The following is a 54,336-nucleotide window of genomic DNA, read 5'->3' as shown; positions in this document are numbered from 1 at the left end:
GGCGAGAAGCTGCGCTACATCCGCCAGCCCAACCTGGGCGGCGCGGGCGGCTTCACCCGCGGCCTCTACGAGGTCTCGGCGGTGAACGAGCACGCCGACGTCATCCTGATGGACGACGACATCCTCTGCGAGCCGGAGACGGTGCTGCGGCTCAATGCCTTCGCCAACCTGACCGTGGAGCCGACGCTGGTCGGCGCGCAGATGCTCTTCCTGCTCAACCCGGACTACCTGAACGTCGGGGCCGAGGAGGTGCACCTGGACCGGCTCATGCACGGGCAGAAGGTCGCCAAGGCGCTGCGCAACACCAGCATGCTGAAGAAGAACCAGGAGCGCCGGGTCGACGCCGGGTACAACGCCTGGTGGACCTGTTTGATCCCGGCCGAGGTGGTCGCGAAGATCGGGCTGCCGCTGCCGGTCTTCTTCCAGTGGGACGACGTGGAGTACGGCGTGCGCGCGCGAGAGCACGGTTTCGTCACCGTGACCCTGCCGAACGCCGCCGTCTGGCACGCCGACTTCTACTGGAAGGACTACGACGACTGGGCGCGCTACTTCAGCACCCGCAACTCGCTCATCGTCGGCGCGCTGCACACCGACCTGGACGGGAAGAAGATCACCAAGCAACTCTTCCGCAATATCGCCGAGCAACTGGTGGCCATGCAGTACGGCCTGGTGCACACGACGCTGCAGGGCATCGAGGACTTCCTGCGCGGCCCGGAGATCCTGCGGGACGGCGGAATCGAGGCGCTCGCGCAGGCCCGCGGCCAGCGCGCCGACTACCCCGAGACGATCAAGCACCCGGCCGCGACCCCGCCGGTGCCCGCCGCGCAGATCGCCATCCAGCGCGCCTCCGGCGAGCCGAGCCGGGCGCTGCTGGTGCTGATCAAGCGGGCCATCGGCCAGTGGACCGGGCGCACCCGCCCCGGCCTGGTCGGCATCACCCGCGAGGACGCGTACTGGTGGCACGTCTCGCTCTTCGACCACGTGGTGGTGACCGATGCCTCGCAGTCCGGGGTGCGGATCCGGCAGCGGGACAAGGCCCGTGCCCGCGCGCTGCTGCGCCGCACGCTCACGGTGCTGCGCAGGCTGCGCCGCGAGCTGCCCGCGCTGCAGGAGCGGTACCGGGCCGCGGCGCCGGAGCTGACCAGCCGGGAGAACTGGGAGCGGCTCTACGGCATTCGCCGATGATTTCCGCGGGGGTGCTCCGTCTGCTCCGGTAACCACTACGGATTTCCGAGGAGCACCCCATGCGCAAGATCATCGCGAGTTTCTTCATCTCCCTGGACGGCGTCGTCGAGGACCCGCAGGACTGGCACTTCCCCTACTTCGACGACGCCATGGGCGCCGCCGTCGGCAAGCAGATGGAGACGGCGGACACGCTGCTCATCGGCCGCGTCACCTACGACAGCTTCGCGGGTGCGTGGCCGCAGCGGGAGAGTGACGGCGGCGAGGACGCGGTCTTCGCGAAGATCCTCGGCGATATGCGCAAGGTCGTCGTATCCCACAGCGAGCTCGAGTTCACCTGGCGCAACTCCGAGCAGCTGCGCGGCGACCTGGCCGCCGGCGCCCGCGCGCTCAAGGCCGAGCCGGGCGGCGATATCGCCATCAGCGGCTCGCCCTCGGTGGTGCGGCAGCTGCTCGACGCCGGGCTCATCGACGAGCTGCACCTGCTCGTGCACCCGATCGCCGTGCGCAAGGGGCAGCGGCTCTTCGGCGACGAGGAGAGCACGCAGCCGCTGCGCCTGCTCTCCTCCACCGCCTTCGATACCGGCGTGCTGCACCTGGTCTACGGCCCCGGCGGCGAAGCCCGCGCGGGCGGGTACGACGAGGCCAAGACCCACCTCTGAGCGGTCAGAGGAAGAGGTCGGTGGTGAGCGGGCCGTCGCCGGGCACCACCCGGTACTTCTCCAGATCGGTGATGCCGTGCGCGGCGAGCACCTCGTCGTCCAGGAAGAAATTGCCGGTGGTCTCCGTGGCCGGCGAGGTCAGCACCAGGTACGCGGCGTCGGCGTAGATGTCGGGGGTGCGCGAGGTGGCGACCATCTCCTCGCCGCCGAGCAGGTTGCGCACCGCCGCGGTGGCGATGGTGGTGCGCGGCCACAGCGAGTTCACCGCGATGCCCGCGTCCTTCAGCTCCTCGGCCAGCCCGAGCGTGGTGAGCGACATGCCGTACTTGGCGATGGTGTAGCCGAGCGAGCCGCCCGCCCACTTCGGGTCCAGGTTCAGCGGGGGCGAGAGCGTCAGGATGTGCGGGTTGCGCCCGGCCGCCGCGGATTCGCGCAGCGCGGCGATGCTCAGCTTCGAGAGCAGGAAGCTGCCGCGGCAGTTGATGTCCTGCATGAGGTCGTACTTCTTCATCGAGATCGCCTCGGTGGGCGAGAGGTCGATGGCGGAGGCGTTGTTGACCACGATGTCGATGCCGCCGAAGCGTTCGACGGTCTGCCGCACGGCCTCGGCGACCTGCTCGTCCTCGCGGACATCGCCGACGAACGGGAGCACCGTGCCGCCCGCCTCCGCCAGCTCCGCGGCCGCGGTGTGGATGGTGCCGGGCAGCTTGGGGTGCGGCTTGTCGGTCTTGGCGATGAGGGTGATGTTCGCGCCGTCGGCGGCGGCCCGCTTCGCGATCTCCAGCCCGATGCCGCGGCTGCCGCCGGACATGATGACCGTCCTGTTCGCGAGGGGCTTGGAAGCCTGATCCGTCATCGACTGCTCCTGTCGTGGGCGGGATGTGCCTGCACCAGGGTAGCGCGGTTATGCAATCAGTTGCATAGGGGGTGCGGAGAAAGGGCGCCCGCCCGTGGCGGACGCCCTGGTCACGCCCTCAGGAGCTCGCGACTCCGACCAGAACGATCAGGTTCAGCAGGAAGATGAGCGCGACGAACCCCCACGTGATGTAGAGGAAGAGCAACCCGGGGGCCTTCTGCGGCACCGGGCCGATCGCGCCATTCAGCAGGATCACCACCGGGGCCTTGTAGTACACCCGCGTGCCCTGGCCCGGCTGCACCGGCACGGTCGCCGTCGCCGGGCCCATGTCGAAGAGCCACGGGGTGCTCACCCGCACGTGGTGCTGGCCCGGGCCGACCGGGATGTGGTTCGGGCCCCACCTGGTGACCGGCACCTGCTGCCCGTTGATCTGGATCTTGGGCTTGGTGATGGCGAGGAGGAAGGCGAACGCCGAGTACGAGGCGTCGACCGTGAGGCCGGGGGGATCCGGTTGCGGGAGCGATTGCTGCGGAAGTGCCTGCGTAGCGGGGTATCCCGGCTGTCCGCCCTGATACCCGCCCGGCTGCGGGTACCCCGGCGCGCTGGCCGGGTATCCGCCCGGCTGGGCGTACCCCGCCCCGCCCTGCTGGGGATAACCCGGCGAACTCTGCTGCCCCGCCGCATATCCACCCTGCTGCGGATACCCCGGCGAGCTCTGCTGCGGGTACGCGGGCGCGCTCTGCGGCCCCGCCGGGGCCCACCCGACCTGCGGAACTCCAGGCGAACTCTGCTGCCCGGCGGCGTAACCAACCCCCGGCGAACCGAACGGTGGCGGAACGGAACCGGATGGTGGGTACCCCCCGGGCTGAGCCATATGAGCCTCCTGATAGACCGAATGTGCGAGCCGACCCTACAACGGCGAACCGAGCCTTACTTTCCGGAGCCTCGCTCCCGATACATCCGCCGCTGCTGCCGGTGCACCTCCCGCCACGCCCGCTCCCGCTCGGCCGCCAGCCGCTTGTCCGTCCGCGCCGCCATGTAGGCGTTCTCCCGCAGCAGCTTCCGGTAGCTCGCCAGCCTGCGCTCGGTCAGCTCACCCGATTCCAGCGCCGCCCGCACCGCGCACCCCGGCTCGGTCTCGTGCCCGCAGTCGTTGAACCGGCAGGCACCCGCGAGGTTCTCGACATCGCTGAAGGTCTTCTCCAGCCCGTCGGCGGCATCGAACAACCCGATCCCGCGCAACCCGGGGGTGTCGATCAGCGTCCCCCCGTGCGGCAGCGGCCGCAGCTCCCGCTGCACGGTCGTGTGCCTGCCCTTGCCGTCGCTGGCCCGCACCGCCCCGGTCGCGAACGCCTCCTCGCCGAGCAGCGCGTTGGCCAGCGTGGACTTGCCCGCCCCGGACGGCCCGAGCAGCACCACGGTGCCGTCGAGCACCGCGGTGAGCACCTCCAGCCCGTCCCCGCTGCTCGCGCTCACCCCGAGCACCGTCGCCCCCGGCGCGACCGCGCGCACGGCATCCAGCGGAACGGATTCCGCCGCATCCACTTTGGTGAGCACCACCACCGGTTGCGCACCGCTCTCCCAGGCCAGCGCGAGCAACCGCTCGATCCGCCCGAGATCCACATCGCCGTCCGCGGGCACGCAGATCAGCACGGTATCCACATTGGCCGCGAGCACCTGCCCCGCGGAGCGCCCCGACACCGACGAGCGGCTGATCGCCCCGCGCCGGGGCAGCAACGCGGTCACCGCGAGCGGCAGCAGCCCGGTGGCGGGTTCGAGCAGCACCCAGTCACCGGTGCAGAAACCGGTATCGGCCCGGGGCAGCGAAGCCCTGGCCGGCCCGGAGGGGGTGGCGACATCGCACTCGCCACGATCGGTCCGGATCACCCGGCCGGGTACGGCGCCTTCCGGCACGGTGTACGAGGTGGTGTTCCAGCCATAGGGAATCAACAGGTCGTAATCGACCATGAGGGGGAAGTCCTTCGAGTGGGCGCCGAGCCCGACCCGGACTCAGCGAAGAATGAGTGAGGTGCACGCGCGGCCGAGCCCGGCCACGGCGACAAAGGCCGTAGTCACAGCGCACACCTCCATTCCTCGCTAGTTCTGGTGCCACCCACCCTCGCAGCCCGCCGTCGCGGGCGCAACCGAATTAATCCGGCTTGCCGAACTGCTCGTTGCGCCCGAGCGAGCGCAGCCGGAACCACTCCTTGAGCCCCGCCGGATCTCGCCGCGTCACCAGGAAGAACCAGGAGAACCGGATCCACTCCTGCGGCAGCAGCTTCCGCATGCCGGGCTGGGACATGAGGTAGCCGCGGTTGCGGTAGGTGAAGTACCGCTTCACCGGGTCGTCCGGGTACTGGGTGTGCATCCGCCCGCCCAGGATCGGCTTGAACTCCTCGGCCCCGTTCGGGTGCAGGTACGCGGTCTGCAGGCAGGTGCCGAAGGGCAGCCCGGAGCGGACCAGCCTGCGGTGCACCTCCACCTCGTCGCCGCGCACGAAGAGCCGCAGGTCGGGCACGCCGATCAGGTCGACCGCCTGGGCCGAGACGAGCGCGCCGTTGAAGAGCGAGGCGATGCCGGGCAGGAAGTCGTCGTCGCCGAGCTCCGAGCGCAGCCGCCGCCAGACCACGCCGCGGCGCAGCGGGAAGGCCAGCTGGTCGGGGTCGTCGATATCGCAGACCACCGGCGAGACCTCGGCGAGGCCGTGCTTGCCCGCGCAGGTCAGCAGGGTGGAGAGCACCTCGGGCCCCTCCGGCCTGCCGTCGTCGTCGGCCAGCCACACCCAGTCCGCGCCGAGCGTGAGCGCGTGCAGGATGCCGAGCGCGAAGCCGCCCGCGCCGCCGAGGTTGTGCCGCGACCCCAGGTAGGTCGCCTCCAGCGGCTGCTGCGCCACCAGCTCGGCGACCTCGTCCTCGTTGCCGTTGTCCACCACGATCAGGTGGTCGACCGGCCGGGACTGCGAGCCGACCGCCTTCAGCGACTCCGCCAGCAGCTCCCGCCGCTTGTGCGTGACGACAACGGCGATGATCCGCACGTCCGGCCCCGTGCCCGGCGGCACGAACTCCTCGAACTCCTCGACGCCTTCGGGTAACTCACTCATGCCTGGTTCGGCTCCAGTTCTCTGCCGCCATCGGCCAGCTCGCGCAGTACCTGCGCCACGTGATTCCCCGCCTCCGGCCCCTCGTAGGCGCGCACCACGTCCTCGATTCCCCCGTGCTGCCGGATGCGGCCGTGATCGATCCAGAGCGCGGAATCGCACAGCTGCGCGAGGAATTCGTTGGAATGGCTGGCGAACACCAGAATTCCGGAGCGCGACACCAATTCCTGCAACCGCTTGCGCGCCTTCTTCATGAATTCCGCGTCGACCGCTCCGATGCCCTCGTCGAGCAGCAGGATCTCCGGGTCGATGGAGGTCACCACGCCCATGGCGAGCCGCACCCGCATACCGGTGGAATAGGTGCGCAGCGGCATCGAGAGATATTCGCCGAGCTCGGTGAAATCGGCGATCTCGTCGATCTTGGCCATCATCTGCTTGCGCGTCTGGCCGAGGAAGAGGCCGCGGATGACGATGTTCTCGAAGCCGGAGATCTCCGGGTCCATGCCGACGCCGAGGTCGAAGACCGGGGCCACCCGGCCGCGGATCCGCGCGCTGCCGCGGGACGGCTCGTAGATCCCGGAGAGCAGCCGCAGCAGCGTGGACTTGCCCGCGCCGTTGTGCCCGACCAGCCCGATCCGGTCGCCCTCCCGGAGCGAGAGCGTGATGTCGCGCAGCGCCTCGACCACGACGACGTCGGATTGGTTGCGCCCGATAGCGCCGCCCGCCTTGCCGAGGAACGCCTTCTTCAGCGACCGCGACTTGGCGTCGAAGATCGGGAACTCGACCCACGCCTGGTGGGTCTCGATACTCACACGGTCGGTCATCGGGCTCCTATACCCAGTACGGGACGCGCGAACGGAACTGCTTCATCGCCAGGATCGCCACCACCCAGCCGACCAGCGTGATCACCCCGACGATCACCCAGTGCCGGAGCGCCTGCGGCTCGCCGAGCAGCGGCGCGCGCACGATCTCCAGGTAGTGGAAGGTGGGCACCAGCTCCACCAGCCGGGCCCGCTCGCTGCCCGCCCCCATCTGGTTCTCCAGGGTGGAGGTGGTCCACATGACCGGGGTCAGCACGAAGAGCATGAGCGTGGTGCTGCCCAGGATCGGCGCGATATCCCGGTAGCGGGTGCTGAAGATGCCGAAGAAGATCGACACCCACATGCAGTTCAGGAAGAGCAGCAGAATCGCCGGGATGGCGAGCAGGCTGGCCCAGCTGACGTCCTCCCAGACCCCGAAGGCCACCAGCATCACCAGGTAGATCACCATATTGTGGGCGAAGAAGAGCAGCTGCCGCCAGACCATCCGGTAGATGTGCACGCTCAGCGCCGACGGCAGCTGTTTGATCAGCCCCTCGTTGGCGATGAAGACGTCGGCGCCCTCCAGGATGCTGGCATTGATCACGTTCCAGACGATGAGCCCGACCGTCACGTACGGCAGGAACTCGCGCAGCGGCTGGTCGAGCAGCATCGAGTAGAGGATGCCCATGGCCGTGGCCTGCAGCCCGGTGGCGATGGTGATCCAGAACGGGCCGAGCACCGAGCGGCGGTACCGCTGCTTGATGTCCTGCCAGCCCAGCGAGAGCCAGAGCTCGCGCTGCGAGAAGCCGGTGGCGAAATCGCCGAAGGCGCGCGCGAAGGTCTGGGAGTCGGATTTCATCGGCGGCGCGGAGAGCAGGTCGTTCGCCGCGGGGGCGGCGGTGTCCCTGTCCGCCGGCGCGGCGGCGTCCTCCTCCGCTGGCGCGGAGGTATCCACCGCCGGGGCGGTATTCTCCCGGTCCGAGTCGGGGCGAGCAGCAGCTGCGGGCACGGTGCCAGACCTTACCCCGGCGCGCCCGCCCGCCGGGATGCCGCCGGGTGCATCGGCGGCCGCTCCCGTGCGGCACTGATCGGTCTGTTTCTCAGAGATACTGCCCAGCACCCCCGGTGGCCTGGGTATGCGGCCCGGCGCCGCGCAAGTCGGCGGCCGTGAGGCCGGGCGGCAGCGCGCCCTGGCGCATCTGCTCCAGCTGCGCCCGCGCCGCCATCTGCTGGGCGAAGAGCGCGGTCTGGATGCCGTGGAAGAGCCCCTCCAGCCAGCCGACCAGCTGCGCCTGCGCGATCCGCAGCTCGGCGTCGGTGGGCACGGTGTCGTCGGTGAAGGGCAGCGTCAGCCGCTCCAGCTCGTCCCGCAGCTCGGGGGCGAGCCCCTGCTCCAGCTCGCGCACCGAGGACTTGTGGATCTCCTTGAGCCGATTGCGGCTGGCATCGTCGAGCGGGGCGGCGCGCACCTCCTCTAGCAACTGCTTGATCATGGTGCCGATCCGCATCACCTTCGCGGGCTGCTCGACCATGTCCGCGAGTGACTCGCCCGCTTCTTCCTTCTGCTCCTGGTCGTCGGATTCCGGGGCGTCGGCGGCGCCCGCCTCGACGGGAATGCTCAGCGGCCGGCCGTCCGGACCGATCACGACGACGGAATTCGGGGTCTCGTCCGATGGCGTCATGTTCTCCATCATGTCGTGTGCCCGGCGGCGTGACCACCTGACCTGTACCCACCTCCGGTTACGGCCCGGCGTTCTATCCTGTTCGGGTCGCGAGCAAACGCCATTCCTGCGGAAAGCCGATTGTCATGCCGAGTCGATTGCCATGCTGATTCCCAGGTCGCCCTACTCCGCGGTACGGAAGCGGGGCAACGTGGTTACCCAGCCTCGGTCGCTGCCCTTAGAGTGGCCGACATGACTTACGACGTCGCGAGGGTGCGGGGCCTCATTCCGTCCCTGGGCGACGGCTGGATTCACCTCGATCCGCAGATCGGGATGCTGGTGCCGGACTCGGTCTCGCGCGCGGTCTCGACCGGATTTCGTACGTCGTCCTTCTCCCATACCGGCAGGCATCCGGCGGCCGCGCGCAGCGCCGGAATTCTGGAGGCGGCCAAGGTCGCGGTGGCCGATCTGGTCGGCGGCGACCCGGCGGGCGTGGTACTCGGCCCCGACCGCGCGGCGCTGCTCGCCTGGCTGGCCGAATCGCTCAGCTCCCGGCTCGGGCTCGGCACCGGCATCGTGCTCTCCCGGCTGGACGACGAGGCGAATGTCGCGCCCTGGCTGCGCATCGCCAACCGGTACGGCGCGCACGTGCGCTGGGCCGAGGTGGAGATCGAGACCTGCGAGATGCCCGCCTGGCAGTTCGAGGAGCTGATCGGCCCGACCGCGCGGCTGGTCGCGCTCACCGCCGCCTCGCCGATCGTCGGCTCGGCGCCCTCGGTGCGGGTCGCCGCCGACCGGGTGCACGAGGTGGGCGGGCTGCTTGTCGCCGATGCCTTCGGCGCCGCGCCCTACGCGCTCATCGATATCGAGGAGCTGAACGCCGACGTGGTCGCGCTGAGCGCGCCGTCCTGGGGCGGGCCGCAGGTCGGCGCGCTGGTCTTCCGCGACCCGGCCTTCCTGGACCGGATCCCCTCCATGTCGCTCAACCCCTACGCCAAGGGCTCCGAGCGGCTCGAGGTCGGGGGCCACCAATACGCGCTGCTCTCCGGGCTGACCACCTCGATCGACTTCCTCGCCGGGCTGGACGAGCGCGCCCGCGGCACCCGCCGCGAGCGGCTGGAGCTCTCCATCACCTCGCTGCAGGACTACCACGACCAGCTCTTCGAGCACCTGATGGAGGTGCTGGACCGGATCGCCGGGCTCACCGTGATCGGCCGCGCCTCCACCCGCATCCCCACGGTGAGCTTCACCGTCGCCGGAATGCAGGCGGAGAAGGTCGCGGCCAAGCTGGCCGACGCCAGGATCGGCACCGTCAGCGGAATCCACGGCGGCAGCAGGCTGCTCGACGCGCTCGGGGTGAACGACGAGGGCGGCGCGGTGACCGTCGGGCTCGCCCCGTACACCACCAGGTTCGAGATCGACCAGCTCGGCCGGGCCCTGACCGCGCTGGAGTGAACTAGCCGAGCGTGAGCAGCACCTTGCCGACGGTGTCCGCGCCGTCGAGCAGCCGGTGCGCCTCGGCCGGGTCGCTCACCTCGGCGTGGATCACCGGGACGATCGCGCCCGCCGCCACCAGCGGCCAGACCCGCTCGCGCACCCCCGCGATCACCTCGGCCTTGCTGCCCGGCCCGGTGGCGGGTCTGCCGCGCAGGTTCGTCGCGTGGATCGTGCCCCACTTGCGCAGCAGCGCACCGAGATTCAGCTCTGCATTGACGCCGCCCTGCATGCCGATCACCACCAGGTGGCCGTGCGGGGCCAGCGCCTCCACATTGCGGGGCAGGTAGGCGGCGCCCATATTGTCCAGGATCACGTCGGCGCCGCCGTGCTCCCGCAGCACCTCCACGAAGTCCTGGTTCTTGTAGTCGATCGCGATATCGGCGCCGAGCTCGACGCAGCGCGCGAGCTTCCCGGCCGAGCCCGCGGTGACCGCGACCCGCGCCCCGAGCGCCTTCGCCAGCTGGATGGCGTGCGTGCCGATCCCGCTGCCGCCGCCGTGCACGAGCAGCAGCTGCCCCGCGCGCAGCCCCGCGGTGCTCACCAGGTTCGAGTACACCGTGGCCGCGACCTCGGGCAGCCCGGCCGCGGCGGCCAGGTCCAGCCCCTCCGGCACCGGGAGCAGCTGACCCGCCGGCACCGCGACCCGCTCGGCGTAGCCACCGCCGGAGAGCAGCGCGCAGACCCGGTCGCCCACCGACCAGCCGGTCACGCCGTCCCCCAGCTCGGCGATCACCCCCGAGCACTCCAGCCCGAGCGTCTCGCTCGCCCCCGGCGGCGGCGGATAGTTGCCCTGCCGTTGCAGCAGATCGGCCCGGTTCACCCCGGCCGCGGCCACCTCGATCAGCACCTCGCCGTGGCCGGGGGTGACATCGGGCGCCTCGCCCCACGTCAGTACCTCCGGGCCACCGAATCCGTTCACTCGCACAGCGCGCACGGTTCCATCCTGCCCGGTCTGCGCCGGATCATGCCGCAGACCCGCGTTCGCCGCTCCGCGCGGGGGGCTGCGCGAACCACGCCGACGGACTAGCGTTCCCCGCGTGAGCAGCTTCGTCGACTTCCAGAACGAGATCTACCTGGGCGGACTCGGCGGGTTGCGCCCGGATCTGCCGATGACGGCGGCCGGGCTGGCCGAGCGGGCACGGCGCGAGCTGCCGCCGGAGGCGTACGCCTACGTGGCGGGCAGCGCCTCCGCCGAGCGCACCGCCGCTGCCAACGAGTCCGCCTTCGACCACTACCGGATCCTGCCCCGGATGCTGCGCGGCACCACCGCCCCCGGCGCCCGCGACCTCTCCGTCGAGGTGCTCGGCACCCGGCTGGCCGCGCCGGTGCTCACCGCCCCCGTCGGCGTCCTGGAGTTGCTGCACGAACGCGGCGAGGTGCTGGTCGCCGAGGCCACGAAGGAACTCGGGCTCGGCATGGTGCTCTCCACCGCGTCGTCCTGCACCATCGAGGAGGTCGGCGCCGCCGCGGGCGACTGGTGGTACCAGCTCTACTGGCCCGCCGACGACGAACTCGCCCGCTCCTTCGTCACCCGCGCCGAAGCCGCCGGGGCCAAGGCCATCATCGTCACCGCCGACACCCCCGCGCTCGGCTGGCGCCCGCGCGACCTCGAGCACGCGCACCTGCCCTTCCTGCTCGGCAAGGGCATCGCCAACTACCTCTCCGACCCCGTTTTCCGCGCCAAGCTCGGCACCCCGCCCGAGGAGAGCGAGGACGCGCTGCGGATGGCCATCCTCACCTGGATCGGGCTCTTCGGCAACCACGCCCTGCGCCCCGCCGACCTCGCCGAACTCCGCGAGTGGACCGACCTCCCGATCGCCGTCAAGGGGCTGCTGCACCCCGACGACGCCCGCCAGGCGGTCGACGCGGGCGCCGACGCGGTGATCGTCAGCAACCACGGCGGCCGCCAGGTGGACGGCGCCATCGCCGCGCTCGACGCGCTCCCCGCCGTCGTCGCCACCGTCGGCGACCGCGCCGACGTGCTCTTCGACTCCGGCATCCGCACCGGCTCCGACGCGCTCATCGCGCTGGCGCTCGGCGCCAAGGCCGTCCTCTACGGCCGCCCCTGGGCCTACGGCCTCGGCCTGGCCGGCCGCGACGGCGTCCGCCACGCGCTGCGCGTGCTCCTGGCCGACTTCGACTCCGCCCTCGGCCTTTCCGGCGTCGCCGCCGTCACCGGGCTCGACCGCTCGCTGCTCTCCATCGTCCGCTGAGCGGGCCGTCCGTTACCATCGACAGCACTGGAGACGTGGCAGAGCGGCCTAATGCACTCGCCTTGAAAGCGAGAGTCGCGAGAGCGACCGGGGGTTCAAATCCCTCCGTCTCCGCCAAGGGCGAGCTACTCGAATCCGGGATTCGCGTCCGACCTCGTAGCTTTCTGTACACCGTGTAGCAGTTCGGGTAACGGAGGAGCATGAAGACGATCCAGCAACGCGACCTCCGCAACGACAGCGGCCAGGTCCTCGCTGCGGTCGAAGCCGGCGAGAGCTTCACCATCACTCGTAATGGCAAACCGGTCGCCGAGCTCGAGCCCCTGACACGGCGAACCTTCGTGCCGGTGGCAGAACGCGCCCGCACCAGCGCCCGCTTGCCACGCATCGCCTACGACGAGTGGCGTGCCGACGGTGAGTGAACCCGCCGTCTCTCGGCACGTGCTACTCGACACGTCTGTTCTCATCGACTACTCCGGGGTGCACTCGGCCCTGCCCGATGAGGCATAGGCCGCCATCAGTGCGATAAGTCTTGCCGAGCTCGCTGCCGGACTTCACTCCACCAAAGCTCCGGCGAAGCATGCCCAGCGCCAACTCCGGTTCCAGTGGGTGGCGAGGTCGTTCAACCCGCTCGCGTTCGACGGCGAGACGGCGAACGTGTACGGGTCGTTGGCTTTTCTTCTCGAGCAGGTCGGGCACAAACCGCGAGGACCAGTGGCTGACTTCAATTACCTCCGCAACACGAAATTCGGCCGTAACTCCGGCTCGGGCTCATCGAAGTACCGGTGGAACGTCGGCACCAGCCCCGACGACAGCGGCGGATTGATCCAGGACCAGTCGGTGGGGCACCGCCGCCCGGCAGCCGCCTCCTTCTCGACGTGCTCGCAGAACTGCTTCGCCACCGTGTGGTGATCCACCATCGCCACCCGCGCGACCCGGAAACTGTGCAGCACGGCCCGATTGAGCTCGATGAGCGCCCGATCCCGCCACATCGTGCGCGGGTGCGAGGTATCGAGCCCGAGGTGCGCGGCGACGGCCGGGAGCATGTCGTACCGCTCCGGGTCGGCGAGGTTGCGGGCACCGATCTCGTATCCGACGTACCAGCCGTTGAAGGGGGCGAAGGGGTAGGTGACGCCGCCGATCTCCAGGTCCATATTGGCGACGGCGGGGAGGGCGTGCCACTTCAGGTCGAGGTCGGCGAACCAGGCGTGCTCGGGGTGCTCGATGCGCACCTCGCGGACCAGGTCGGCGGGGATGTCGAAGCGGGCGAGCGGCTCGTCGGGGGTGCTGATGAGCAAGGGGAGGACGTCGAATCGGGTGCCCGCTCCGCGCCAGCCGGTGCGCAGCGCCAGGTCGGTGATCTCGACGCTCGCGGGGTCGCCGGTGACGGTGCCGTCCGGGTTGCGGTACCCGGCGTAGCGGATGAGCTGGGAGTTCAGGATCCGGTACGCGCCGCCGTCGCGGCGGCACGGCGGGCCGACGGTGATGGTGGACTGGATGGCGCCGTTGTTGGTGGCCTCGTGCAGGTGCCGGAAGCAGGCGTCGGCCAGTTCGCGGGCGGTGCGCGCCTGCCTGGCGTCGATGAGTTTGAGTGAGCGCCAATGCTTCCGGCCGACACAGCGGGCGTGGTTGCGCCAGGCGAGGCGGGCGCCGATCAGCACTTCCTCCGGGGTCTGCGTGTAACTGCCGTTGAAGCGCAGCTCGAGGGCGGCGCCGACGCCGCGCTCCGAGGTGAGGTGCGCCAGCTCGGGCAGGCGGAAGAAGTCGAGGCACTCGCGCAGCCGGCGCGGCAGGTCGGAGACGACCGGCGGTTCGGGTGGCGACAGGGGTAACGCTGAACTCACAGTTGTCTCCGGCGGTGGGAACTGACCGAGATCGAGCACAGGGAGCCACCACCATAAGCGGGGTCGCGCGGGTTGGCGGGATGATACCGGTCTGTCCGTACCCCTAACGATGTAGACACGCTATGAGTGACCGGTCGGTCTCCGTGGCTCTGGCAGGATGGCCGTTATGCGTGGTTCTGTTCTGCGGCGATGTTGCGCCGGCGCCGTCGTCACCCTCGCGTTCGCGACCGGCGCGGCCGCGGCACAGGCCGCACCGGACTCCGGCTCCGCCGCGGCACCGGCACCCGCCGAGCAGTCCTCGGCCACAGCCCCGCCGACCACCCCGGCGATCCGCCGGATCGAGCCGGTGGACGACCGCAGGGTCCGCGTCTTCGTCGACTCGCCCGCCATGCAGCGCGAGGTCGAGGTGATCGTGCTGCTCCCGCGCGACCGCTCGCAGCCCCGCCCCACCGTCTACATGCTGGACGGCCGCAGCGCCGAGCCGGACACCAACAACTGGCTGGAGAAGGGCGGCGCCGCGGCGTTCTACGAGGACAAGCCGGTGAACGTGGTGTTCACCGTCGGCGGCCCGGCCAGCTTCTACACCGACTGGCAGCAGCCGGACCCGGTCCTCGGGCTGAACCGCTGGGAGACCTTCCTCACCGCGGAGCTGCCGCCCGCCATCGACGCCGGGTTCGACGGGAACGGCTGGAACGCGGTCGCCGGCGTCTCCATGGGCGCCGAGGCGGCCATGATGCTCGCGATCCGGCACCCCGGGCTGTACCGCTCGGTGGCCGGGTACAGCGGCTGCTTCAGCATGGGCACCGATCTCGGGCAGGCCGAGGCGCGCGCGGTGATCGCGACCTACGGCGGCGACCCGGACAATATGTTCGGCCCGTCCGACCACCCCGACTGGCTCCAGCACGACGTGGTGCTGCACGCGGAGGCGCTGCGCGGCAAGACCATCTACCTCTCCGCGGGCAGCGGCATCCCCGGCGTCTACGACGGCCCGGACAACCCCGACTACCCGGGCAATATCGGCCTCGGCGGCCCGCTGGAGGCGGGCACCGGCAACTGCACCCGCAGGCTCACCGCCCGCCTGCAGGAGCTCGGCATCGGCGTGACCACGCACTTCCGCGCCACCGGGACGCACTCCTGGCCGTACTGGGCCGACGAGCTCGCGGTCTCCTGGCCGACCGTCGCGGCCGGGATCGGGCTCTAACCGGCGAAGCGGGCGCGCACCGCGGCGCCGGTCGCGAAGGTCAGGAACTGATCGTTCTCGTGCGGGTCGCCGGTGGTCACCCGGACCCCGTCGGCGCCGTACGGCCGCACCAGCACCCCGGCCGCGGCCGCCGCCTCGGCGAACGCCGCATTGTGCTCGCCGAGCGCCAGCCAGACGAAGTTCGCCTCGCTCGGCGGCACCGGGTACCCGGCGGCGAGCAGGGCGTCGCGCACCCGGTCGCGCTCGGCGATCAGCGCGCCGGTGCGGTCGAGCAGCTCGGGGCGGGCCTCCAGCGAGGCGATGGCAGCGGCCTGCGCCACCCGGTTCACGCTGAACGGGATGTGCACCTTCATCAGCGCGGTGATCACCGCCGGGTCGCCGACGGCGTAGCCGACGCGCAGCCCGGCCAGGCCGTACGCCTTCGAGAAGGTGCGCAGCACCACCACGTTCGGCCGGTCGCGGGCGATCTCGACGCCGTCCGGGTGGTCCCCCGGGGTCAGCCGCAGGTACTCGAAGTACGCCTCGTCCAGCACCACGAGCACGTGCGCGGGCACCGCGTCCAGGAAGCGCTCCAGCGCGGCCCTGCCGTGCGCGGTGCCGGTGGGGTTGTTCGGGTTGCAGACGAAGATCAAGCGGGTGTGCTCGGTGACCGCCGCCGCCATGGCGTCCAGGTCGTGCGTGAGCTCGGGGGTGAGCGGCACCGGCACCGCGGTCGCATTGCCCACCTGGGTGACGATCGGGTACGCCTCGAACGAGCGCCACGCGAAGATCACCTCGTCGGCCGGGGAGCCGCAGGTGATCTGCACCAGCTCCTGGCAGAGCGCGACGCTGCCGCAGCCCGCCGCCACCCGCTCCGCCGGCACCCCGAGAAACGCGGCCAGCGCGGTGCGCAGCTCGACGGCGTGGTTGTCCGGGTAGCGGTTCGCCAGCTCGGCCGCCTCGGCGATCGCCTTCGCCGCGGCGGGCAGCGGACCGAGCGTGGTCTCGTTGCTGGCCAGCTTGGTCGCGCCCGGGTGATCCCGGCCGGGGACGTAGGCGGGGATGGTGGCGAGGTCGGGGCGGATGTGCGCGGTCACCCTCCCAGCCTAGGCGGCGTCTACCGCCCGCCGACATCCCGCACGCGACCGACGGCCGAAACGCCGAGCAACCGGAAAAATCCGGCGCGTCGACCGCTCCCACGTGCAAATTCTCACGGATACCGACGGGTACGCCTACCCTGGTTTCATGCCGGGCATCTATGACGACATCGCCCCGCTACGCCGTGGCGACGAGGCGGAGGGCGACCAGACGACAGCGGGCGGCAGCCCCTCGCATACCGACCGCGTGCCCATCACCGTGCTCGAACCCGAGGGCAATGCCAGGGGCGGCATCGTGCTGCTGCACGAATCGCGCGAGCGCGGCGGCGGGCTGCGCGACCTCATGACCGCGCTCGCCGCCGAGGGCTGGACCGTCGTCGCCCCCGACCTCTTCCACCGGGTCACCGGCGAGCCGGAGCACGAGGTCTTCGGCGACGAGCTCTTCGACGACTTCGACGCCTGCTTCGACTGGCTCACCGCGCACGGGGTCTTCCCGGACTGCGTCGGCGTGCTCGGCTTCGACACCGCGGGCACCGCCGCCTTCCTGGTCGCCACCAACCGGCGCATCGGCGCCGCGGTGAGCGTCGGCGCCAGCGGGCTCACCGAACCGCTCACCGACGAGGCCGAGGCGCTCGTCCAGGCCGCGCCACGCCTGCAGGCCCCCTGGCTCGGCCTCTTCGGCGCCGGCGACCCGGCCGACGACGTCGAGAAGCTCCGCGACGCGGGCGCCGCGGCCGCCGTCGCCACCCTCGTGGTCACCTACCCCGGCGCCCAGCACCGCGCCGACCACCCCGCCGAGGACGAGGACGACGAGTCCGGCCGCGTCGACGCACAGACCAGAATCTTCGACTGGTTCGACAGTAATCTGCGCTGACCAGCCGTTTTGGTGCCCGCAGGTAGCCTGCTGTAATCTTTCTGCTCGGTGGTCCGAAAGGGCCGGTGCCCTCGAAGAGAAGGCTCCAGGAGGCGTGCCAGAGCGGCCGAATGGGACTCACTGCTAATGAGTTGTCCCTTCACGGGGACCGGAGGTTCAAATCCTCTCGCCTCCGCCAAGCCCGGGTAACCGGGTGTACAACTGAACAGGCTATGCGCCCGTAGCTCAATGGATAGAGCACTTGACTACGGATCAAGAGGTTAGGGGTTCGAGTCCCTTCGGGCGCACATCAAGTCCCCCATTCGGTTTATCCGAATGGGGGACTTTTCGTGTAAGCTCCCAGCCATCTCCAACTATAGTTGTGTTAATCTAACTTTAGTTAGAGAGGAGGGTGGGATCGTGCTGCTGAACAAGCCGTTCGCCACGGTGACACCGACCCTGGATGGCGACGTCCTCGCCGTCTTGGCAAGTGCAGAAGCCACGTTCACGATCAGTGGGATTCAACGCATCCTCACCACGGCGTCGGGGGAGGGCATCCGCAAAGTCCTCAACCGGCTCATTGCGCAGGGCGTGTTGCTGCACGACAAGGTGGGCCGAACCCACACCTACCAACTCAATATCGAGCACCTCGCGGCCGAGCCCATCATTGCGCTGGCGCGGCTGAACTCCACGTTCCTCAGCCGCCTCGAACAGCACCTGGACGAGTGGGGGACGACGCTGCGCTACGCTGCGGTGTTCGGGTCGGCGGCGACGGGACGCATGAGGCTGGGCAGCGACATCGACTTGTTCCTCGTGCGCGGCACCGATTCCGACGACGACGTGTGGGAGCAGCGGGTAACCGAACTCGCACGACTGGTCACCGCGTGGACCGGAAACGACGGCCGCATCGTCGAGTACGCCGAGGACGAGTTCCGCGCCGCGGCCGCTGCGGGTGAGCCCCTGTTCGATGACGTGTCGAAGCAGGGACTGACTGTCGCGGGCACACGGGCCTGGTTCAACGCGCAGCTGCGCACGGGAGGGGGTTCTGATGGCAGGACGACGTGACTGTGACTCCGTGGTCACCGCGGGGCGGTTGTCCAAGGCGAACGAGTTCTTCGACGCCGCGCAATATCTCGGTGCGGAGATGCCCAATGCCGCCGGGGACCTGTACGTAGATGCGGGTATCGCCGCGTCGGACGTCCTCTGCTGCGTGCGGCTCGGCGTGCACTCCAACACCGGCCACCACGGCGAGGCCGTTGCCTTGCTCAAGCAGGCGGACAGCAGATCCGAACGGCATCTGAGCACTTTGCTCAACTTCAAGAACAAGGTTGCCTACACGCATCAGGATTTGACCCCTGCGGAGTTGAAGAAGATGAATCGCGCTGCGGAGCACCTGGTCGAGGCGGCCAAGCACGCAGTGGCCGCTCGCGGCTAGTCCGCGGTTCGCCGGCGCTGCCCGAACTGCTTCCGGGACCGGATGCGCCGCAGCCCCCGGAGGCGAACTCCCGGGGGCTGCGAGAAACGGTGCGCATACGCCGATTACAGATCTTCCAGCTTGATCAGCCCGTCCTGCAGGGCGCGAGCGAGCAGCGCGGCCTTGGTCTGAGCGGGGCGGCCGATGGCCTGGTACTTGTCCCTGATCCGGTTCAGGTGGGTGTTCACCGTTCCCATGGTGATGTAGAGCTCCCTGCAGGTCGCCGTCTTGGAGTCGTTGGCGAACCAGTGCAGCATCACCTCGATCTCGCGCGGGCTCAGCTTGGGCTTGAGCCGCTGCGGCAGGACGGCGGTGCCGGGGTGGCGGCCGAGATGGATACCGGACAGAGCGCCCAGCGGCGCGGTGGCTGCATACATGACGTCGTTCCTTTTGAGAGTGCGCGTGCTCATCTGAGAAGTAGTCGGACCCCGACTTTCCGACGTTACTCAGTGTCGCAGGACGAAAGACTCGGCGCGAGATACCAGAACTGGTACCACCGTTAGAAGTCTGAATGAAACCTGTTCCGCCACTCCGGTGCAATTTGCCCGTAAACCTTGGTACCACTTTCAACTACCAGCAAAACCGCAGGTAGAAATGTTTTTACCGACCTGTCGGTTTTGAATGGGCACTCTCGGAGTGAATGACGGGGAATTGCTGAGCCTCACCTTACCGGTGCGTACCGGGGTTCGCTCGGGGCGTGATCCGCATGCGCTTCCGGATTAACTTCCGCCGGAATTGCGACGGCGATTGCGAGGACAAGGATATGTCCGTTCGGGCGCGCTTTACGCCGTGTCCGCGCCCGACACGCTGAGCGTGTCGCGGAGCGCGCGCGGAAACCGTGCGCGGCCGCCCGCGCTCGGCGACAATGGCCGCTCGGGGAGAGGGGGTTCACCGTGTGGCGGATCGGTGTGGTGGAGGACCACGAGAGCCAGATCTTCGGGCTGAAGGCGATTCTCGCGGAGACCGACGATCTGCGGCTGGCCGCGCAGGGCGCGACGGTCGCCGAATTGCTCGGCTGCGCCGCCGAACTCGACCTGGTCGTGCTCGACCTGCGGCTCGGCGACGGCTCGATGCCGGAGGACAATGTGGCGCGGCTGCGCGCGGCGGGCGTCGAGTGCCTGGTGGTGAGCGCGGCGGAGGAGCCGTACCTGGTGCAGTCGGCGGCGCGGGCCGGGGTGCTCGGCGTGCTGCGCAAGTCGGCGAAGGCCGACGAGCTGGTGGCGGCGATCCGCTCGGCCGCGCGCGGCGAGCAGTGGACGACCATGGACTGGGCCGCCGCCATCGACCTGGACGAGGAGTTCGTCGCGGTCAAGCTCAGCCCGCGCGAGCAGGAGGTGCTGCGGCTCTACGCCATGGGCGAGTCGGCGCAGCGGGTGGCCAGCGCGATGGGGCTCGCGCTGAACACGGTGAACAAGTACGTGCAGAACATCAAGGTGCAGTACGCCCAGGCGGGGCTGAACGCCAATACCAAGGTCGAGCTGTACCAGCGGGCGCTGGAGGAGGGCATCGTGCCCTATCCGCGCCGGTTCTGGGGGCGCCGTCGATGAGCGCGGCGCTGCGCACCGAGACCGACTCCGCCGCCGAGCGGGTACTGCGCATCTTCGCCCGCTTCGTGGCGGCGGGGTACGTGTTCTACCTGGGGCTGCTGCTGCCGGATATCGCGCGCGGCACGCAGGTCACCGCGTGGTGGTGGACGCCGATCGCGCTGATCGCGGTGTACGGCACCGGGTTCGCGCTCGGGATCGCGAGCTTCGGCGGCAGCGCGCGGCGGCTGCGGCTGCTGGCGAGCGCGGCGGCGGCCGGGTACCTGCTCGCGGTGCTGCTCTGGTGGCCCGCCTGGACCGGCGGGCAGCTGGCTGAGCTGCGCGGGATGTGGTTCTCGCAGTTCAACGGCTTGGCCAGCCTCGCGGCGGCGGCGGCATGGCGGCCGCGGTGGGCGGTGGCGCACCTCGTGGCCGGTGCGGTGATCGTGCAGACGATCAACCACCTGGCGCGGGCGGGGCAGAGCGACCTGCTGCCGGAGATCGCCTGGAGCATCGGGTTCTGCCTGCTCCCGGTCTCGGCGGGGATCATGGCGGTGCGCACCGGCCGCATCCTCGACGAGACGAGGGCCGAGACCTACGCGGCCGCCGCGGGCGCCGCCGCCGCGAAGGCGCGGACGGTGGAGCGGGCCCGGTTCGACGCGCTCACCCACGACGGCGTGATGTCGACGCTGCTCTCCGCGGCGCGCCAGCCGATGAACCGGCTGCTCAGCACCCAGGCCGCGGGCACCATGGCCAAGCTGGACACCTTCCGCGCCGGCGGCGACCCGGCCACCGAATTCGAGGTGCCCGCGCTGGTCTCGCACATCCGGGTGGCGGTGAACGAGGTGAACGACCGGGTCGGGGTGGAGTCGGTGGTCGCGGGCGATGCCGGGGCCGCCCGCTTCCCGGCGGCCGCGGCCAGGACGGTGGCCGCGGGCATGGCCGAGGCGCTGCGCAACAGCTACCGGCACGCCGGGCCGGACGCCGAGCGCTGGGTGGTGCTGCACGTCGCGGCGGACGGCTTCCGCACCACGGTCGGCGACACCGGCTGCGGCTTCGAGCTGGCGGCGGTGCCCGCCAACCGGCTCGGGATCGCGGTGAGCATCGTCAGGCAGATGAACGAGCTGCCCGGCGGCACCGCCGCCATCGAGACCGCGCCCGGCGCGGGCACCAGGGTGCACCTCTCCTGGAACCGGACCGCATGAGCGACGCCAAGGACATTCGGGACCTGCTCGGCATGCACACCACCGGCGCGCGGGTGATGGTCGGCGCGTACGTGCTGCTCATCTCGGTGGTCACCGTCGCGACCTGGCCGGGGCTGCGCACGGTCTGGCCGACGGTGCTCAGCCTGGTCGTGCTGGCCGTCGCCACCGTCGCGCTGATCGCGGTGCCCGGCGACCCGCTGCCGCCGCTGGCGACCGCGGCCATGACGCTGGCCGGGCCGGTCGCCTGCGCGGTGACGCTGGCCGTGGTTCCGGTACCGATGGTGACGCCGCTGCAGGCGTGGACGCACGGCGGGGCGGCCACCGTCTACTGCTTCATGTGCGTGCGCGGGCGGGCCTGGTTCGCGTGGCTCGGCATCCTCGCGGTGGCGCTGGTGTACATGGCGTGGACCGGGCTCACCGGGCAGGGCGTGGTGGCCGGGTTCGGGCTGGTGGCGATCGAGATCGGGCCGCTCGGCATGGCGACCGTGCTCTCCTACACGCTGCGGCCGGATGCCCAGCTCACCTTCGAGCTGCGGGACGCGGCGCGCGACCGGTACGCGCAGGAGTCCGCGGCCGCGGCCACCCTGCAGGAGCGCGATCACCAGGTGACCAGGCTGGATCGGCTGACCAGGCCGCTGCTCACCCGGATCGCCGCGGGCACCCCGCTCACCGAGCGGGAGCGGCTGGACTGCGAGCTGCTGGAGGCGCACCTGCGCGACAGCCTGCGCGCGCCGGGGCTCAGCGACGAGCACACCACCGCGCGGGTGCGGGCGGCGCGCAGCCGCGGGGTCGAGGTGGTGCTGATCGATGACAGGGGGATGGTGGATTCGGCGCCGGAGGTCCGGGAGCGGGTGCGGGAGGCGGTGGTCGCGGCGCTGGACGGGACCGCCGACGGGTCGGTGCGAATCCGGATCCTGCCGCCGGGCCGGCCGACGCTCGCATCGATCCTGGTGCGGGCGGGGGCGGAGGTGCGGCGCACGGAGTACGACCACGCCGGGCTTCCGGCCGGGTGAGGCGAAGGACGTCGCCTCGCGCCGGGCCTGCGCGTGGGCGCTCAGCGCCAGGCCGGTAGGTCCGGGAGTTCGCCGGTGAGGCCGTCGGATCCGCGGCCGATGAGCCAGGCGAGCAGGGCGTGGGCGGGGCCGGTGACGACGGTGCCCGGCGCGCCCGCGCCGATGGTCGCGCCGAAACCGGTGTCGTCCGAGCGCACCTCGAAGGCGAGCCGATCGCCCGCGTTCATGCCGTGCGCGGCGACCACCTCGGGCAGCAGCCGGGCGACGAAATCGGCGGGCCAGTCCGCGGAGGTGTACCCGGCGGCCAGGTCGACGTGGTGGATCTCGACCTCCTGCAACCGCATCCAGCCGATGGCGGTGGCGGCGAACTCCCGGCCCTGCCGGTTGCGCACCGGCGTGCTCCACGCCGAGGGCGGGAGCTCGGCGGCCGCCGCGGCCAAGCGCGCGGCGGCGGATTCGTTGTCCGGGTACTGCTCGGCGATCGGGCGTGCCGCGCCCGCGGCGATATCGGCGTCGCGGGCGGTGGGGCTCGGGTACTGCGGGGTCTCGATGCCGGTGCGTGCCCAGGTCAGCAGGTTGACCAGGCTGTCGGCATTGCGGGCCACGTGGGTCAGTAGGTGGCCGCGGGTCCAGCCGGGGAGCAGCGAGAGCCCGGCCAGGTCGGCGTCGGTAGTGCGGCGCGCGCTGGCCAGGAAGCGCTCGGTGGCGGCCGCGACGGCGGCCAGATCGGCGGGTACCGGCGGGGGAGCGGCGGCGTCGGTCACCCTGCCGACCCTACCGCCGCGGCGGCACCGCCCTGGCGACTTCGAGCGCGAGCGCGAGCAGCCACAGCGACATGGCGGTCACCTGGATGCGCTGCGCGACGCCGAGCGCGTAGTCGCCGGAGAGGTTGTCCGCCACCAGCATCCACACCGTCGCCGCCGAGCCGACGGCCAGCGCGGCCGCGCCGAACTCGCGCAGCGCCGGGCCGTAGTGGTAGCGGAAGGCGGCCAGGGTGCAGGCGAAGGCGGCGACGGCGATCCCGGTGGCGGCGAGCGTGCTGGTGAGCGCGTGCGGCTGGTGCAGCTGCGGGAAGAGGCCGCTGTCCCCGCAGTCGGCGCAGTCGCGCAGCGGCACCCTGGCATCGGCCACCGTCGCCGCGCCGAAGCAGAGCAGCGCGATCCAGCCGGTCACCGTGAGCGGGCGGCGCGGGAAGCGGGCCAGCGCCACCGCTGCGGCCAGCGCGGCGAAAACGCCCGCCACGGTGTCGGCGGTGGAGAAGACCCAGCGGTAGGGCTTGCCGTCGGCGTCCAGTTCGCTGAGGAAGGTGTGCACCGGGTCGGCGTGCAGCGGCAGCGCGAACTGCAGCACCCAGGCCGAGTAGCTCAGCCCGGCCACCGCGAGGGCGATCGCGACGAACCAGGTGGCTGGGCCGCGCGCGGAAGTGAGCATGGTTTGCATTGTGGCTGGTGCCCCCGGTCCGAGGTGGTTCCCGCCCCGGGGAGCGGTGCACACCGATTCCGGAGGGTGCGCACAGGCTGGTGTCAGGTTCGGCGCGCAGGGTGGAGGCCGAGACGAGGAGGTGAAGCGATGATCGCAATCGCGACCGCGGTGGCGGGCTGCGCGGTGATGACGGCCATGGCCGTGTCCGGCTATCTGGCGCAGCAGGTGCCGAATACGGTGGTCAGGGCCCGGCGCTAACGCACGGCGGCCTGGACGCGGTCGGCGGCGGCCGCCGGGTCCTCGTGCTCCCAGATCCGCACGACCTGCCAGCCCGCGGCTTCGAGCTGGGCGTCGGTGGCGCGGTCGCGGGCGACATTGCCCGCGAGCTTGGCCGCCCACCACTCGGCATTGTTCTTCGGGGCGGTGGCGTGCTGCGGGCAGCGGTGCCAGAAGCAGCCGTCCACGTAGACGGCGACGCGGCGGCGCGGGAAGACCACGTCGGCGCGGCGGCGCTGGCCGCGCAGCGGGGCCCGGTCGACGAAGTAGCGCAGGCCGCGGCGGTGCAGCTCGCGGCGCAGCGCCAGCTCCGGCTCGGTGTGCGCGCGGCGCTGGCGGGACATCCGCGCGCTGGTCGCGGCATCGGTGCCGGGGCGGGTCACGCGGCCCAGCCGCCCATGCGGTCCAGGTGCGTCTCGACGTCGTCCAGGAAGCCGGGCGGGAAGCGGAGCGAGCCCATGCCGGTGCGGCGCAGGAAGCCGGCGGTGGCGCGGGCGGAGAGCAGCCGCGAGCCGGTCAGGTGGCCGGCGAGGCCCTCGTAGGGCTCGTGCACCGGCCAGGTGGAGACGGGGGCGCGGTAGGCGCGGCCCGCCCGGCCCCACGCGGCGCTGGGCCAGGGCTGGCCGGTGGCCAGTTCGGGGCCGTCGGGGAGCGGCTCGGCGGTGCTGTCGAGGCGGCTGCCGACCCACTCGGCCATGCGGACGCTCACCGCGTTGCCGACGAGTTTCCAGCGGTGGCCCTGGCGGAAGCCGGGCACGGTCAGCGCGGGCTCGGTCCAGCCGGCGGAGAAGCCCTGCAGGCGTTCGCCGTCTTCGATGCCCGGCGTGACGATCTCGCCCGCTGGCAGCCGGACGGCGGGCGGGCTGGCGATGCCGAGCGCCGAGCCGCCCTTGAGCGTCGGGACCGCGTTCACCGCCCAGCCGAGGCCGCGGACGCCCTCGGTCCAGTAGAAGCCGCACGGGTCGTGCGCGGGGTCGCCCTGCTCCAGCGGCCCGGCGTCCTCGGCGAGCAGGACCCGGCGCGGGTCCTCGGTGCGCGAGGCCAGCAGCAGCACCCGCTGCCTGCGCTGCGGCAGGCCGAAGGCTCGGGCGTCGACCACCCGGTAGGCCCAGGAGTAGCCGAGCTCGTCCAGTGCACCGGTGATGTGCCGCATGGCGGCGCCGCGGCCCAGCTGCAGCATGAACGGGACGTTCTCCAGCAGCAGCCAGCGCGGGCCGCGGCGGCGGCGGACCAGGCGGAAGATCTCGTCCACCAGGCCGGAGCGGGAGCCGGAGATACCGGCCGTGCGGCCTGCCTGGGAGAGATCCTGGCAGGGGAAACCGGCCGCCACCAGCTCGGTTCCCGGCGGGAGGGAGCGCAGGCGGGTGACGTCGGGGTGGACGGGGATGCCGGGGAAGCGGGCTTCCAGCACCGCGCGCGCACCCGCATCGATCTCGCAGAGCAGTTCCGTTTGCCAGCCACTCGCGGACAAGCCGAGCTCGAGTCCGCCGATACCGGCGAAGAGCCCCACCATCCGCATGGACATATATATTGCCCGGCTGGCCGCGGGCGCCGAACAGGGGCGTGGTGGGGCAGGGGTGGTGTGGCGGAAATTCGGTTGGCGGGGGAGGCGTCCGGTGCCACTCTGGAAGGCCGGAGCCTGTGCCCGTCCTTTCACCCGCTCACCCCGCCGCGTCGGCGGCTGCCGTGGTGCGGACGGCCCCGAACATCGAGGGGGAACCTTGTCCGTCGTGCTCGATCCCGCCGCCGAGCGAATACCCGCGCCGCCGGTCCCGGCGAAACCGGGGGGCCGGACCGGTGCGCTGCGCCGGTTCCTGCCGTACCTGCGCCCGCACCGCGATCGGATCGCGGCGGCGACGGCGCTCGCCATCCTCGCCATGCTGACCGAGATCGTGATCCCGCTGCTGATCGCCCGGATCATCGACGGGCCGATCGCGGGCGGCGACTACGGCTCGGCGATCCCGCTGATCGGGGTGGTGCTGCTGCTGGGGGTGCTGCAGGCGCTCGGCACCTGGGGCAGGCGCCGGATGGTGGCGCGGCCCGCCGCCGAGTTCGAGGTCGCCATGCGCGCGAAGATCTTCGGCAAGCTGCAGCGGCTCGCCATCGGCAACCACGACGCCTGGGAGTCCGGCCAGCTGCTCTCCCGCGCGGTGGACGACCTCGGCACGCTGCGCCGCTTCGTCGGCTTCGCCGGGCCGTTCCTGGTGCTGCACGCGGTGATCGTGCCGGTGGGGCTGCTGGTGCTGTGGTTCCTGATTCCGCCGCTCGGCGCCGCCTTCACCGTGCTCGCCGTCCCGGTGGTCGCCGTCTGCTACCGCTTCGTGCAGCGCTACGAGGTGGCGTCGCGGCGCTCGCAGGATCAGAGCGGCGACCTGGCCACCATCGCGGAGGAGTCGGCGCAGGGCATCCGGGTGCTCAAGGCGTTCGGGCGCGGGCCGTTCCTGGCTGCCCGGTTCGTGCGGCAGGCGCGGGAGCTGCGCGGCACCGAGCTGGTCAAGGTACGGCTGGACGCCACGCTGTGGTCGACCATGATCGGGCTGCCACAGCTCGCCATCGTCTTCGCGCTCGGCTACGGCGGCTACGCGGTGGTGCACGGCCAGATGTCGCTCGGCACGCTGGTCGCCGGCATCACGCTCGCCACCTTCCTGCAGTGGCCGATCATCTGGACCGGCTTCCTGCTCTCCGAGCTCAACGACGCCAGCACCGCGTCCGACCGGTACTGGGAGATCCAGGACATCCCGCTGGACATCACCGACCCGCCCGACCCCGACCCGCTGCCCACCGCGGTCCGCGGCGAGCTGCGGCTGGAGCACGTGCGCTTCGCCTTCCCCGGCGCGGGCACCGAGGTGCTGCGCGACGTCACGCTGCACGTGCGCCCCGGAGAGACGGTCGCGCTGGTCGGCGCCATCGGCAGCGGCAAGACCGCGCTGCTCAACCTCATCCCGCGGCTCTACGACATCACCGGCGGATCCCTGACCGTCGACGGCGTCGAGGTCTCCCGGCTGCGCCTGGCCGACCTGCGCACCGTGGTCACCGCCGCCTTCGAGGAGCCGGTGCTCTTCTCCGCGAGCGTCAGGGAGAACGTCGCGCTCGGCGAGCCGGAGGCCACCGACGCCGACGTGCGCGCCGCGCTGGAGATCGCCCAGGCCACCGAGTTCGTGGAGCGGCTGCCGTGGGGGCTGGACACCAGGATCGGCGAGCAGGGGCTCAGCCTCTCCGGCGGCCAGCGGCAGCGGCTGGCGCTGGCCAGGGCGGTGCTCGGTGCCCGCGCCGGGGGCAGCGCGGGCCGGGTGCTCGTGCTAGACGACCCGCTCTCCGCGCTCGACGTGGCGACCGAGGAGCGGGTGCAGGCCCGGCTGCGCAGCGTGCTGGCCGGGGCCACCACCCTGCTGGTCGCGCACCGGCCCTCCACCGCGGCGCTGGCCGACCGGGTCGCGCTGCTCGCGGACGGCCGGATCGTCGCCGAGGGCACACACGACCGGTTGCTGCGCACCAGCACCAGCTACCGCGAGCTCATGGGAGGCGCGTGATGGAGACGACCACCGATGACCGGAAGGACACCGACCCCGCCGACTGGCGCGGCATCGCCAACGAGGACGGCGAGGTCACCCAGACCGGCAACCTGGTGCTCGCCGCCCGCTCCCGCCGGCTGCTGCTCGACCTGGTGCGGCCGTACCGGGCCAGGGCCGCGGTCGTGCTCGCGCTCATCGTGGGAGACAACGCGCTGAAGGTCTCCGGGCCGCTCTTCATCGCCTACGGCCTGGACAGCGGGCTGGCCGCGGCCGGGCGCGGGGACTGGCTGCCGCTCACGCTGACCGTGGCCGGGTTCGCCGCGGTGACCCTGCTCAGCATGCTGACCACGCTGGTCTTCCTGCGGATCTCCGGCACGCTCAGCCAGAGCGTGCTCTTCGACCTGCGCGGGCGGCTCTTCGCGCACGTGCAGCGGCTGAGCGTGGAGTTCCACGAGAAGTACACCTCGGGCAAGGTCATCTCCCGGCTCACCGGCGATATCGAGACGCTGCAGGAGCTGCTGGAGGGGGCGCTGAACCAGGCGCTCGGCGCCATGCTCTCGGTGGTCACCATCGCCGCGCTGCTCATCTACCTGGACGCCGGGCTCGCGGTGATCGTGCTGGTGGGCTTCGTGCCGCTGGCGCTGGTCACCCGGTGGGCGCAGCGCAGGCAGCGGGCCGGGTACCGGCGCACCAGGGTGGCGATCGCCCGGGTGGTGGTGCACTTCGTGGAGACCATGGGCGGGATCCGCGCGGTGCAGGCCTTCCGCCGGGAGGGGCGCAACCACGCGGTGCTCGCGGCCGAGGACAGCGAGTTCCGGGAGGCCAATGTCGCGGCCGCCTTCGGCATGAGCGACTACACCGGCCTGACCAGGCTGCTCGGCAACCTGACCACGGTGATCGTGCTCTCGGTCGGCGCCTGGCAGGTGATCGAGGGCAACCTCGCGGTCGGCGTGCTCGCCGCCTACCTGCTCTACCTCAACGAGTTCTACGGCCCGCTGGACGAGCTGGCGCAGGTATTCAACGCCTACCAGTCCGCCGCGGCCGCGCTGGAGAAGATCTCCGGCGTGCTGGAGGAGGAGCCCTCGGTGCCGGAGCCGCGCGACCCGGTGCCGCTGCGGCACCCGGCGGGCGCGCTCCGCATGGAGGCGGTGTGGTTCGACTACGCCGGGAAGCAGGGTGGCGCGCCGGTGCTGCCCGAGTTCGACCTGGAGATCCCGGCCGGGCAGGTGATCGCGCTGGTCGGCGCCACCGGGGCGGGGAAGTCGACGCTGGTGAAGCTGCTCACCCGGTTCTACGACCCGAGCGGCGGCACGGTCCGGCTGGACGGCATCGACCTGCGCCGGATCGCCGATGCCGAGCTGCGCCGGGCCGTGGTCATGGTCACCCAGGAGGCGTACCTCTTCGCCGGGTCGATCGCGGACAATATCCGGCTCGGCCGGCCGGAGGCCACCGATGCCGAGGTCGCGGCGGCCGCCGCGGCGGTGGGGCTCGACCCCTTTCTCGCCACGCTGCCGGACGGGCTCGGCACCGACGTGCGCAAGCGCGGCGGCCGGCTCTCCGCCGGGCAGCGGCAGCTGGTCGCCTTCGCCCGGGTGTTCCTGGCCGATCCCGCCGTCATCGTGCTGGACGAGGCCACCTCCAACCTGGACATCCCGAGCGAGCGGCTGGTGCAGGAGGCGCTCGAGCGGGTGCTGCGCGACCGCACCGCGGTGATCATCGCGCACCGGCTCTCCACGGTCTCGATCGCCGACCGGGTGCTGGTGCTGGAGGCGGGCCGGATCGTCGAGGACGGCGCCCCGGCGGAGCTGGTCGCCGGCGCCGGGCGGTTCGCCGGGCTGCACGCGGCATGGCGGGAGACGCTGGTGTGATGCGGCCGACTGCCCCGCGTCGCTTACCGTAGAAGGGTGACGAACCCAGCCCCAGGACCCGAAAGCCAACCGGAGGAATCCCGGTGGCCGGCGATTCTCACGTGGCGTGCCCACAACGGGATGCGCATGGAGTCCGTGCGCGTGACGCTCAATGGGAACCGCATCCGTGCCACCGGCCGCATGATCGGCGGCGCCTGCGCCGACCACCCGGCCTTCAGCGCCTCGTACGACCTGGTCACCGATGAGAACGGCGCCACCAAGCGGCTCTCGCTGCGCACCACGACCGGCGTCGGGGAGCGGCACGCCTCGATCGCGCGGGACAACGAGAACTACTGGCTCGTCGACGCGGGCGGCAGCCACGTGCGCGCCACCTTCGCCGGCGCGCTCGACGTGGACGTGGTGCTCAGCCCGTTCTTCAATACGCTGCCGATTCGCCGTTTCGGTCTGCAGCACGCGGTGGAGGATGTGCAGGTGCCGGTCGTGTACGTCCGGCTGCCCGATCTGCTGGTGCAGGAGGCGAACCTGGTCTACAGCAGCGCCGCCGACGGGATCAGCGTGCTCTCGCCGGTGTCGAGTGCCACCGTCACGGTGGACGAGGACGGGTTCCTGCTCGACTACCCGGGGCTGGCGCGGCGGGTCTGAGTTCCGCCCGCGCCGTGACGTCGTGTGCTCGGCCTGCCCTCAGCTCGGCGGCCGGTCGGTCCGGTTGCTGCCCGCGCGCGGTTCCACCTCAGTCGAGGGCGATGAGGACCGCGCCGCGGCGGCCCGCCTCGCGGAGCGTTTCCAGCCAGCCCGGTGCGCCGGGCACGACACCCGCGATGGTCTCCGGGCGCTGCTCCTCGTAGCGGCGCCGGGCGGCGTGCCCGGCTTCGGCGAGCGCGGCCAGTGAGCCGTCGTCCAGGGCGCGGCGGGCCGCGGTGAGGACCGCCAGCGTCTCGTCCAGCACCGCGCGCAGCGCCTCGGCATTCGGCTCGCAGATGGCGCGGACCAGGTCCGGTGCGGTCCCGGCCACCCGCGTTCCGTCCCGGAACGACCCCGCCGCCAGCCCCAGCGCGAGCGCCCCGCCCTCGGCCCCGGCCCGCGCCAGCGCCTCGGCCAGCACGTGCGGCAGGTGCGAGATCCGCGCGACGGCGGCATCGTGCTCGGCGGCGGTCACCGGCACCACCCGGGAGCCGCAGTCGAGCGCGAGCCGCGCCACCCGCCGCCACACCGCGGGGTCGGTGCCGTCGTCCACGGTGACCGCCCACGCCGCGCCGCGGAACAGGTCGGCGCCACCCGCCGCCCACCCGGACTCCGCCGTCCCCGCCATGGGGTGCCCGCCGACGAACCGCGCCGCCAGCCCGTGCGCCCGCACCGCCGCCGCCACCGGCGCCTTCACACTCACCACATCGGTCAGCGCGCAGCCGGGGGCATGCGCCGCCACCTGCGCGAGCACCGCGTCCAGCGCGGGCATCGGCACCGCGAGCACCACCAGCGCATCGGCCGCGGCCGCCCGGCGCAGCGCGGCGGGAAGGTCGGTGCCGACTTCGAATCCGTCCGCGTGCGCGGAGATCTCGGAGCGGTTGTAGCCGAAAGCTTCCCACCCGGCCGCGGCCGCCGCCCGGAGCAGGGAACCACCGATCAGCCCGGTGCCGAGCACACACAGGGGCGCGGGGCGGCTGGCTGTCATCGGTTCGGAGTTCTCCTACGACTTCAACAATTGAGCTCGGGCAGACTACCGTGGCGGCCATGGCAGCACAGCGCTCGGGCACGAACGGAGCGGCGTCGGACGATTACGACGACGTCGAAGGGTTCGCCGTGGCAGTTGTACGTGAAGAGGGTAAATGGCGGTGTAGCCCGCTGAGCAACGCCGCGCTCGGCGATCTCGTCGCTGCCGAGACCGAGTTGAAGGCGCTGCGCAGCTCGGGCGCGGTGTTCGGGCTACTGGACGTGGACGACGAATTCTTCGTCGTGGTGCGCCCCGCGCCGAGCGGCACCCGGCTGCTGGTCTCCGACGCCACCGCCGCCATCGACTACGACATCGCCGCCGACGTGCTGGAGGCGCTCAACCTCGAGGTCCCCGACATCGACCCGGACGACCTCGACGACGTGGAGCCGTGGGAGGAGGGCGATCTCGGCGTGCTCGCCGACCTCGGCCTGCCCGAGCCGGTGCTCAGCGTCATCCTGGCCGAGACCGACCTCTACCCGGACGAGCAGCTCGGCATGATCGCGCAGCGGCTCGGCTTCGCCGACGAGTTCGCCGCGGTGCTCGACAAACTGCCGCACTGAGGTGCGGGCCGACGCCGAGCTCATGCGGGCGGCGCTGGCCGCGGCGGGCGCGGCCGGGCCGCGCGACGTCCCGATCGGCGCCGTCGTCTTCGCCGCCGACGGCCGCGAGCTGGCCCGCGCCGCCAATGCCCGGGAGGAGCTCGGCGACCCCACCGCGCACGCCGAGATCCTCGCCCTGCGCCGGGCCGCCGCGGCGCACGGCGACGGCTGGCGGCTCGGCGGCGCCACGCTCGTCGTCACCGTCGAGCCCTGCACCATGTGCGCGGGCGCGCTCGTCCTGGCCCGGGTGGCCCGCGTCGTCTTCGGCGCCTGGGAGCCGAAGACCGGCGCCGTCGGCTCGCTCTGGGACGTCGTCCGCGACCGCCGCCTGAACCACCGCCCCGAGGTGCGCGGCGGCGTCCTGGAAGCCGACTGCGCCGCGCTCCTCGACCGATTCTTCCGCGAACACCGCTGACCAGCCGTTTCGGCGATCCGAGGCCATCCGTGTATGGTTGTCGGCGGTGGCGTGTCCGAGCGGCCTAAGGAGCACGCCTCGAAAGCGTGTGAGGGGTAACCCCCCTCCGAGGGTTCAAATCCCTCCGCCACCGCCACAGCCCTTCACCTGATACATCCAGGTGGAGGGCTTTTTCGTGTTCCGGGCGCGGCGCAGTGGGTTCTTCCGTCCATCCCCCTTACGCTGACAGCACCGGACATTGCCCCCGCCGCTGGATAGAACGCCGGACAGTGGGTATTCGCGCGGATAGATCTTGCGGGAAGGAACGCGAAGCATGATGCGCCGCACGACGATCCGCACTGAACGATGCGCGAGAGAAACATGAGAATCGGAAGTGTCATTGTCCTGGTCTGGCTGATCATCGGCATCATCGCCGCCGCTCAGCGCGATTACTTCGACAGCGGCCCGGTGAACTGCGCCGGGTTCGGCACGATCGCGGTCACCGTGATCGCCGGCCCGCTGAACTACCTGGGTGTGAACCCGAAGATCGATGACTGCAATGTGCCGCAGCCGAGCCCGTAGCGGGCCGGCGCTACCCATCGGGTAGCCGCGAATCGGGGCCCGGGTGTGGCGGCATCCGGGTTCTCGGGGAAGACAGCGCCCGGCAGGTGGAGAGCTCCTTCGGCATCCACCGGCCGGGCGCTGTCATGTGCGCGGGGCGCCGCGATCGAAAGGACAGCGGCCCCGCACCCGGGACCGGGTGCGGGGCCGCTGCGCGCTGTGCGGGTCAGGAGACCGTGGCGGGCTCCTTCTGCTCCGCCTCGGTGTGCTGCTCGCGCAGCGCGGCGAGCTTGGCGCCCTCGACATCGATATCCGGCAGGATCCGATCCAGCCAGGCAGGCATCCACCAGGCCCACTTGCCGAGCAGCGCGAGCAGCGACGGGATCACGATCATCCGCACCACGAAGGCGTCGAACAGCACGCCCGCGGCCAGCGCGAAGCCCATGGACTTCACCACCGCGTTCGACTCCAGCATGAAGGAGCCGAAGACCGAGATCATGATGATCGCCGCGGCGGTGACCACCCGCGCGCCGTGGTGGTAGCCGCTGATCATGGCGTCGACCGGCGACTTGCCGTGCACGTACTCCTCGCGCATCCGGGTGACCAGGAAGACCTGGTAGTCCATGGCCAGGCCGAAGACCAGGCCGATGAGCATGATCGGCAGGAAGCTGACGATCGGCCCCGGATCCTCGATCAGCCCGAGCGCGCCCTCCTGGAAGATCAGCACCGTCGCGCCGAAGGTGGCCGCCATGGAGAGCAGGAAGCCGAGCGCCGCGGTGAGCGGCACCAGGATCGAGCGGAACACCAGGATCAGCAGCACGAACGCGGCGCCGGCCACGATCGCCAGGTACGGCGCGATCTTGCTGAGCAGCACGTGGTCGATATCGGCGTAGATGGCGGTGGAGCCGGTGATGCCGTACTCCATGCCGTACTCGCTCTTCAGCTCGGCCTCGGCGTCCCTGGCCTCGGCGACCAGATCCTTGGTGCCCTGGTCGTTCGGGCCCGCCTTCGGCACACCGTCGATGAGCGCGCCGAGGCCGTCCTGGCTGCGCTGCGGCGCGGTCACGTAGTCCATGCCCGCGTAGGAGCCGAGCCGCTCCTGCAGCGCGGTCAGCGCGGCGTCGCGGCGCTCGGCCGGGACGTTCTCCAGGTCGACGGCGACATTGAGGATGCCGTTGCTGCCCTCGCCGAAGCCCTCGGTGCGCAGCTCGTACGCCTTCCGCACGGTGGTGTCGCGCGGCATGCTGTCCTCGCCGGGCAGCCCGAGCTGGAGCCCGGCCGCGGGGGCGGCGAGCGCGCCGAGCAGCACCACGCTGAGCAGCAGCGTCACCGCGGGCGCCTTCGCGATCACCCGGGCGATCCTGGTGCCGACGGTGACCACCGACTCGTCGTCGGTGTCGTGCTTGGCCACGAACGGCAGCTTCGGCTTGAAGAGGAAGCGGCCGAAGGCGCCGAGCAGCGCTGGCATCAGGGTGATGGCGGTGAGCACGGCGAAGGCCGCGGCGATGGCGCCGCCGAGCCCCATGAAGGTCAGGAAGCGGACGCCGACGATGCTCAGCCCGGCCAGCGCGATGATCACGGTGAGCCCGGCGAAGACCACGGCGGAGCCGGCGGTGCCGAGCGCGGTCCCGGCCGCGTCCTCCGGCGAATCCTGCGCGCCGATCTCGTGTTTGTAGCGGGACACGATGAAGAGCGCGTAGTCGATGGAGAGCGCGATGCCGATCATCGAGGCCAGGAAGACGGTGAAGGTCGGCATGGCGATGAAGTTGGTGCCGACCATGATCAGCGAGGTCGCGGCGCCCAGCCCGACCAGCGCGGTGAGGATCGGCACGAAGGCCGCCACGATCGCGCCGAAGGCCACGATCATCACCACCAGTGCCACCGCCATGCCGATCAGCTCGGACTTGCCGCTCGGCATCTCCGGTTCCTGCGCGATGGAGCCGCTCAGCTCGACCGCCAGCCCGGCATTGCGCGCCTCGTTGGCGACGTCGTAGGCGGCGGTGCGATCGTCGGCGGTGACATCGGCGAACTTGGCGATGCCGAAGGGCACGCTCAGGATGGCGACCGAGTCCGGGTTCGCCGCGTTGAGCACGTTCAGCGGCGCCGAGCTGCACTTCGAGGGATCCCGGTCGGTGAGGCAGCCCAGCTGCTCGGCGGCCTCGATCGGGTCGACCAGCGGCTTGGCGTGGTCGACGATCGGGAGTTCGTTCAGCTTGGCGATGAACGCCTCCACCGCGGCCCGGTTCGCCGGGTCGGTGAGCTTCTGCCCCTCCGGCGCGCCGATCACGTAGGTGCCGGTGACGGCGTCGAAGTCGAAGGCGGCCGAGGCGCCGGGGAAGTGCTTGTCCAGAATCTCGGTGGCCCGCTCCGAGGGCAGGCCGGGCAGGCTGAAGTCGTCGGTCATCGGTTTGCTCAGCGCGTTGCCGACCCCGGCGAGCAGGACGAGCAGGATGAGCCAGACCGGAAGCACTATCCATTTACGGCGGAAAGCGAACTTTCCCCACCGGTAGAGAAGTACGGACACGAGGTATCTCCTGACGATGACTGGGCGCGCTGAGTCGAGCGGTGGGAACAGCACCGGTGTAGACAGCACCCGCGGGGCCGTGCGCGGCCCCGCCTCCACAAAACGCTCTCTGCCTACCGTGCGGTAGGTAGACTAACCGCCGGTCGACGGCTGGGACAACACCGTCGCCGCGGGGTACCTGCACCGTGTACCCAGGCAGGAAAGGACCGAACACATGCCGAGCCGCAGCCCGGCTGCCGCCGTATCCGCTGGTGGCAGCACCAAAGACGCGATTCGCGATGCCGCGCTCGACCTCTTCGCGGCCAAGGGCTTCGAGCAGACGAGCCTCCGCGAGGTCGCCGATGTGGTGGGAATCACCAAGGCGTCCCTCTACTATCACTACGCCTCCAAGCAGGATCTGCTAGGAGCGATCATCGATCCGATCATCGAGCACATGCGCGCGATGGCCACCGAGATCGAGACCGTGGTCTGGTCCGGGGCGAGCGTGCGCACCGTGCTGCGCGACTACCTGCGCGGCATCGTCCGGCACCGGCACGCGGGGGTACTGCTGCTGCGCGACGCGGTGGCCATCATCAACGCCCTCAACGACCGCTACCCGGACTGGATCGCCAGCAGCAATCGGATCCGGGAGTGGCTGGCCGGGCCCGCGCCCACCGACGAGTCGACGCTGCGCGCCGCCGCCGCGCTGGAGGTGATCACGGTGGCGCTGGTGAGCTCGGAGTACGTGCCCGGCGCCTCGGAGGAGCTGGTGGAGCACCTGCTGCTGGACTGCGCCGTGACGGTGCTCGGTGGCCTCGCCGATCGGTGAGACGTTCCGGCGCGGGCGGATTCGGTCCGTGCGGCGCGTAGATTCTCCGGTGTCCACCGTGATACCGGGAGTCTTCCGATCGCCGAGTCCAGGAGCTTAGCCGTGCACATCACCGCGAGGGTCGACTACGCGGTACGAACGCTGCTCGAGATCGCGCGCGGCCAGGCGGCGGGGTCGGTGAAGGCGGATGCCATCGCCACCGCGCAGCAGATTCCGCCGAAGGTGCTGGAGACGGTGCTCGGCGAGCTGCGCCGCGGCGACCTGGTGACCAGCAGGCGCGGCCCGGACGGCGGGTACCGGCTGGCCCGCCCGGCGGCGGAGATCACGGTGGCCGACGTCATCCGCGCGGTGGAGAGCCCGCTCGCCTCGGTGCGCGGGCAGCGGCCGGAGGACGTGCGGTACGGGGGCGCGGCCGAGCCGCTGCAAAAGGTCTGGATCGCCTTGCGCGTCAACATCAGAGCGGTGCTGGAGAACGTCTCCATCTCCGATATCGCCGCCGACGAGCTGCCCGGCTTCGTGGTTTCGCTGACAGCTGATCCCGGCGCCTGGGCGCGGCGCCGAAAAGCCGGCGACGGCGTACCCGGCACCCGGTAGCCTCCACACATCATGTTGATCGGACTGCTTCGCACCCGTCTCCACCCCTACCGCAGGCAGCTCGCCGCGGTGGTGGTGCTCCAGCTGATCTCGGTCATCGCCATGCTCTACCTGCCGAGCCTGAACGCGGAGCTGATCGACAACGGCGTCACCAAGGGCGACATCGGCTACATCTGGACCACCGGGCTGTGGATGCTCGCCGTCTCCGGCGTGCAGATCCTGGCCTCCGCGACCTCGGTGTACTTCGCCGCGCAGGCGGCGATGGGCGCGGGCCGGGATATGCGCGGCGCGCTGCTGCACCGGGTCGGCACCTTCAGCGCGCGCGAGGTCGGGCAGTTCGGCGCGCCCTCGCTGATCACCAGGAACACCAATGACGTGCAGCAGGTTCAGCTGCTGGTGGTGATGTCGGCGACCATCCTGGTGATGGCGCCGATCATGTGCGTCGGCGGCATCATCATGGCGCTGCGCGAGGATCTCGGGCTCTCCTGGCTGCTGCTCGTCGCGGTGCCGGCGCTCGGCATCTCGATGGGCGTGATCGTGGCCTTCATGGTGCCCGGGTTCCGGCAGATGCAGGAGCGCATCGACCAGGTGAACCGGGTGCTGCGCGAGCAGATCACCGGCATCAGGGTGGTGCGCGCCTTCGTCAGGGAGCGGCGGGAGACCGCGCGCTTCGAGGTGGCCAACGACCTGCTCACCGCGGCCTCGCTGCGGGTCGGGCGGCTGATGGCGCTGATGTTCCCGACGGTCATGCTGATCAGCAATCTGACCGCGGTCGGGGTGATCTGGTTCGGCGGGCACGCGGTGGATTCCGGCGCCATGCAGATCGGCTCGCTGACCGCGCTGCTCTCCTACATCATGCAGATCCTGATGGCGGTCATGATGGCCTCGTTCCTGGCCATGATGGCGCCGCGCGCCGCGGTCTCGGCGGATCGCATCGGGGCGGTGCTCGGCACCGAGTCGTCGGTGCGGGAGCCGGAGGCGGCGGTGTCGTTCCGGGAGAGCCCGGCCACGATCGAGTTCCGCGATGCCGAGTTCGCCTTCCCCGGCGCGGAGAAGCCGGTGCTGTGCGGGGTCCGGTTCCGGGTGGCGCCGGGCAGCACCACCGCCGTCGTCGGCTCCACCGGCTCGGGCAAGACCACGCTGGTCAACCTGATTCCGCGGCTCATCGATGTCACCGCGGGGGCGGTGCTGGTGGGCGGCGTCGACGTCAGGGAGCTGGCGCTCACCGAGCTGCGCGAGCGGATCGGGCTGGTGCCGCAGAAGGCGTACCTCTTCTCCGGCACGGTCGCGGAGAACCTGCGCTACGGCAAGCCGGACGCCACCGAGGACGAGCTCTGGCACGCCCTCGAGGTGGCCCAGGCCGCCGACTTCGTGCGCGAGATGCCGCAGGGGCTGGCGACGCCGATCGCGCAGGGCGGCACCACCGTCTCCGGCGGGCAGCGGCAGCGGCTCGCCATCGCGCGGGCGCTGGTGCGCGAGCCGAAGGTGTACCTCTTCGACGACTCGTTCTCCGCGCTCGACGTCGCCACCGACGCCAGGCTGCGCGGTGCGCTGCGCCCGGAGACCGCCGACGCCGCGGTGATCATCGTGGCCCAGCGGGTGACGACGATCCGCGACGCCGATCAGATCGTGGTGCTGGAGGACGGCGCGATGGCCGGGATCGGCACCCACGAGGAGCTGCTCCGGGACTGCGCGGAGTACCGGGAGATCGTGGAGAGCCAGCTCTCCGCCCAGGAGGCGCTGTGACCAGGCCGATGGCGGTGCCGGGGGCGCCGGAGACCAAGGCGAAATCGTTCAAGCCGTCGCTGAAGCGGCTGCTCGGGCGGCTCGGGCCGCACCGCGTGCTGGTCGGCACCATCGTGACGCTGGTGATCGTCTCCGTGGTGCTGAACACCCTCGGCCCGTACATCCTGGGCCGGGCGACCAACCTGATCTTCGACGGCGTGGTCGGCAAGAACCTGCCCTTCCCGCCCGGCACCACGCGGGACGAGGCGATCGCGCAGGTGCGGGCGAGCGGCCAGGGCACCTTCGCCGACCTGCTCGGCGGGATGAACGCGGTGCCCGGCGTCGGCGTGGACTTCGACGCCGTCGGCCGCGTCCTGTTGCTGGTGCTCGCGCTCTACATCGGCGCGGCGATCTTCGGCTGGCTGCAGGCATTCCTGCTGAACCTGGTGATCAACCGGACCGTCAAGCAGCTCCGCGCCGACGTGGAGGACAAGATCCACCGGCTCCCGCTGCGCTACTTCGACTCGGCGCCGCGCGGCGACGTGCTGAGCCGGGTCACCAATGACGTCGACAATGTCTCGCAGAGCCTGCAGCAGACCATGAGCCAGCTGCTCACCTCGGTCTTCTCGGTGCTCGGCATCCTGGTCATGATGTTCTGGATCTCGCCGCTGCTCGCGGTGATCGCGCTGCTCACGGTGCCGGCCGCGGTCGCGGTGACGGCCCAGATTGCCAAGCGCTCCAAGCCGCACTTCGTGGACCAGTGGAAGTACACCGGCATGGTGAACGCCCAGGTCGAGGAGGCGTACACCGGCCACGAGATCGTCACCGCCTTCGGCCGGGTGGCCGAGGTGGGCGCGGAGTTCGACAAGCGCAACGAGCAGCTCTACCAGTCCAGCTTCAAGGCGCAGTTCATCTCCGGGCTGATCATGCCGGCGATCATGTTCCTCGGGAACATCAACTTCGTGCTGGTCGCGCTGGTGGGCGGGTTGCGGGTGGCGACAGGCAACCTGTCGCTCGGCGACGTGCAGGCCTTCATCCAGTACTCGCGGCAGTTCAGCCAGCCGCTCACGCAGATCGGCGCCATGGCGAACCTGCTGCAGTCCGGGGTCGCCTCGGCGGAGCGGATCTTCGAGATCCTGGACGCCGAGGAGCAGGGCAAGGACCCGGTGGATTTCGCCGAGCAGGGCGCGGGCAGGGGCCGCGTGGAGTTCGATCGGGTGTCGTTCGGGTACGACCCGGCGACGCCGGTGCTGGAGGAGCTCTCGCTGGTCGCCGAGCCGGGCCACGTGGTCGCCATCGTCGGCCCGACCGGCGCGGGCAAGACCACGCTGGTCAACCTGCTCATGCGGTTCTACGAGCTGGATTCCGGCGCCATCCGGATCGACGGCACCGACATCACCGCCATGAGCCGCGACGCGCTGCGCGACCGGATGGGCATGGTGCTCCAGGACACCTGGCTGTTCTTCGGCACCATCCGGGAGAACATCGCCTACGGCAACGAGCACGCCACCGAGGAGGAGATCCTCGCGGCCGCCCGCGCCGCCTACGTGGACCGCTTCGTGCACGCGCTGCCGGAGGGGTACGACACCGTCATCGACGAGGAGGGGTCGGGGGTGAGCGCGGGCGAGAAGCAGCTCATCACCATCGCGCGGGCCTTCCTCGCCAAGCCGTCGATCCTGATCCTGGACGAGGCGACCAGCTCGGTCGACACCCGCACCGAGCTGCTGGTGCAGCAGGCCACCGCGGCGCTGCGCCGGGACCGCACCAGCTTCGTGATCGCGCACCGGCTCTCCACCATCAGGGACGCCGACCTGATCGTGGTGATGGAGCAGGGCACCATCGTGGAGCAGGGCGCGCACCACGAGCTGCTGGAGCGCCGCGGCGCCTACTACCGGCTCTACAACGCCCAGTTCGCGGCGGCCACCGCGCAGGCGTGACCGGGGCGCCTGCGAGGATGGGCGGCGTGGCTGCCGACTTCTCGTTCCGCATCGACGCCCGGCTGCCGGGGCGGCACGGGCGCGCCGGGGTGATCTCGACCCCGCACGGTGCGATCGCCACCCCCGCCTTCGTCCCGGTCGGCACCAAGGCGACGGTCAAGGCGGTGCTGCCGGAGACCATGGCCGAGCTGGGGTCGCAGGCGCTGCTGGCCAATGCGTACCACCTCTACCTGCAACCCGGCCCCGACATCGTGGACGAGGCGGGCGGGCTCGGCGCCTTCATGAACTGGCCCGGCCCCACCTTCACCGACAGCGGCGGGTTCCAGGTGATGTCGCTGGGCGCCGGGTTCAAGAAGGTGCTCGCCATGGAGGCGGTCACCGTGCAGAGCGACGACGTGATCGCGCCGGGCAAGGAGCGGCTCGCCACCGTGGACGAGGAGGGCGTCACCTTCCGCTCGCACCTGGACGGCTCGGCGCACCGCTTCACCCCCGAGGTCTCCATCGGGATCCAGCACCAGCTCGGCGCCGACATCATGTTCGCCTTCGACGAGCTGACCACGCTGCTCAACACCCGGCGCTACCAGGAGGAGGCGCTGGCCCGCACGCACCGCTGGGCGCAGCGCTGCCTGGACGAGCACGAGAAGCTCACCGCGCAGCGCGCGCACCGGCCCTACCAGGCGCTCTTCGGCGTGATCCAGGGCGCGCAGTACGAGGACCTGCGGCGCAAGGCGTGCCGCGAGCTGGCCGCGCTGCGCGGCGCGGAGGGGTCGGGGTTCGACGGGTACGGCATCGGCGGCGCGCTGGAGAAGGCGAGGCTCGGCGCCATCGTCGGCTGGTGCTGCGACGAGCTGCCCGAGGAGCGGCCGCGGCACATGCTCGGGATCAGCGAGCCGGAGGATCTCTTCGCGGCGGTGGCGAACGGCGCCGACACCTTCGACTGCGTGAACCCGTCGCGGGTGGCGCGCAATGCCGCCGTCTACCACCCGGACGGCCGCTACAACATCAACACCAGCCGCTTCCGCCGCGACTTCACCCCCATCGACGACGAGTGCGACTGCTACACCTGCGCGCACTACACCAGGGCGTACCTGCACCACCTCTTCAAGGCCAAGGAGATGCTGGCCGCCACGCTCTGCACGGTGCACAACGAGCGTTTCACCGTGCGGCTGCTCGACCGGATCCGGGCGAGCATCGTCGACGGCAGCTTCGACGCCTTCCGCGCGGAGACGCTGGGCCGGTGGGGCACCGGGAGGGCGGCCACGAACTGAGCCGCCCTCGCGCGGCTCACTCCTCGACGGCGGGGCGCGAACGCGGCTCGTAGTCCTCGTGCTTCTTCAGCCAGGCGATCACCCGGTAGGTGATCGGCAGCACCAGCACCTCGCACAGCGTCTTCCAGAGGAAGCCGACCACCAGGTAGTTCACGAACTGCTGCCAGGTGTCGATGCCGATGGCACCGGCCGCGATGGCGCAGAAGAGCAGGGTGTCGGCGAACTCGCCGACCACGGTGGAGCCGATCAGCCGGGCCCACAGGAACCGCTCCTTGGTGCGCTCCTTGATCAGCACCAGCGTGACGGAGTTCAGCAGCTGCCCGACCAGGTACCCGGCCAGTCCGGCGAGCACCAGCCGCGGCGTGGTGCCGATGACGGTGCGGAACGCCTCCTGGTTCTCGTAGAACCCGGCGGCCGGCAGCCGGATGGCGATGGCGAAGCAGGCCACGGTGAGCAGCAGCGCGGTGAAGCCGTAGAGCACCGCGCGCCGGGTGGCGCGGAAGCCGTACACCTCGCTGAGCACGTCGCCGAGGATGTAGGCGAGCGGGAAGAGGAAGAAGGCGCCGTCGGTCGCGATCGGCAGGATCTGCACCGGTCCGAGCGTCAGCGACGAGCCGGCGAAGAACTCGACGCCCTTGGTGGCGCAGACGTTGGAGATGATCAGGGTGGTGGTGAAGAGCGCCACGATCGGGGTGTAGTAGCCCCGTGCCGCCTGGGCGAAAGCCGCGTGGGCGGGCACGGGGCGTCCAGACCCGTCGTGGTCGTCGAGCTTGGTGGAATCGGTCACGCGCCTCATCAAACCAGGTCGTGGAATACGCTGTAGCCATGACGAATCCCGGCGATTCCGACGAGTGGTGGAAGCAGTACGGCGGCCAGGGCGTGTCGCCGGATTCCGGCGCGCCGGGCTCGACGCCGCAGTACCCGACCCCCGACCAGCCCGGATACCCGTCGGCGCCGCAGCAACCCGAGCAGCAGTACGGCCAGCAGCAGCAGTACGGGCAGCCGCAGAGCCAGCCGCAGTACGGCCAGCCGTCGTACCCCAGCTACCCGCAGCAACCGGCCGCGCAGCCGTACGGCCAGCCGCAGCCGAACTACGGCAACCAGGGCTACGCGGGCGGTGCCTACCAGCCCTACGGCTACCAGCAGAACCAGGGCACCAACGGCCTCGCCATCGCCTCGCTGATCGTCTCGCTGGTCGGGCTCTGCACCTGCCTCGGCTCGATCGTCGGCATCGTGCTCGGCATCATGGCGCTGAACCAGATCAAGGAGCGCGGCGGCCAGGAGGGCCGCAATATGGCGCTGGCGGGCATCTGGATCGGCGCCGGCGGCATCGTGCTGACCATCGTGTACTTCGTGATCGTGCTCGTCGGGTCGGCCTGACCCGAGGAAACGCGCGAGGGGCGCCCCCCCCGCGGTGGGGGCGCCCCTCGTTCGTTCGGCTGTGGGCTACTGCCCGGTCTTGACGACCTGGGTGCCGCCGGCGAACTTGTCGTGCCAGCCCTGCCGGTTCGGGTCGTTCGAGATGGTGACCATGATGTAGATGATCAGGCCGAGCGAGATCAGGCCGCCGACGCAGGGGATCACGTTGGCGAGCATGAACAGGTTGCGCTTGACCGAGGTCTGCGGGTCGATCTTGGCGGCGCCGCCGGGGGCGAGCACCTTGAGGCCGAAGATCTTCTTGCCGAGCGTCGCGCCCTGCGAGGTCTCCAGCGCCACGAAGTAGGCGATGCCCGCGAGCGAGATCAGCAGCCCGGCGATGAACTGCCCGACGAAGTTGTCGTAGCCGATGAGCGCGGCGACGATGGCGACCGGGATGCCGACGATCAGGTTGTCGATGATCCGGGCCACGATGCGGATGCCGAGATCACCCGGCTGGCCGGGGCCGGTGTAACCCGGCTGCTGGCCGTACTGCTGGCCGGTCTGCGGGTACGGCTGCTGCTGCTGGCCGTACGGGTCCTGGCCGTACTGCGGCTGCTGCCCGTACTGGGGCTGCTGGCCGTACTGCGGCTGCTGCTGCTGACCGTACGGGTCCTGCCCGTACTGCGGCTGCTGCTGGCCGTACTGCTGGCCGCCGCCCTGCTGGGGGTATTGCTGGCCGCCGCCCTGCGGGTACTGCTGCCCGCCCTGCGGATACTGGTTGGGGTCGTACCCACCGCTCGTCATATGTATGTCCTCGTCCGTGATCAGTCGATCGGGTCGGGTGCTAACTTACGGACATTCCTTCGCTGGCGACAACCTATTCGGGTCCAGTGTCCAGGGATCGTGCGGCAACCGCGCGGGATCGAATCCGGCCAGCACAGCGGCCGGAGTGCGCCCGGTGAGCCCGAGCGAACCGGCCAGCACCGCGAAAACCCGCTCCGCCGAATCGCCGAGCGCACGGCGGTCGGCGAGCGTCACCGCCCCGTCCCGCTTGGCCAGCCGCTGCCCCGCCGGGTTGAGCACCAGCGGAACGTGGGCGTAGCGCGGCACCGGAAGCCCGAGCAGGGTGGCGAGATACGCCTGTCGCGGCGCGGAGGAGAGCAGGTCGTCGCCGCGCACCACCTGGTCGATTCCCTGTGCGCCGTCGTCGAGCACCACCGCGAGGTTGTAGGCGGGCACGCCGTCGCCGCGCAGCAGCACCACGTCGTCCACCACCCCGCGATAGCGGCCGTGCAGCTCGTCCACGATCTCGAAGTCGGTGACCTCGGCGCGCAGCCGGACCGCGGCGGGGCGCCCCGCGGCCAGGAACTCGGCGCGCTGGGCGGCGGTGAGCGCGCGGCAGGTGCCGGGGTAGGCGCCCTGCGGGGCGTGCGGCGCGGTCGCCGCCTGCTGGATCTCCCTGCGGGTGCAGAAGCATTCGTAGGTGCGCCCGGCGGCGGTGAGCCGCTCGACGGCGGCGCGGTACCGCGGCAGCCGCTCCGACTGCCGGACCACCGCGCCATCCCAGTCCAGGCCGATGGCGCGCAGATCCGCGAGCTGGCGCTCGGCGGCGCCGGCCCGCACCCGGTCCAGATCCTCCATCCGCAGCAGGAAGCGGCGGCCGGTGGAGCGGGCGAAGAGCCAGGCCAGGACGGCGGTGCGGAGGTTGCCGAGGTGCAGGTCGCCGGAGGGGCTGGGGGCGTAGCGCCCGGCGCCGGGGTCCGGTACGCCGGTCGGGTGCGCGGCGCCGGGTTCGGGTGTGCCGGTCGGGTGCGCGGCGCCGGGTTCGGGTGTGCCGGTCGGGTGCGCGGCGGCGGGCGTGCGAGTGGGCCGGGTCGGGCCGGGTTTCGGCTTGCTCATCGGCCGCGGAGGGCGGGGCGCAGTTCGCCGGGGGCGATCTCGGCGTCCGGCTCCAACCGGGCCACCAGCGCGCGGGCGTACTCGATCAACCGAGGCCGGTCGACACCGTGGTCACCGCCGGGTTCGGGCTCGTACCGCTCCAGCCGCTCGGCGGCGCGCAGCAGCAGCGTGCGCGCGCCCTTGGCATTGCCGCGCTGGATGTGCGTCAGCCCCACCGCGAGCTGGGCCAGCCCCTGCCAGAGCTGCCGCTCGGCGAAGGGGCCGTTCTTCCAGGCCGCCTCGAGCACCTCGTGCGCGTTGAAGGCGAGGCCGTCGTCGAGCAGCTCCTGCGCGTAGCCGAGGGTGCGGTCCGGCGGGAGCTCCAGGTCGTCCGGGATCCGCGGCACCCCGACGCTGCCCGGCGGCAGCGGCCGCCCGAAGCTGTCCCTCGGCCTGGCGCTGCGTGCCCTGCCCTCGGCATCTCGTTCGCGGTCGTGCATCCGTCCATCATCCACGGGGCGCCGTGTTGCCCGGTTCGGCCACCCGACGGGATTAAAAATGAACGATCACGAACAAATCACGCCGGGTTCGAATGTAGACTTCAAGTGTTGCTGGGGAATGGTCCGAGGTGCCCGGCAATGGTCGCGCAACATCCCGAACTCCACCGCTCGGCGCAGGAACGGAGTCGAATAGGTAAGCAGTGAGCAATTTTTCGGCGGACCTGCTACTGTCTAGCACGGGGCCGGCCCCGATCGAGGTGGTTCTCACCTAGGCGAACAGTGCGCTCGCGACGCACTGGGGATGTTCTACACCATCAACTAATTGACGTACCTGGGTTTTCGCCTGCGCGAAGCCCGGTGCCGTGAACGAACTCTGAATTGTCGTTCTCGACGCAGCAAAGGAGCTAGTGCCGTGGAGGTTGATACAACCGGCGCTGTGTGGCGGAAGAGTAGTTACAGTGGGCCCGACGGGAACTGTGTGGAAGTCGCATTCCTGGTCGACGGAAACGTAGCGGTCCGGGACAGCAAGGCCGATGGGCGCGGCCCGGTACTGGCCTTCGCCCGGGGCGAATGGAACACGTTCCTACTTGGGCTATCCGGTGCGGAATTCCGCCGCAGCTGATCCGGAAGGATTCGCGAGCGGAATGGTTGGCCCCGAGCCGGCGGGCTCGGGGCCTTCGCGCGTCCGGCGCCGATAGCCCGCGCTGGCACTCCGTACCGGCACCGGTAGCCTCTTCGCGATGGAATCGCTGGCGGCGCAGGACGCGACGATGTACTGGCTCTCGGCGCGCGGCCCCACCGATCTCTTCCTGCTCTACTGTTTCGCCGATACCGGACGCCCCGGCGCGGAACTGCGCGAATTCATCGCCCGCCGCAGCGCGCGCATCCCGGAACTGTCGGTTCGCCTGCGCCGGACCCCCGGCGACCTGAACCAGCCCTTCTGGACGCCCTCACAATTCCATTCAGAACAATTCCGGCAACATGAGATTCCCGATTCCGATTGGCACGGGGTGTCGCGGGCGCTCGGGGTGCTGCTCGGTAGCCGGGTCGAGGCCGCGGAGTTTCCGTGGCGGCTGCACGTCTTCCGTGGGGTACGGGGTGTCCCTGGAACGGGTGTCACCGATGCGCCTGCGCTCGTCGCGGTGCTGCAGGTGTCGCACGCGCTGGCCGACGGGCGGGCCGCGGCGGGGCTCGCACGGGCGCTCTTCGGGCCGGGGGAGCCGGTTTCCGGTGCACGTGCCGATGTGCGTGCGGGAGGGATGCTGCGCGCAGTCGCCGGGGCGGCGCTCTTCCCCTGGCGGATGGGGGCGACGGTGCTGCGCGGGGTCGCTGCGGCGCGGGCGGCCCGCGAGCTGGCGGCGCGCACCGAGGCCGGGGAGATCCCGCCGCCGGGGCCCGGGTTCGCGCCGGGGCCGCTGAACCCCGCCGCGCTGCCCGCCGGACACGTCGCGCGGGTGCTGGTGCTGCCCGCCGAGCGGCTGCGCGCGCCGGACCGCACCGTCACCGCGCTGGCGCTGACCGTCGTCTCGGTGGCGCTCGCGCGGTACCTCGCCGAGCGCGGGCAGCCGGTGCGGCGGCTCGGCGCGCAGGTGCCGGTGGCGATACCGGCGGGGGCGGGCGGGCGGAACAACTACCGGAGCGTCGGCGTCGAGCTGCACATCGGGGTGCCGGAGCTGCGGGAGCGTTCGGGGCTGATCGCCGCCGAGCTGGCCGCGCGGCGCACCCGCGCGGCGCACCCGCTGCTCCGGGCGCAGGACCGGGTGACCGCGGTGCTGCCCGCCGCGGTGCTGCGCCGGGATCTGGAGCGGTACCCGGTGGCCGCGGTGCCGGACGAGATCGCCGGGCACACCGTGGTCTCCAGCGTGCACCGGGGGCCGGCGGATCTCGCCTTCGGCGGGGGAGCGGTGTATTGGAGCGGCGGTTTTCCCGCGCTCGGCAGCGTCATGCACGTGACGCACGGCGTCACCGGCCTCGGCGAGACCGTGGCGCTCTCGGTGCACGCCGACCCCGCGGTGCTGCCCGACCCGGACCGGTACCTGGAGCTGCTTGCCGCCGCGGTGAACGAAGTCGGCGCCGCGCACCGGGGTTGATCAGCGCAGTTGCCAGGTGCCGTGGACGTCGGCGCCGTCGATCCGGACCCGCGCGCCGGCCATGAGCCCGCGGGCGGCGGCGTTCTCCGGGGTGGTCGTCGCGATCATGCGGTGCGCCCCGGCGCGCACCGCCTCGGCGCGCAGCAGCGCGACCACGGCGCGGCCGACGCCCCGGCCGCGCGCGTCGCGGCTCAGCCAGATGCCGGTCTCGAGTTCACCCGCGCCGGTCGGCTGCAACCGGGCCGCGCCGACCACCGCCGCCCGCAGCAGGACGACGAAGGTCCGCTCCACCGGCTCGGCAGCGAGCCCGCGCGCCCGGTGGAAGGCGAGGAAGGCGGCGCGCCGCTCCGCCGTCCACCCGCCCGGCCCCGGCACCGGCGCCATGACCTCGAGCGGGTCGGCGCCGGCGATCGCGGCCGCGAGCAGCGCGGGAAGGTTCTCCTCGGTCAGCGGGCGCAGCGCGATATCCGGCACGCGGGCCAGCGTGGCCGACCCGGCGCCGGTGCCGCAAGCGAATTCACCAGACGTTCGGCACGCACGGGTTCGGCAGGCTGGAGCCAGCGGCCAGATCGCAGACCCCGCTGGTGAAGATCTTGAACGGGGTGGTGACCAGCAGCACCAGGACGCCGATCACATTGCCCTGCTGCACGAGGTACTGCCCGGTGCGCAGCGCGTCGCCCGCGTGGTCCGCCCCCGACGAGCCGGTGCTGTAGCTCTCGGCGACCGGCGCCGGGGCCGGCTCGAGCGGCTGGGCCAGCGCGCCGGAGGCGGTGGCGACCAGGGCGGCCGCCGCGACCGAGGCGGCGGTGAGACGAAGGCTTGTACGCATCGATGCGCTCCTCTGCTGGAAGAATTGCCATTAACTTATCAGGTTGAGAGCGCAGTGGAAGCCCGAATCGAACGGGAATTCGTGGTCACTTAGGTGACCGGGCGGTGACACGGAAAAGGCCCCGGCCGGGAACCGATGTTCCCGGCCGGGGCCGCTGCGGAGGATAGGGGATTTGAACCCCTGAGGGCGTTAACCCAACCCGCGTTCCAGGCGAGCGCCATAGGCCACTAGGCGAATCCTCCGTGCAGCAGCATAGCGAACCGGGCGCCGACGACCCAAACCGCCCCGAATTGGGCCGCGGCGGGCAGAGGCCGCTACACTGGCCGACGGATCCCGCGCGGCGCGCATCCTGTGAACTCCCCCAGGGCCGGAAGGCAGCAAGGGTCAACGGGCTCTGCCGGGTGCGCGGGGTCCCCTACAACCTCTCCCGGGGTGGCGTCATGGCCCCCCAATCTCCACTTCCCGGCCGTGCCAACGGCACCCCACTCGGCGCCGGTCTCGAGTAACCTGGGCGGCGCTCCCACCCCCACGCCGCTTGAAAGGCTGCTCAGGATGTCCCGGCAAACGCAGATCGGTTTGATGAGCCACGAGGAACTGGTGTCCGAGCACGAGACCCAGGCCGCGAACTACGCGAAGCTCCAGACCGAGAAGCTCACGCTGGACCTCACCCGCGGCAAGCCCGCGCCGGAGCAGCTCGACCTCTCCGCGCGGTTGCTCACGCTGCCCGGCGAGGGCGACTACCGGGACGGCTCCGGCACCGACTGCCGCAACTACGGCGGCCAGCACGGCCTGCCCGAGCTGCGCGCCATCTTCGGTGAGCTGCTCGGCATTCCGGTCGCGAACCTGATCGCGGGCAACAACGCGAGCCTGGAGATCATGCACGACGTGCTGGTCTTTGCCATGCTCCACGGCACCCCGGATTCCGAGCGGCGCTGGGCGGCCGAGCCGGTGGTGAAGTTCCTCTGTCCCAGCCCCGGTTACGACCGGCACTTCGCCATCACCGAGAGCCTCGGCGTCGAGATGATCCCGGTGCCGATCGGCCCGGACGGGCCGGACACCCACCGGATCGCCGAGCTGGTCGCGGCCGACCCGGCCGTCAAGGGGCTCTGGGCGGTGCCCAACTACTCCAACCCGAGCGGCGTGGTCTTCTCCGAAGAGGTTGCGCGCGAACTGGTCTCGATGCCGACGGCGGCGCCGGACTTCCGGCTGCTCTGGGACAACGCCTACGCGGTGCACCCGCTCACCGACACCGCGGCGCCGGTGCTCGACGTGCTCGGGCTGGCCGCGGCGGCGGGGAACCCGAACCGCCCGCTGGTCTTCGCCTCCACCTCCAAGATCACCTTCGCCGGGGCCGGGGTCAGCTTCTTCGGGGCGGCGGCGCCGAACCTGGAGTGGTACCTGAAGCACGCCGGGAAGAAGAGCATCGGCCCGGACAAGATCAATCAGCTGCGGCACCTGCGCTTCTTCGGCGACGCCGCTGGCGTGCGGGCGCACATGCAGAAGCACCGGGAGATCCTGGAGCCCAAGTTCGCGCTGGTGCTGCGCATCCTGGAGGACCGGCTCGGCGCCTCGAAGGTGGCGTCCTGGACCGAGCCGAAGGGCGGCTACTTCATCAGCCTCGACGTGCTGGAGGGCACCGCGGCCCGGGTGATCGCGCTGGCGAAGGAGGCCGGGATCGCGCTCACCGCAGCCGGTTCGGCCTTCCCGTACAAGAACGACCCGGAGGACCGGAACATCCGGATCGCCCCGAGCTTCCCCGGGCTGCCCGAGCTGGAGCAGGCCATGGAGGGGCTGGCCACCTGCGTGCTGCTGGCCGCCACCGAGAAGTACCTGGGCGAGTGAGCCGCGGCGGGCGGCGGAGCGCCTCCGCCGCCCGCGCGCCCGCTACCCGGCTTCCGGCTTGTGCGCGAGCACCGCGAACATCGTCACCGAGAGGTGGATGTCGCCGGTCTCCGCGCCGCGGGCGAGCTCGGCGAGCAGCTCGCCGCGCTGCGCCTCGGTGATCCGGCCGCGGGCCACCGCCATGGCCGAGATCTTGGTGACCAGCGAGCCCGCCCCGGCCGCCCGCTCCTGCACCAGCGCGTGCGAGCCGATGTCGTCGATCTCCAGCCCCGCCTTGGTGAGCAGCCCGGGGAGCCGGCGCCCGGAGAGCGGGTTGGTGGTGCTGGCGAGCAGCGTCTCGATCACCTCGCGGGTGATGTCCCTGGCCCCGGGGTGCAGGATCGCGGTGCCCCAGTCCACGTCCATCACCACCGCGCGGCCGCCCGGCCGCAGCACCCGCTCGATCTCCCTCGCCGCGCGCAGCGGGGTGGTCAGGTGCTGGAAGACCCGCTCGCAGAGCACCGCGTCGAAGGAGTTGGCGCGGAACGGCACGCCGTAGGCGTCGCCGGGGTGGAACTCCGCGTGCGCGCCGAGTTCGGTGGCGCGGCGCTGCGCCGAGGCGAGCAGGTTCTGATCCGGCTCGACGCCGATAGCGGAGCCGGTGGGGCCGACCGCGTCGGCGAAGGCGAAGACCTCCGAGCCGGTGCCGGAGCCGATGTCGACCGCGCGCTCGCCCGGCGCCAGCGCGAGCGCCTCCTGCGCCCAGGTGCGCAGCCGGTGGATGCCGGGTAGCGCGGCTTGCAGGTCGCGGACGTCGACCAGCTGGTCGTGCCCTTCGCGGTCGAATCGATCCGGTCGCAACCCGTCGGTATTCATGGTGTGCTTTCCGTCCGTCTGTGGCGCCGTCGGCTGTGGCAGGGGCGTCGTCTGAGGCATGGGGCGAGCCTACGTGGGGCGTGATGATCGCGCGCGGCCGGTTTGTGAGGTGGGTCACCCGCGATTCGCCGGTGCGCGGAGTGCGATGATGGGAGCGCCCGCCCGACCGAGGAGTACCGATGAGCCGCACGCTCTGCCTGGCCCAGGAGCCGGGGGCCGACGAACTGCTCGGTGCCGATCACTTCGCCACCCTGCTGGGCATGCTGCTGGATCAGCAGTACCCGATGGAGCACGCCTTCCGGGGGCCGAAGAAGATCGCCGACCGCATGGGCGGGTTCGACATCCACCGCATCGCCGAGGCCGATCCGGCCGCGTTCGAGGAGCTCTGCGCCACGCCGCCCGCCATTCACCGGTACGGCCGGTCCATGGCGCGGCGGGCCCAGGAGCTGGCCCGCTACCTCATCGAGCACTACGACGGGCGCCCCGAGCAGCTCTGGACCGCCGGTGACCCGGACGGCGCCGAGGTGCTGCGCCGGCTGCGCGAGCTGCCCGGATACGGGGAGCAGAAGGCGAAGATCTTCCTCGCGCTGCTCGGCAAGCAGCGCGGGGTGCGGCCCGCCGGGTGGCGGGAGGCGGCGGGGGCGTACGGCGACGAGGGGTCGCGGCGGTCGGTGGCGGATGTGACCGACGGGGAGTCGCTGGCGCAGGTGCGGGCGTTCAAGAAGGAGGCCAAGGCGGCGGCCAAGGATGCCGCCGAGGCGGCGCCGGTGAAGAAGGTCTCCGCGAAGACGCCGGTAAAGAAGGCCCCCGCTAAGAAGCCCGCCGCGACGAAGGCCACCGCGAAGAAGACTGCCGCGAAGAAGGCCGCGACGGGGCGGGCCGCCAAGCGGACCGCGGCCGAATAACCTGCCCGCGGCAAAAAGCCTGCCCTTTGGAATCGCCCTGCTTTTTTCCCTCGTCGTGTGACCCTCCCGTAACACATGCTTTCCGGCGAAAGCTCTACGAGATGAGGGAAGCTCCATGAGGATGAGGAAGCTGGCCGTGGTCGCGGCCCTGGTCACCGCGGTGACGGGCGTCGTATCCGGCACCGCGGGGGCAGCACCGCAGGCCCCCGCCGAGTCCGGCGGCGTCAATTTCACCGCGCACGCCACCGATACCCAGTCGATCATCGCGATCGACCAGGGCTCGCTGGTGGTCGAGGACAACGAGTTCCGTATCAAGGCGCCGGATGGCACCGTGGTGGCCGGCACCGCGCTGAATTTCCGGATCGACGAGTTCGAGTTCCCGATCGCCGCGAATATCGCCGGGAATTCCGCCACCCTGACGCCGCTGCTCGACCTGGCGCACGCGCAGTACAAGCCGGTCGCGCTGCCCTACGAGGACAAGGCGCCGTGGAAGAACGAGTACGACCGTGAGGTCGCGGCCTGGACCAGGCTGACCAGCACCATCAGCGCGGGCGCCACCATCGGCACCCTGGTCGGCGGCCTGGTCGGCGGCGCCGCGGGCTGCGTGCTCGGCGGTATCGCCGGCGCCACCGTCGCCTCGGCCACCATCGTCGGCCTCTTCGGCCCGTTCGTCCCGGCGGCGGTCATCGGCTGCTTCGGCGGCATCATCGCCATCGGCGCGCTCGGCACGCTTGCGGGTCAGTTGCTGGTCACCGCGCCGGTCGCCGTTCTCGCGGCCGTGCAGTACTTCCAGACGATCAACGCCCCGGCTCCCGCGCCCGCCAAGTAGGCAGCCGCCCGCCGCGCGCGGCCGGGCCGGAACTTCGGTCCGGCGCGGTCGCGCAACCCACCGCGAAGCCCCGCCCGGTGCCTCACCCACCGAGCGGGGCTTCGTGCTGTCCGGAGAACGTGCGCCATCCCACCCCGCTGACGAAAACTATTCTTACCAGGGGTGATTCGGCACCGGAATGAATCCGATCGGAAGGTATTACCCAGTTTTTCACCGCCGAAAGCTTGGTGCGCCCCACCCCCCGGTGTTACCGTCTAGTTATGCCTGCCAGCCGAACCGCCGCCCCGAAGGTCACGTACGTGACCTTCGCGCTCGGCCTCCGGCTGCCGCTGACCCGGGAACTGTGTTGTTCCCGCCGCCGCGGCTGAGCCTCCACCCCTGGCTCGTGCTGCCTCGTTGCCGCACCCCGTAGGTTATCCGTCCCGATCGGGACATTGCATAAGGAATTCCGATGTCGTCTTCCACGATGTCCACCCGTACCGCCGAACGAACTTCGCGGTCCGCGTCGACTGCCCGCACGCGTACCCAGCGCCCCGTCGTGACCCCCGAGCTCCGGGTCGCCGACAACCCCGCCGCCGCGGTGCTCCGCGCGGCGACCACCGGCCCGGTGTCCCGTGACGATGCGGCCAGGAGCACCGGCTCCAGCATCGCCACCGTGAACCGGCAGGTCTCCGCGCTACTGGCGGCCGGGCTGCTGCGCGAGCGGCCGGATCTCACCGCCGCGGGCGCCGTCGGCCGCCCCCGGGTCCCCTTCGAGGTGGACCACGAGAAGTACCTGACGCTCGGCATTCACATCGGCGCCGCGGCCACCAAGATCGTCGCCGCCGACCTGCGCGGCCGGATCCTCGGCGGCCTCGCCATCGCCACCCCGCAGACCGGGCAGCAGTTCGCGGTGAACACCGTGGCCCGCAGCGCCCGCGCCTTCCTGCAGCGCTGGCACCGGCGCAAACCGCTCTGGGCCGGCGTCGCCATCGGCGGCCGGGTCGATCCGCTGACCGGCGTGGTCGACCACCCCAAGCTGGACTGGCACGGCGCCGCCGTCGGCTCGGTGCTCGGCGAGGTGCTGGAGCTCCCGGTCTCGGTGGCGCCGCACGTCGAGGCCATGGCCGCCTCCGAACTGCTGCTCCCCGTTCCGGATTCGGCCCGCGTCGGGGAGAAGCCGGGGCGCAAGTCCGCGAGCACCGCGCCGGGCACCGGTAGCAGCCTCTACTTCTACGTCCGCGAAACCGCGGGCATCGCCGTCACCCTGGACGGCCGGGTGCACACCCCGAGCAACGGCCCCGGCTCCATCGCGCACCTGCCCACCGGCTCGGACGTGCGCTGCACCTGCGGCCGGACCGGCTGCCTGGAGGTCACCGTCGGTGATCGCTCGGTGCACGCGCGCGCCGTCGGGCGCGGGATCATCCCGGCGCACAACGGAACCGGCGGCACCACCATCGCCGACCTGTACCGGGCCGCCGAGGCGGGGTCGGAGCCGGCCCGCGAGCTGCTCGCCGAGCGCGCGACCATCCTCGGCCACACCGTCGCCCTGGTCCGCGACATGCTGAACCCCGACCGGGTGGTCCTCGGCGGCCAGGCCTTCACCGCCTACCGGCCCGCCGTGACGCACGTGGCCAAGGCCTTCCAGCAGGGCAGCCAGCTGCCGCCCACCGACATCCGGATCAGCGGATTCGGCGGCAAGGTGCAGGAATTCGCCGCGGTGGTGACCTCGCTGAGCGTGCTCTACGCCGATCCGCTCGGCGCCGTCCGCCGGCTCTCGGCCTGAGGCGCGCGGCACCCGCTCAGCGGGGGGCGCCGCCCCAGAGCCCCGCCCGCGCGGGGTTGTAGTTAGGGGAGTGGGCGGCGGATCCCCCCCCGTCGCCATCCCCGGAGAAGCCCCCGCAACACTATATCCCGGGG

Annotated in this window: 53 protein-coding genes, 5 tRNA genes, 1 other RNA gene and 1 pseudogene (1 of these 60 only partly in view); 35 read left to right on the top strand and 25 right to left on the bottom strand. The window is 71.3% G+C overall.

From position 1 onward, the window contains the following. Positions 1-1,185, top strand: the 3' portion of a protein-coding gene (locus tag AB0H71_RS07865; protein WP_357016371.1) for a glycosyltransferase. 717 nt of this gene lie to the left of the window's left edge; the window shows 1,185 of its 1,902 coding nt (coding positions 718-1,902); the start codon falls outside the window, past its left edge; its stop codon occupies positions 1,183-1,185. 59 nt (positions 1,186-1,244) lie between these two features. Continuing rightward, complete coding sequence (locus AB0H71_RS07860) at positions 1,245-1,844, top strand: dihydrofolate reductase family protein (protein ID WP_357016369.1); 600 nt, start codon at positions 1,245-1,247, stop codon at positions 1,842-1,844. A 4-nt stretch (positions 1,845-1,848) separates the two neighbouring features. Here the strand turns inward: AB0H71_RS07860 and AB0H71_RS07855 are convergent, their stop codons facing one another. The 7 genes from AB0H71_RS07855 to AB0H71_RS07825 form a co-directional block, all read right to left on the bottom strand. Beyond that, positions 1,849-2,700, bottom strand: coding sequence for an NAD(P)-dependent oxidoreductase (locus tag AB0H71_RS07855; RefSeq protein ID WP_357016367.1), 852 nt, complete (start codon positions 2,698-2,700; stop codon positions 1,849-1,851). 118 nt (positions 2,701-2,818) lie between these two features. Then, positions 2,819-3,574, bottom strand: coding sequence for a hypothetical protein (locus AB0H71_RS07850; RefSeq protein WP_357016364.1), 756 nt, complete (start codon positions 3,572-3,574; stop codon positions 2,819-2,821). Positions 3,575-3,630: 56 nt separating this feature from the next. After that, positions 3,631-4,668: a ribosome small subunit-dependent GTPase A gene (gene rsgA, locus AB0H71_RS07845; RefSeq protein WP_357016361.1), complete on the bottom strand. Its 1,038-nt coding sequence runs from the start codon at positions 4,666-4,668 to the stop codon at positions 3,631-3,633. Between the two features lie 181 nt (positions 4,669-4,849). Beyond that, complete coding sequence (locus AB0H71_RS07840; protein ID WP_357016358.1) at positions 4,850-5,800, bottom strand: glycosyltransferase family 2 protein; 951 nt, start codon at positions 5,798-5,800, stop codon at positions 4,850-4,852. Then, positions 5,797-6,621, bottom strand: a complete 825-nt coding sequence (locus tag AB0H71_RS07835) for an ABC transporter ATP-binding protein (protein WP_357016355.1) — start codon at positions 6,619-6,621, stop codon at positions 5,797-5,799. The genes AB0H71_RS07840 and AB0H71_RS07835 overlap by 4 nt, the downstream gene beginning before the upstream one ends. 7 nt (positions 6,622-6,628) lie before the next feature. Next, on the bottom strand, positions 6,629-7,456 hold the full coding sequence (locus AB0H71_RS07830; protein WP_357018397.1) for an ABC transporter permease: 828 nt from the start codon (positions 7,454-7,456) through the stop codon (positions 6,629-6,631). 241 nt (positions 7,457-7,697) lie between these two features. Further along, positions 7,698-8,279: a bacterial proteasome activator family protein gene (locus tag AB0H71_RS07825; protein WP_357016352.1), complete on the bottom strand. Its 582-nt coding sequence runs from the start codon at positions 8,277-8,279 to the stop codon at positions 7,698-7,700. Between the two features lie 231 nt (positions 8,280-8,510). Between AB0H71_RS07825 and AB0H71_RS07820 the strand changes: the two genes are divergently transcribed. Next, complete coding sequence (locus AB0H71_RS07820) at positions 8,511-9,713, top strand: cysteine desulfurase-like protein (RefSeq protein ID WP_357016350.1); 1,203 nt, start codon at positions 8,511-8,513, stop codon at positions 9,711-9,713. Position 9,714: 1 nt separating this feature from the next. Here the strand turns inward: AB0H71_RS07820 and AB0H71_RS07815 are convergent, their stop codons facing one another. Beyond that, positions 9,715-10,689 carry an NAD(P)H-quinone oxidoreductase gene (locus tag AB0H71_RS07815; RefSeq protein WP_357016347.1) on the bottom strand — a complete coding sequence of 325 codons (975 nt, stop codon included), beginning with the start codon at positions 10,687-10,689 and terminating at the stop codon, positions 9,715-9,717. Positions 10,690-10,792: 103 nt separating this feature from the next. On the opposite strand from AB0H71_RS07815, the gene AB0H71_RS07810 reads away from it, so the two are divergent. The 3 genes from AB0H71_RS07810 (at position 10,793) to AB0H71_RS07800 (ending at position 12,387) form a co-directional block, all read left to right on the top strand. Then, positions 10,793-11,968 (top strand): alpha-hydroxy-acid oxidizing protein, encoded by a 1,176-nt coding sequence (locus AB0H71_RS07810; protein ID WP_357016345.1) that lies wholly within the window; start codon positions 10,793-10,795, stop codon positions 11,966-11,968. A 29-nt stretch (positions 11,969-11,997) separates the two neighbouring features. Beyond that, positions 11,998-12,085 (top strand) — tRNA-Ser (locus tag AB0H71_RS07805). An 83-nt stretch (positions 12,086-12,168) separates the two neighbouring features. Further along, complete coding sequence (locus AB0H71_RS07800; RefSeq protein WP_357016342.1) at positions 12,169-12,387, top strand: type II toxin-antitoxin system prevent-host-death family antitoxin; 219 nt, start codon at positions 12,169-12,171, stop codon at positions 12,385-12,387. Between the two features lie 306 nt (positions 12,388-12,693). Here the strand turns inward: AB0H71_RS07800 and AB0H71_RS07795 are convergent, their stop codons facing one another. Further along, a complete protein-coding gene (locus tag AB0H71_RS07795) occupies positions 12,694-13,809 on the bottom strand; it encodes a nitric oxide synthase oxygenase (protein ID WP_357016339.1) in 1,116 nt (371 codons plus the stop codon). Between the two features lie 166 nt (positions 13,810-13,975). Between AB0H71_RS07795 and AB0H71_RS07790 the strand changes: the two genes are divergently transcribed. Further along, a complete protein-coding gene (locus AB0H71_RS07790) occupies positions 13,976-15,010 on the top strand; it encodes an alpha/beta hydrolase family protein (RefSeq protein WP_357016336.1) in 1,035 nt (344 codons plus the stop codon). Here the strand turns inward: AB0H71_RS07790 and hisC are convergent. Next, the gene (hisC, locus tag AB0H71_RS07785; protein ID WP_357016333.1) at positions 15,007-16,086 is read right to left on the bottom strand and encodes a histidinol-phosphate transaminase; all 1,080 of its coding nucleotides are present in this window, start codon (positions 16,084-16,086) and stop codon (positions 15,007-15,009) included. The two genes, AB0H71_RS07790 and hisC, sit on opposite strands and share 4 nt — an antisense overlap. A gap of 148 nt (positions 16,087-16,234) precedes the next feature. On the opposite strand from hisC, the gene AB0H71_RS07780 reads away from it, so the two are divergent. The 5 genes from AB0H71_RS07780 (at position 16,235) to AB0H71_RS07760 (ending at position 18,374) form a co-directional block, all read left to right on the top strand. Then, positions 16,235-16,960: a dienelactone hydrolase family protein gene (locus AB0H71_RS07780; RefSeq protein ID WP_357016331.1), complete on the top strand. Its 726-nt coding sequence runs from the start codon at positions 16,235-16,237 to the stop codon at positions 16,958-16,960. A gap of 88 nt (positions 16,961-17,048) precedes the next feature. Then, positions 17,049-17,138, top strand: a tRNA-Ser gene (locus AB0H71_RS07775). Between the two features lie 36 nt (positions 17,139-17,174). Continuing rightward, positions 17,175-17,247 (top strand) — tRNA-Arg (locus AB0H71_RS07770). 112 nt (positions 17,248-17,359) lie between these two features. Beyond that, a complete protein-coding gene (locus tag AB0H71_RS07765) occupies positions 17,360-18,004 on the top strand; it encodes a nucleotidyltransferase domain-containing protein (protein ID WP_357016328.1) in 645 nt (214 codons plus the stop codon). Beyond that, positions 17,988-18,374, top strand: coding sequence for a hypothetical protein (locus tag AB0H71_RS07760; protein ID WP_357016325.1), 387 nt, complete (start codon positions 17,988-17,990; stop codon positions 18,372-18,374). The genes AB0H71_RS07765 and AB0H71_RS07760 overlap by 17 nt, the downstream gene beginning before the upstream one ends. A gap of 104 nt (positions 18,375-18,478) precedes the next feature. Here the strand turns inward: AB0H71_RS07760 and AB0H71_RS07755 are convergent, their stop codons facing one another. Beyond that, the gene (locus AB0H71_RS07755; RefSeq protein WP_357016322.1) at positions 18,479-18,790 is read right to left on the bottom strand and encodes a LuxR C-terminal-related transcriptional regulator; all 312 of its coding nucleotides are present in this window, start codon (positions 18,788-18,790) and stop codon (positions 18,479-18,481) included. Positions 18,791-19,306: 516 nt separating this feature from the next. Between AB0H71_RS07755 and AB0H71_RS07750 the strand changes: the two genes are divergently transcribed. From AB0H71_RS07750 to AB0H71_RS07740, 3 genes are read left to right on the top strand one after another with little or no spacing between them, the layout of a single operon-like run. Next, a complete protein-coding gene (locus AB0H71_RS07750; protein WP_357016319.1) occupies positions 19,307-19,960 on the top strand; it encodes a response regulator transcription factor in 654 nt (217 codons plus the stop codon). Then, positions 19,957-21,141 carry an ATP-binding protein gene (locus tag AB0H71_RS07745; RefSeq protein WP_357016316.1) on the top strand — a complete coding sequence of 395 codons (1,185 nt, stop codon included), beginning with the start codon at positions 19,957-19,959 and terminating at the stop codon, positions 21,139-21,141. The genes AB0H71_RS07750 and AB0H71_RS07745 overlap by 4 nt, the downstream gene beginning before the upstream one ends. Further along, a complete protein-coding gene (locus tag AB0H71_RS07740; protein ID WP_357016313.1) occupies positions 21,138-22,154 on the top strand; it encodes a hypothetical protein in 1,017 nt (338 codons plus the stop codon). Before AB0H71_RS07745 ends, AB0H71_RS07740 begins: the two co-directional genes overlap by 4 nt. Positions 22,155-22,195: 41 nt before the next feature. Here the strand turns inward: AB0H71_RS07740 and AB0H71_RS07735 are convergent, their stop codons facing one another. From AB0H71_RS07735 to dcm, 4 genes are all read right to left on the bottom strand, one after another. Then, positions 22,196-22,918 carry a maleylpyruvate isomerase family mycothiol-dependent enzyme gene (locus AB0H71_RS07735; RefSeq protein WP_357016310.1) on the bottom strand — a complete coding sequence of 241 codons (723 nt, stop codon included), beginning with the start codon at positions 22,916-22,918 and terminating at the stop codon, positions 22,196-22,198. Positions 22,919-22,928: 10 nt separating this feature from the next. Then, positions 22,929-23,585, bottom strand: coding sequence for a DUF998 domain-containing protein (locus AB0H71_RS07730; RefSeq protein ID WP_357016308.1), 657 nt, complete (start codon positions 23,583-23,585; stop codon positions 22,929-22,931). 245 nt (positions 23,586-23,830) lie between these two features. Then, positions 23,831-24,196, bottom strand: a complete 366-nt coding sequence (locus AB0H71_RS07725; protein WP_357018395.1) for a very short patch repair endonuclease — start codon at positions 24,194-24,196, stop codon at positions 23,831-23,833. A gap of 35 nt (positions 24,197-24,231) precedes the next feature. Further along, complete coding sequence (gene dcm, locus AB0H71_RS07720) at positions 24,232-25,365, bottom strand: DNA (cytosine-5-)-methyltransferase (protein ID WP_357018392.1); 1,134 nt, start codon at positions 25,363-25,365, stop codon at positions 24,232-24,234. Between the two features lie 217 nt (positions 25,366-25,582). Here dcm and AB0H71_RS07715 point away from each other — a divergent pair, with 217 nt between their 5' ends. Genes AB0H71_RS07715 through AB0H71_RS07705 form a run of 3 tightly spaced genes read left to right on the top strand, consistent with a single transcriptional unit; the run spans position 25,583 to position 29,874 of the window. Beyond that, positions 25,583-27,382, top strand: a complete 1,800-nt coding sequence (locus tag AB0H71_RS07715; RefSeq protein ID WP_357018389.1) for an ABC transporter ATP-binding protein — start codon at positions 25,583-25,585, stop codon at positions 27,380-27,382. Beyond that, the gene (locus tag AB0H71_RS07710; RefSeq protein WP_357016305.1) at positions 27,382-29,232 is read left to right on the top strand and encodes an ABC transporter ATP-binding protein; all 1,851 of its coding nucleotides are present in this window, start codon (positions 27,382-27,384) and stop codon (positions 29,230-29,232) included. The genes AB0H71_RS07715 and AB0H71_RS07710 overlap by 1 nt, the downstream gene beginning before the upstream one ends. Before the next feature lie 36 nt (positions 29,233-29,268). Continuing rightward, positions 29,269-29,874 carry a putative glycolipid-binding domain-containing protein gene (locus tag AB0H71_RS07705; protein WP_357016302.1) on the top strand — a complete coding sequence of 202 codons (606 nt, stop codon included), beginning with the start codon at positions 29,269-29,271 and terminating at the stop codon, positions 29,872-29,874. Positions 29,875-29,962: 88 nt separating this feature from the next. Here AB0H71_RS07705 and AB0H71_RS07700 read toward each other — a convergent pair whose 3' ends face one another. Further along, complete coding sequence (locus tag AB0H71_RS07700) at positions 29,963-30,901, bottom strand: prephenate dehydrogenase (RefSeq protein WP_357016300.1); 939 nt, start codon at positions 30,899-30,901, stop codon at positions 29,963-29,965. A gap of 59 nt (positions 30,902-30,960) precedes the next feature. Here AB0H71_RS07700 and AB0H71_RS07695 point away from each other — a divergent pair, with 59 nt between their 5' ends. From AB0H71_RS07695 to AB0H71_RS07680, 4 genes are all read left to right on the top strand, one after another. After that, the gene (locus AB0H71_RS07695) at positions 30,961-31,500 is read left to right on the top strand and encodes a tRNA adenosine deaminase-associated protein (protein WP_357016297.1); all 540 of its coding nucleotides are present in this window, start codon (positions 30,961-30,963) and stop codon (positions 31,498-31,500) included. A 22-nt stretch (positions 31,501-31,522) separates the two neighbouring features. Next, entirely contained in the window at positions 31,523-31,954 is a 432-nt protein-coding gene (locus tag AB0H71_RS07690; RefSeq protein ID WP_357018386.1) for a nucleoside deaminase, read from the top strand. Positions 31,955-31,999: 45 nt separating this feature from the next. Continuing rightward, a tRNA-Ser gene (locus AB0H71_RS07685) sits at positions 32,000-32,090 on the top strand. A gap of 224 nt (positions 32,091-32,314) precedes the next feature. After that, complete coding sequence (locus AB0H71_RS07680; protein ID WP_067648335.1) at positions 32,315-32,515, top strand: hypothetical protein; 201 nt, start codon at positions 32,315-32,317, stop codon at positions 32,513-32,515. Positions 32,516-32,720: 205 nt separating this feature from the next. On the opposite strand, the gene AB0H71_RS07675 is transcribed toward AB0H71_RS07680, so the two are convergent. Then, positions 32,721-35,018, bottom strand: a complete 2,298-nt coding sequence (locus AB0H71_RS07675; protein ID WP_357016294.1) for an MMPL family transporter — start codon at positions 35,016-35,018, stop codon at positions 32,721-32,723. Positions 35,019-35,232: 214 nt separating this feature from the next. Here AB0H71_RS07675 and AB0H71_RS07670 point away from each other — a divergent pair, with 214 nt between their 5' ends. The 5 genes from AB0H71_RS07670 to tgt all read left to right on the top strand — a co-directional run bounded on the left by AB0H71_RS07670 (position 35,233) and on the right by tgt (position 41,350). Then, complete coding sequence (locus AB0H71_RS07670) at positions 35,233-35,826, top strand: TetR/AcrR family transcriptional regulator (protein ID WP_357016291.1); 594 nt, start codon at positions 35,233-35,235, stop codon at positions 35,824-35,826. A 102-nt stretch (positions 35,827-35,928) separates the two neighbouring features. Next, entirely contained in the window at positions 35,929-36,420 is a 492-nt protein-coding gene (locus AB0H71_RS07665; RefSeq protein ID WP_357016288.1) for an Rrf2 family transcriptional regulator, read from the top strand. Positions 36,421-36,432: 12 nt separating this feature from the next. Next, positions 36,433-38,166, top strand: a complete 1,734-nt coding sequence (locus AB0H71_RS07660) for an ABC transporter ATP-binding protein (RefSeq protein WP_357016285.1) — start codon at positions 36,433-36,435, stop codon at positions 38,164-38,166. A gap of 8 nt (positions 38,167-38,174) precedes the next feature. After that, complete coding sequence (locus tag AB0H71_RS07655; RefSeq protein WP_357018383.1) at positions 38,175-40,082, top strand: ABC transporter ATP-binding protein; 1,908 nt, start codon at positions 38,175-38,177, stop codon at positions 40,080-40,082. 17 nt (positions 40,083-40,099) lie between these two features. Further along, entirely contained in the window at positions 40,100-41,350 is a 1,251-nt protein-coding gene (gene tgt, locus AB0H71_RS07650) for a tRNA guanosine(34) transglycosylase Tgt (RefSeq protein WP_357016282.1), read from the top strand. Between the two features lie 16 nt (positions 41,351-41,366). On the opposite strand, the gene AB0H71_RS07645 is transcribed toward tgt, so the two are convergent. Next, a complete protein-coding gene (locus AB0H71_RS07645; RefSeq protein ID WP_357016280.1) occupies positions 41,367-42,146 on the bottom strand; it encodes a queuosine precursor transporter in 780 nt (259 codons plus the stop codon). 29 nt (positions 42,147-42,175) lie between these two features. Here AB0H71_RS07645 and AB0H71_RS07640 point away from each other — a divergent pair, with 29 nt between their 5' ends. Continuing rightward, positions 42,176-42,730, top strand: coding sequence for a DUF4190 domain-containing protein (locus AB0H71_RS07640; RefSeq protein WP_357016278.1), 555 nt, complete (start codon positions 42,176-42,178; stop codon positions 42,728-42,730). A 66-nt stretch (positions 42,731-42,796) separates the two neighbouring features. On the opposite strand, the gene AB0H71_RS07635 is transcribed toward AB0H71_RS07640, so the two are convergent. Genes AB0H71_RS07635 through AB0H71_RS07625 form a run of 3 tightly spaced genes read right to left on the bottom strand, consistent with a single transcriptional unit; the run spans position 42,797 to position 45,087 of the window. Continuing rightward, positions 42,797-43,513 (bottom strand): RDD family protein, encoded by a 717-nt coding sequence (locus tag AB0H71_RS07635; RefSeq protein WP_357016275.1) that lies wholly within the window; start codon positions 43,511-43,513, stop codon positions 42,797-42,799. A 45-nt stretch (positions 43,514-43,558) separates the two neighbouring features. Next, positions 43,559-44,608: a tRNA glutamyl-Q(34) synthetase GluQRS gene (gene gluQRS, locus AB0H71_RS07630; protein WP_357016273.1), complete on the bottom strand. Its 1,050-nt coding sequence runs from the start codon at positions 44,606-44,608 to the stop codon at positions 43,559-43,561. Beyond that, positions 44,605-45,087 (bottom strand): DUF309 domain-containing protein, encoded by a 483-nt coding sequence (locus AB0H71_RS07625; protein WP_357016270.1) that lies wholly within the window; start codon positions 45,085-45,087, stop codon positions 44,605-44,607. Before AB0H71_RS07625 ends, gluQRS begins: the two co-directional genes overlap by 4 nt. Positions 45,088-45,499: 412 nt before the next feature. Here AB0H71_RS07625 and AB0H71_RS07620 point away from each other — a divergent pair, with 412 nt between their 5' ends. Both AB0H71_RS07620 and AB0H71_RS07615 read left to right on the top strand, forming a co-directional pair. Continuing rightward, positions 45,500-45,709 (top strand): DUF397 domain-containing protein, encoded by a 210-nt coding sequence (locus AB0H71_RS07620; RefSeq protein WP_357016267.1) that lies wholly within the window; start codon positions 45,500-45,502, stop codon positions 45,707-45,709. Positions 45,710-45,827: 118 nt separating this feature from the next. After that, a complete protein-coding gene (locus AB0H71_RS07615; protein WP_357016264.1) occupies positions 45,828-47,177 on the top strand; it encodes a hypothetical protein in 1,350 nt (449 codons plus the stop codon). On the opposite strand, the gene AB0H71_RS07610 is transcribed toward AB0H71_RS07615, so the two are convergent. The 3 genes from AB0H71_RS07610 to AB0H71_RS07600 form a co-directional block, all read right to left on the bottom strand. After that, positions 47,178-47,651, bottom strand: a complete 474-nt coding sequence (locus AB0H71_RS07610; RefSeq protein ID WP_357016261.1) for a GNAT family N-acetyltransferase — start codon at positions 47,649-47,651, stop codon at positions 47,178-47,180. It abuts the gene before it with no gap. Between the two features lie 43 nt (positions 47,652-47,694). Then, complete coding sequence (locus AB0H71_RS07605) at positions 47,695-48,006, bottom strand: hypothetical protein (RefSeq protein ID WP_357016258.1); 312 nt, start codon at positions 48,004-48,006, stop codon at positions 47,695-47,697. Positions 48,007-48,163: 157 nt separating this feature from the next. Next, positions 48,164-48,248, bottom strand: a tRNA-Ser gene (locus AB0H71_RS07600). Between the two features lie 83 nt (positions 48,249-48,331). On the opposite strand from AB0H71_RS07600, the gene ffs reads away from it, so the two are divergent. Together ffs and AB0H71_RS07590 are read left to right on the top strand one after the other, a co-directional pair. Next, an RNA gene (gene ffs / locus AB0H71_RS07595) (signal recognition particle sRNA small type) lies at positions 48,332-48,426 on the top strand. Positions 48,427-48,558: 132 nt separating this feature from the next. Then, positions 48,559-49,848, top strand: coding sequence for an aminotransferase class I/II-fold pyridoxal phosphate-dependent enzyme (locus AB0H71_RS07590; RefSeq protein WP_357016255.1), 1,290 nt, complete (start codon positions 48,559-48,561; stop codon positions 49,846-49,848). Positions 49,849-49,890: 42 nt separating this feature from the next. On the opposite strand, the gene AB0H71_RS07585 is transcribed toward AB0H71_RS07590, so the two are convergent. Then, a complete protein-coding gene (locus tag AB0H71_RS07585) occupies positions 49,891-50,703 on the bottom strand; it encodes a methyltransferase domain-containing protein (RefSeq protein WP_357016253.1) in 813 nt (270 codons plus the stop codon). A gap of 179 nt (positions 50,704-50,882) precedes the next feature. On the opposite strand from AB0H71_RS07585, the pseudogene AB0H71_RS07580 reads away from it, so the two are divergent. The 3 genes and pseudogenes from AB0H71_RS07580 to AB0H71_RS07570 all read left to right on the top strand — a co-directional run. After that, positions 50,883-51,464, top strand: a pseudogene (locus AB0H71_RS07580) (HhH-GPD-type base excision DNA repair protein); the annotation flags it as partial. 259 nt (positions 51,465-51,723) lie between these two features. After that, the gene (locus tag AB0H71_RS07575) at positions 51,724-52,437 is read left to right on the top strand and encodes a hypothetical protein (protein ID WP_357016250.1); all 714 of its coding nucleotides are present in this window, start codon (positions 51,724-51,726) and stop codon (positions 52,435-52,437) included. Between the two features lie 466 nt (positions 52,438-52,903). Beyond that, positions 52,904-54,202, top strand: coding sequence for an ROK family protein (locus AB0H71_RS07570; RefSeq protein WP_357016247.1), 1,299 nt, complete (start codon positions 52,904-52,906; stop codon positions 54,200-54,202). The last annotated feature ends 134 nt before the right edge of the window (positions 54,203-54,336 follow it).

The sequence above is a fragment of the Nocardia sp. NPDC050697 genome (assembly GCF_040654395.1).
GTDB lineage: Bacteria > Actinomycetota > Actinomycetes > Mycobacteriales > Mycobacteriaceae > Nocardia.
This window is presented reverse-complemented; position numbering and strand designations above follow the sequence as displayed.

Excerpts from the sequence above, each read along its gene's own strand:
- AB0H71_RS07825 (WP_357016352.1), bottom strand. The coding sequence starts at position 8,279 with ATGACGCCATCGGACGAGACCCCGAATTCCGTCGTCGTGATCGGTCCG.
- AB0H71_RS07625 (WP_357016270.1), bottom strand. The coding sequence starts at position 45,087 with ATGCACGACCGCGAACGAGATGCCGAGGGCAGGGCACGCAGCGCCAGG.
- AB0H71_RS07640 (WP_357016278.1), top strand. The coding sequence starts at position 42,176 with ATGACGAATCCCGGCGATTCCGACGAGTGGTGGAAGCAGTACGGCGGC.
- AB0H71_RS07820 (WP_357016350.1), top strand. The coding sequence starts at position 8,511 with ATGACTTACGACGTCGCGAGGGTGCGGGGCCTCATTCCGTCCCTGGGC.
- AB0H71_RS07645 (WP_357016280.1), bottom strand. The coding sequence starts at position 42,146 with ATGAGGCGCGTGACCGATTCCACCAAGCTCGACGACCACGACGGGTCT.
- AB0H71_RS07790 (WP_357016336.1), top strand. The coding sequence starts at position 13,976 with ATGCGTGGTTCTGTTCTGCGGCGATGTTGCGCCGGCGCCGTCGTCACC.
- AB0H71_RS07760 (WP_357016325.1), top strand. The coding sequence starts at position 17,988 with ATGGCAGGACGACGTGACTGTGACTCCGTGGTCACCGCGGGGCGGTTG.
- AB0H71_RS07830 (WP_357018397.1), bottom strand. The coding sequence starts at position 7,456 with ATGAAATCCGACTCCCAGACCTTCGCGCGCGCCTTCGGCGATTTCGCC.
- AB0H71_RS07635 (WP_357016275.1), bottom strand. The coding sequence starts at position 43,513 with ATGACGAGCGGTGGGTACGACCCCAACCAGTATCCGCAGGGCGGGCAG.
- AB0H71_RS07695 (WP_357016297.1), top strand. The coding sequence starts at position 30,961 with ATGGCAGCACAGCGCTCGGGCACGAACGGAGCGGCGTCGGACGATTAC.
- AB0H71_RS07605 (WP_357016258.1), bottom strand. The coding sequence starts at position 48,006 with ATGCGTACAAGCCTTCGTCTCACCGCCGCCTCGGTCGCGGCGGCCGCC.
- AB0H71_RS07730 (WP_357016308.1), bottom strand. The coding sequence starts at position 23,585 with ATGCTCACTTCCGCGCGCGGCCCAGCCACCTGGTTCGTCGCGATCGCC.
- AB0H71_RS07690 (WP_357018386.1), top strand. The coding sequence starts at position 31,523 with ATGCGGGCGGCGCTGGCCGCGGCGGGCGCGGCCGGGCCGCGCGACGTC.
- AB0H71_RS07855 (WP_357016367.1), bottom strand. The coding sequence starts at position 2,700 with ATGACGGATCAGGCTTCCAAGCCCCTCGCGAACAGGACGGTCATCATG.
- AB0H71_RS07710 (WP_357016305.1), top strand. The coding sequence starts at position 27,382 with ATGGAGACGACCACCGATGACCGGAAGGACACCGACCCCGCCGACTGG.
- AB0H71_RS07615 (WP_357016264.1), top strand. The coding sequence starts at position 45,828 with ATGGAATCGCTGGCGGCGCAGGACGCGACGATGTACTGGCTCTCGGCG.
- AB0H71_RS07840 (WP_357016358.1), bottom strand. The coding sequence starts at position 5,800 with ATGAGTGAGTTACCCGAAGGCGTCGAGGAGTTCGAGGAGTTCGTGCCG.
- tgt (WP_357016282.1), top strand. The coding sequence starts at position 40,100 with ATGGGCGGCGTGGCTGCCGACTTCTCGTTCCGCATCGACGCCCGGCTG.
- AB0H71_RS07860 (WP_357016369.1), top strand. The coding sequence starts at position 1,245 with ATGCGCAAGATCATCGCGAGTTTCTTCATCTCCCTGGACGGCGTCGTC.
- AB0H71_RS07590 (WP_357016255.1), top strand. The coding sequence starts at position 48,559 with ATGTCCCGGCAAACGCAGATCGGTTTGATGAGCCACGAGGAACTGGTG.
- AB0H71_RS07850 (WP_357016364.1), bottom strand. The coding sequence starts at position 3,574 with ATGGCTCAGCCCGGGGGGTACCCACCATCCGGTTCCGTTCCGCCACCG.
- AB0H71_RS07655 (WP_357018383.1), top strand. The coding sequence starts at position 38,175 with ATGGCGGTGCCGGGGGCGCCGGAGACCAAGGCGAAATCGTTCAAGCCG.
- AB0H71_RS07700 (WP_357016300.1), bottom strand. The coding sequence starts at position 30,901 with ATGACAGCCAGCCGCCCCGCGCCCCTGTGTGTGCTCGGCACCGGGCTG.
- rsgA (WP_357016361.1), bottom strand. The coding sequence starts at position 4,668 with ATGGTCGATTACGACCTGTTGATTCCCTATGGCTGGAACACCACCTCG.
- AB0H71_RS07835 (WP_357016355.1), bottom strand. The coding sequence starts at position 6,621 with ATGACCGACCGTGTGAGTATCGAGACCCACCAGGCGTGGGTCGAGTTC.
- AB0H71_RS07570 (WP_357016247.1), top strand. The coding sequence starts at position 52,904 with ATGTCCACCCGTACCGCCGAACGAACTTCGCGGTCCGCGTCGACTGCC.
- AB0H71_RS07755 (WP_357016322.1), bottom strand. The coding sequence starts at position 18,790 with ATGTATGCAGCCACCGCGCCGCTGGGCGCTCTGTCCGGTATCCATCTC.
- AB0H71_RS07780 (WP_357016331.1), top strand. The coding sequence starts at position 16,235 with ATGCCGGGCATCTATGACGACATCGCCCCGCTACGCCGTGGCGACGAG.
- AB0H71_RS07745 (WP_357016316.1), top strand. The coding sequence starts at position 19,957 with ATGAGCGCGGCGCTGCGCACCGAGACCGACTCCGCCGCCGAGCGGGTA.
- AB0H71_RS07680 (WP_067648335.1), top strand. The coding sequence starts at position 32,315 with ATGAGAATCGGAAGTGTCATTGTCCTGGTCTGGCTGATCATCGGCATC.
- AB0H71_RS07800 (WP_357016342.1), top strand. The coding sequence starts at position 12,169 with ATGAAGACGATCCAGCAACGCGACCTCCGCAACGACAGCGGCCAGGTC.
- AB0H71_RS07725 (WP_357018395.1), bottom strand. The coding sequence starts at position 24,196 with ATGTCCCGCCAGCGCCGCGCGCACACCGAGCCGGAGCTGGCGCTGCGC.
- dcm (WP_357018392.1), bottom strand. The coding sequence starts at position 25,365 with ATGGTGGGGCTCTTCGCCGGTATCGGCGGACTCGAGCTCGGCTTGTCC.
- gluQRS (WP_357016273.1), bottom strand. The coding sequence starts at position 44,608 with ATGAGCAAGCCGAAACCCGGCCCGACCCGGCCCACTCGCACGCCCGCC.
- AB0H71_RS07575 (WP_357016250.1), top strand. The coding sequence starts at position 51,724 with ATGAGGATGAGGAAGCTGGCCGTGGTCGCGGCCCTGGTCACCGCGGTG.
- AB0H71_RS07585 (WP_357016253.1), bottom strand. The coding sequence starts at position 50,703 with ATGAATACCGACGGGTTGCGACCGGATCGATTCGACCGCGAAGGGCAC.
- AB0H71_RS07660 (WP_357016285.1), top strand. The coding sequence starts at position 36,433 with ATGTTGATCGGACTGCTTCGCACCCGTCTCCACCCCTACCGCAGGCAG.
- AB0H71_RS07670 (WP_357016291.1), top strand. The coding sequence starts at position 35,233 with ATGCCGAGCCGCAGCCCGGCTGCCGCCGTATCCGCTGGTGGCAGCACC.
- AB0H71_RS07740 (WP_357016313.1), top strand. The coding sequence starts at position 21,138 with ATGAGCGACGCCAAGGACATTCGGGACCTGCTCGGCATGCACACCACC.